The following is a 57,671-nucleotide window of genomic DNA, read 5'->3' as shown; positions in this document are numbered from 1 at the left end:
GCCGCCTGCAAGCTCAAAAAAGCGTAATAAAATTAACCGTCTGCGCTGCAAATCCATTGCGCCACCAATTGGCAGCAACGCACCGCGAACGTGTCCATCTGGCACTGGCGAAGGCATTGGGTGTCCTTCCATCAACTGGAGTAGGGTGAAAGCTGCATTATTACGGATAGCAGGCTATTGTGCAAGTTGGGGTTTAGGAGCATACAAGGGTCGGTTTTAGGCTCCCTCACCCCAACCCCTCTCCCACTGCGGCGGGCGAGGGGCGTTTGGTAGGGATCGGGCGAAGGCTCATCAAGCCTTACTGAGCAAAACCAAACTCTCAACATGGCTGGTTTGCGGAAAGAAATCGTGGGGCTGAGCATGCTGAATGGTATAACCGCCAGCCTGCAAAAGCTTAATATCGCGAGCCAAGGTGCCAGGATGACAGGACACATAGGCAATCATAGTTGGTTGGGCAGCAATCAGGGCATTGAGGGCAGCTGGCTCGACTCCACGCCGTGGCGGATCAACAATCGCTAAATCAAATTGTTGCTTGAGCTGCGGCAAAATCGCCTCAACCTTGCCGGTTTTCAGGGTCACATTACTAAGTTGATTGGCTTTAGCACTCGCCTGAGCATCGCGAATTGCCGCCGGATGTTCCTCAATGCCCCAGCCATGGCCAATGTTATGTGCCAAAGGCAACAAAAACGTACCAACGCCACAAAAGCCATCAAGTAAACGGGTGGTGTTATTCAACGGCAAGAAGCACTCGATTTGCTGCAACACTGCCCGCGCTCGCTCAACATTAGCTTGAAAAAAGCTGGTTGGGGCAATTCGCAAACGTACATCGCCCAATTGCTCATACAAGTATTCGGCTCCCGCCAAGGCCATCCAGCCCTCGCGGGTCGCCGAAGAAACTCCAGCAATCGTGGCATCTGCTGACATCCAACGCCGTGCCCAACTACGCCAAGCACTTTGGCCTTGCCCAATCAAATGACCGTGGATTGTGCCATCGGTGGTGCTCAGGCGCAGGCTAATTTCGCGCAAGCCTATCAAAGGCAACAGTGGTTTTAATCGTTCAATCGTCGCATTCAAGCGCGGATCAATGATCAAGCACTGATCAAATTCGACAATCTGGCGACCACCAGCGGCATAAAACCCCACTCGTTGACCATCGACATGCACCCGCGCAACCGAACGATAATGCCATGGTTCGCCTGCCGCCGTGGCCGCAACTTCGGCGTGATCGGTTTGGGCCACAAAGCGCAATTGCTCAGCCAAAATCGTTTGTTTGGCTTGGCGCTGGCTTTCAATCATCTGATATTGCCAATCGCAGCCACCACAGCGTTGATAAACCGGACACGCCGGAGTAACCCGTTCAGCTGCCGGATTGCTTGGTGGCTCCAGTAAAACCCCGCGTGCCCAGCCATTACGGCGCTCGGTGAGGCGCACCCTCACCTGTTCGCCAGGCAAAGCCGCCGCCACAAACACCGGTCGGCCAGCATAGCGGCCAACTCCATCGCCGCCTTGGGCCAAACCATCAATCGTGGTGTCAAGCTCTGGCGGCCATTCGAAATCGCTCATTGTACTACTTTCATGATGTCCCAAATTAATAAGTTTCCATCTTCATCAATCGAAGCCATGTGCTGGTTATGCGGTTTGATTGCGATGGCGATGATACCTGATTGCTGCTGATCAAATCTGAGCAAACGTCGCCCATCATCCACTTGCCAAAGCATCATGTTACCATCATGACTACCCCCTGCAATAAGGGTGCTATCTAGGCTAAATGTAACACTTTGAGCAAATGTTGCATAGGTTTTAGCATTCCACCAACGATCATCTTGATAGGTGATTAATAAACTATGGATTGATTGGCCAGAAGCAGCATCCCACACTTGGATCTCATCATTACTTTTGGCTACTGCAATTAGTTTTTGGTCGTTACTCCAACTCAGATTATAGACATATTCAATATTTTTCTGAAGATTTGTATATGCAATCCAATCTGGTGAGCGATAAATATCAAGGCTATCCTGTAGTTCATCACGATAAACTATATACTGTGAGTCAGGGCTTAAGTCGGCTTTAAGACTTGGATTATAAATAGGTCGTGAAATTATCTGCATTTCCCCAGTAATCGCATTAAACTCCCAAACTGAATTAGCTAATAGAGTTATGATCCGATCATCAGCACTCCAACGAGCAGAATTCAAAAATCCAATATATTTCCCTTCTTTGCTAAACTTAATATCCGCCTTGATTGGATCAATAATATAATTGATAGTACTACTATCTCGTCCTAGGCTAACAAAAATCTGGCTTCCCGTATGATTCCAAGTCATATTTGTTACAAAAACATTATCACCCAGCGTAATCACTCGTTGTTTTGAATAATCTGCTGTATCAAGTAGATATAATTTAGTTATAGTAAAGTCATAATTATTTTGTAATTCCTCAGGCAGTTCAACGATTTCTTTATCAATTAAAGCCAGCATTGAACCATCGGGGCTATAGGCAATAGGATTTTTAGGCAGAACATATGATCTAGAGAATTTTTGACGATAGATCGCGGTTGCGGTTGGTTCATTCGCTACTAAAGGATTGGTCGGATTGATCCAGGTACTACTTAATCCCAGCAATGGCACAATTAACAAGATGACGATTGTGACTTTGAGCCAAGCAGCGAAGCGCGGGGTATGCTGAATGCCAAAATCAATGCTATTGAGTCGTTTCGTATAGCGTTGCCATTGAAAAAACACTACAGCATAGGCGATAAATCCAATTCCCAATGCCACCATGGTCAGCAGACTCACGCCTAACGCAGGCCAGATCCACAGCAAGAGCAGAAAAATCAGGTGGCTCATCAGCGCCAAATAGCTTAGCACCAGCGGGCGATTGCTCCGCTCAGGCTCGGCCAAACGTTGATAGCGAACCAGCGCATAACATATTTCACCGATCATCCATAGATAGATACCATAAAAAAAGTAGCTCAGAACAAAGCCATACTGATACCATGGATCATCAGGTAATGTGGTAGGACTCTCGAACCAAGGAATTGATTGTCCAAGCGCGAAAAAACTGAGCCATGTAGCACGTTTGAAATAGACATACGCTTGTTGCAAGCGCAGCAACGCCCCAAATATCAGCAGTAGGCCGAGCCAATTGGGCAAAAGCTCGATACCATTAATTTTGAAATTTAATAAAACCAGCAGAATGCCAACAATGATCACCCAAAAAGTACGCCGCAGCATAGGGGTTCCTCTCTCAATCGATGCAGTTAATCAGCAAAAGCTGTATCTCTATAACGCTAGATACAGCTTTTGGTTACAGTTTGAAATGCGTAAAGCGGCAGATGCTTTAAACGTTGATTTTGAGGGCGCTTTGCACAAACGCTACCACATCACGATGGCGCACAATCCCCACCACCGCATCGCCATCGGTCACGGGTAGGCTATCGTACCGCTGACCAAGCATCGTGTAGTAGGCAGTTTGCATACTATCGCCAACATTGAGCCGTGGCAAATCAGCCTTGGGAGTCATGGCATCGCCAACCGAGACGCTACGCCATTCGCCCATCGCATAGCGATACAGATGTTGCACGCTGATCATGCCGATCAAACGTTCGGAGTGTACGACCGGAAAAGCAGGCTCGGCTTGGCCCAGCAAATATTGGCCAGCAAATAAATCGAGGGTTAAATGCGGCGAAACTGTCCGAAAACTACGGGTCATCACTTCGCCAACCAAAGCTCGGCTGAGGGTGTAGTTTAGGGTGGTTTGCACAAAATTGCTGACCGCAGCCCGATTGGTCATCCAGCCCATCAGCAAGAGCAAACTGCCAGTCAAGGCATTACTAAACAAGGCTACTAGCCCGATGATCATCAAGCCGTTGCCAAGATAGCGCCCAACCATGCTGGCTTGGAGCGTGCCCCGCAACAAATCATCATTCAAAAACCAGAAGATCGAGCGTAACACACGCCCGCCATCGAGTGGATGACAGGGCAGCAAATTAAACACTGCCAACAAACCATTGACAATCGCCAAGGTCGCCCAAAAACTAGCCCAAACCCCTTGGGAAAACCACGCCCCAACGAACGCCACAATTGCCAAGCCAACATTGACTAATGGGCCAACCAAGGCAATTTTAAATTCGCTTTGCGGCAAATCAACATCATCGGCCAGCTCGGTTAGGCCGCCAGTTAAAAACAGCGTGATTGCTGTTACTCGCAAGCCTAACCGCCGAGCCATTAGGGCATGGCCAACTTCATGCAGCACAATTGAGCACAACAACAGTAATGTGCCAAGCAAGGCTAGCGGTAAGCCCGATTGCCCATTGAGCGTAAACATCTGCTCAAAGCTATAGATGCTCAGACCAGCCAAAATCAGCCAGCTAAGATGCAATTTAATCGGGATACCACTGACATTACCGATGCGCATGCTCCACACTAGGCTGCCTCCGTTTCCTCATTGCCGCGTAAATGATCGACCAATTCGTTGATTTCGGCACTGTAATCGTGCTCACACTCTGGCTTATCGCGTTTCCAAATCATGCTGTTGGTCACTTTGAAGCCATAGCGGGCATACAAACGCATTGCGCCTTTGTTGGCCTCACGGACATCAAGTTGTACATTTTGGCAGCCTTTGCCCTCGGCCCGCTGACAGGCGTAATCGAGCAATTTGGTGCCAATCCCTTGGGCACGCGCTTCGGGCACAAGGTAAAAATCTTCTAAATAGGCATAGGGCGCGGCAGCCCAAGTCGAAAGCCGATAATTAATCTGAATACAACCCACAACTTCATCTTCGTTGGGGCCACGCTCAGCAATCACAAAATCGCTAAAGCCAGTAGTCAGCATCGCCCGAATAATCTCTTCCAAGGCTTCGGGTTCGGGCGGCGTTACGCCTTCTTCAGTAGCCAAAGCCGAAATCAACGGAGCGAGCAAAGGAGCATCTTCAGGGTGACACAATCGCACACTAAAGATCGATTCAAAATGCGCCATAAACGCTGGTCCTTACTTGAATAATAATCTGTATTATACCGCAGTCGCGTTGGCAGGTTCGAGCGATTCAGAATCAACTGATCGGCGGGCTTGCCACCAATCGAACCCTGCTAAAGCCCAAAAGAGCACTGCCACCACCGCCGAGATAATGCACCACTGACACCATTCGTGCAGCACCCAAGCCTCAATTGCCGTCAGATAGGCCGAAAATGCCAGTCCACCGCTTGCCAACACCAAGTTGATCGTTGGCAAACTAAATCGCCCAATCTGCGACCGCTGCAAACTCAGCACGCTCAGCACCACCAACAACAAAAAGCCCACAAAGCCAATATAGGCCACCGGAATGCCATTGGTTGGGGGAAAAACACTATATTTGCTGGCTTGCACAGCTTCACAATTGCCAACCACACCACACACCAGCGGGGCGCTTTGGGTTGGTCGCAAACGGTGAATGGTTAGATAACTTGAATTAATCAGGCCACCAAGCGCCAAAAAAGCCATGGCCATACGCGGCCAATACGGACGGTCGTCCATTACACGCCTCCTAGGGAGTAACACCTAATTTCGCATCAATTGCGAGCTTTAAGTCGGTATAAAAATCACCCACGAAATTAATCCGATCATCATTAATAAAAACGGTCGGCGTTTGATCGAGGCCTAAGCTTTTGGCCGAATCGTAGGAAGCATTGATGGCTGCTGTATGCGTTTCAGCATCCATACAATCTTCCAATTTATCGAGGTTAGCGCCAGCCTTGACCGCTGCATCAAGGATGAGTGGATTAGGGTTGTCTAAGTTTGTCCATTGCAATTGGCTATCATAAAGTGCCATATGCACCGGCCAATAGACACCTTGGTCGCCAGCACAGCGGCTTACTTCAGCTGTATATTGGGCCGATTTATGAATGCTACGCAAGGGAAATTCACGATAAATCCATTGAACTTTGCCAGTTTCAATATATTCAGCATCAAAATTGGCATTTGCTAGATCAACTTCAAGCTGGCGACAGCCTGGACATTCAAAATCAGCAAATTCAATCACCTTGATTGGAGCATTGGGATCGCCCTTATACCAATAGCCTTCCGAGGTTTGACCAATGGCTGCGTTGATCACAGGACGAATCGGGATGCTGGCACTGGGCGGAGCAACCGGAGTTTGTAAGGCCTGAATAAACACAAAGGTTAATCCAACAATGCCAACCAAGCCGAGCATCAAATAGAATGGCAACAACGAGCGCTTTTCGCGTACTCGCTGGCGGCCTTGGCGCGGTTTGGGGGTATTACTCATAACATTATTCCTTTCATCCAACAGCTGTATTTTGGCAAGCAAACTGCTACCACAGTCGCATCGTAGCGATCTTTGACCAACCTGACTATCAGAAAATAGTCCCAAGTTTGGGCTTCTCAGCAACTCCTAATCTTTGCAATGCCCAGCGTGCCCCAGCTTTGCCCGACAACAACACCAGCGGAATTCCACCACCAGGATGGGTCGCCCCACCAACAAGGGCCAAATTCTGCAAGCCTGCTGGCTGATTGGCTGGCCGCAAAAAGGCTGCCTGTAAGCCATGCGAGGCAGGGCCATACAACGAGCCACGCTGGGCATTGGTCATGCTCGCCAGATCAGCAGGCGTGAGCATAGTTTCGCTGATAATCGCTTGATTCAGCCCAACCAAGCCATGCTGCTCCAAACGGCGCACCACTAAATCACGATAGGCCGCCGCCTCGCGTTGCCAATTCACCCGACCTGTGACTGGGGCATTGACCAGCACAAATAAATTCAGCATTCCAGGCGGGGCATGCTCAGGGTTCGAGCGGCAGGTTGCAGCGATATAGATTGTCGGGTCAACTGCTGGCACACCATGCTCAAAAATTGCCCGAAATTCGGCGGCATAATCGCCGCTAAAGAAAATGTTGTGATGCTGCAATTGAGCGTAATCGCGATTAACCCCCAACAGCAACACAAAACCTGAGCACGCCAATTCGTGGGTTGGCGCTTTGGTGGTTGGAATCAGCTGATCAAGCGCATACATCGCATCAGCATTCACAATCACATAATCGGCATTAATCGTGCGGCCATCGCTCAAACGCACACCAGTAGCGGTTTTGTTGGTTACAATAACTTCGCTAACCAAACTATTTAACTGAATATCGACACCCATTTCGCCAGCAATTCGGCCTAGCGTCGCCGCCAATTGATACATACCACCGTCGATATACCAGCCGCCTTGGGCGATTTCAACATAAGGAATAATACAAAACGTCGCGGGCGAACGATAGGGCGAGGAGCCATTATAGGTAGCATAGCGATTGAACAACTGGCGCAGATAGGGGTGTTTGAAATAGTGGCGCACCGCTTGATCAACAGTTTTCAAGGGGGCAATTTTCCAAACATCGCGCAGTAAACGTGGTTGCAGCATTGTGCGCAAGCCCTGAAATGGCTCAAGCAAAAATGGCTCAGCCGCTGCTTGATAAATCTGGGCGCTAAATGCCATAAAGCCCAAAAAGCCTGCAACATCGGCTGGTTCGAGGCGTTCAATTTCTTTCAAAAGCTTGGGCAGATCGCTCCAAGCATCGAGGCGTGTGCCATCAGGCCATTGATAACGGCAGGTTGGATCAACCGGCTTAATTGTCAGTTCGCTGGCGAGATCACGCCCAACACTGGCGAGCAATTCTTCCACCACCCATGGCATCGTAAACAGCGATGGTCCTGTATCAAAGCGAAAGCCATGTTGCACAACTTGGGCCATTTTGCCACCAAGGGCCGTGTTTTTTTCAAATAAAGTTACGGCGACACCAGCCGCCCGTAGCCGCAAGGCTGCTGCCAAACCACCTAAACCGCCGCCAACAATCACCACATGCTGCATGCACTCATCCTTAAATCAATGCCTGATACTCCGCATTCTGTGCTATTGTACCGCGTGTTGAGTTGCCAAGCCGAAAATATCGCTTAACGGCGGGTGAGCGATTGATGACATTAACAAACAAACCCCTCATCTCAATCGCGAGATCAGGGGTTGTTGATTGATTCAAATTGGCCCAATTAACTATTGATATTGCTGAACCATCCGTTGAGCGTGCTCGGCAACTTCAGCGCGTAGATCAGCTGGAGCCAATACCTCAACATCAGCACCCCAGCCCAGCACCCATGAACGCATTTCACGCGTACCAGCGAGTTTCATCGAAAGCTCACAGCCACCATCGGGCAAATCGATCACTTCTTGCGACCGATGCCACGTGCTTTCTTTGACGCGACGGGCCACAACTGCGCTAAATCGTAAGCGCACCGTGACAGTATTGCCCTCGTCCATGATGCCCCAGCTATCGGCCAGCATGGAGTATGGGTCGAAATCCGCGGGAATCACATATTCGAGATCAAGAATTTCGGCGCGTTGGACTCGTTCGAGCTTAAATGTGCGCAAAGCATTGCGTAATGGGTCGTGGCCAATCACATATGAGGCTGGTTCAAACCGCGACACTTCGAGCACATACGGCGCAACCGTGCGCTCCTCAGGCTCCTCACGGTTCGAGGCCCAATACGAAAATTTAACCATACGCCGATCAGCCCAAGCGCGAGTGAAGGTTTCGAGCACCAAAATATATTCGCGGCGGGTTGGGCGCAGTTGAATTTGGGCGGCAACATTGCTCAAATGTTTAGCAATTGTTTCATCGGGCAGCGAGGCCGCAATTTTCTCAAGCGCCGCCACCACATGCGGGTTTTGCTCATCGCTATGGTGGGCCAGCAAACGGGCAGCAAAAAACAGCGAAATTGTTTGATTTAAATTTAAGCGCACTGTTGAGAGATAATCTTCGCGATTAATCCCAAATTTGCCCTCAAATTGCCACATTGGCACGCCCATGTCTTCAAGCGCACCCAAATCGCGGTAGATGGTGCGCCGATCCATGCCCGTAGCCTCGGCCAAATCCATCACCCGCAAGCCTTGGGGATTATTATAGAGTTTGCGTTCAATCCAGCGTAAACGTGCTGCTTTACTGGCTAAACGTTCATCGCTCATAGCAACCTCAAGCATAGGCGCTGCTCAAAAAAGAAGCACGGCGTAGGCCGTGCCAGCAGCAAGCCAATAATGTGTCGGCTAGAACACATTTAATACAGCTAGCACGACCATAAGTGCCAACAACCCACCACCCATCAAAATGATCCGAATCAGATCATGGCGAATGTAGATATATTCCACATCTGGGTTCATGCCGGCTGCTGATGATGTTTTGATATTGCGAATTGGTGGTCGCCGACGCGCCCGCGTCGAACGGCGATTGATTGTCATGACCGTGTATCCTCCTTATTGGTAAGGCTATTATAGCAGATAAGCCGACCTTTTCAGCTGTGGTAGGATACAGCGGTTATCGTTGCTCGCAGTTAACTCAAGGAGGAGTTATGCCCCACGCTGATCAATTAATTACCAATATAGGTCGCTTGGTTACTGGCCCGCAAGCACCTTTACGCGGCCAACAGCTGGCCCAATTAACCGCTATCGACCAAGCTGTTGTTGCTGTCCAAGCAGGCAACATCGTGGCACTTGGCAGTCAGGCCGAGCTTAGCGCTTGGACTGCCGATCAAACAATCGATGCAGGTGGTTATTTGGCAATCCCAGGCTTTGTCGATCCCCACACCCACGCTTGTTATGCAGGCGATCGCGCCCATGAGTTCGAATTACGAATCAAAGGCGCAAGCTATAGCGAATTAATGGCGGCTGGTGGAGGAATTATGTCAACAGTTCATGCCACACGAGCAGCCAGTAAAGCCGAATTAGTTGCCCAAACCCGCCCACGGCTTGATCAATTATTGGCCCATGGCACAACTACCGTCGAAATCAAAAGTGGCTATGGGCTTGATACCGCTACCGAATTAACCATGCTCGAAGCGATCGCTGAGCTAGCCCAAACTCATCCAATTGGCATCGTGCCGACCTTTATGGGGGCACACGCCATTCCCGCCGAATATCGCGACAATCCAGAAGCGTTTGTAGATTTGGTGGTTGATGAGATGTTGCCTGCAGTAGCAGCTTGGTGGCAACAGCAAACAATCTGGCAAGAACCCTTGGCTTGCGACATTTTCTGCGAAAATGGAGCCTTTTCAGTTGCCCAAAGCCAACGTATTTTGGTTAAGGCCAAAGCATTGGGCTTTCGCTTGAAATTGCATGTCGATGAGTTTGAGCCGTTGGGTGGCACGCCGCTAGCGGTCGAACTAGGGGCAATCTCGGTTGATCACTTGGTCGCCACGCCGCCCGAACATATCGCGATCTTGGCAAATTCAGAAACCGTGGGCGTTTCGTTGCCTGGCACGCCGTTTGGTCTGGGCAAGAGTCAATTCAGCCCAGCTCGCAGTTTAATCGAAGCGAACGGAATTTTGGCCCTAGCCACCGATTGTAATCCAGGCACCAGCCCTTGTGAATCGATGCCGATGGCAATTGCCATTGCTTGTCGCTATTTACGGCTGACTCCAGCCGAGGCCTTGAACGCGGCCACGGTTAATTCAGCGTTTGCAATTCGCCAGCATGAGCGCGTTGGTAGCTTAGCAGTTGGCATGCAAGCTGATCTGGCCTTGCTCAACCTGCCCGACGAACGCCATATCGGCTATAAGTTTGGCACAAATCCAGTCGCCATCGTGATCAAAACAGGTAGGGTGGTCCGTCGGAACCAACTTCACGCTGATCGCTAAATGGTTGCTCGACCCATGGCAACTTGACAATAAAAGTTGAGCCATGGCCTAACTCGCTGGTCACTTCAATATCGCCGCCCATTAATTTGCACAGATTACGACTAATCGCCAAGCCAAGCCCAGTGCCGCCATATTTACGCGTTGTTGAGGCATCGGCTTGGCTAAAATTTTGAAACAAATTGGCAACTTGCTCAGCCGTCATCCCAATGCCTGTATCGCAAACCCGTATTTGCAAACAAGCAGGCTCATCGGTTTCATCAAGAAAAAGCGAGAGCGAAATCGTGCCATGGTCAGTGAATTTGGCCGCATTGCCCAACAAATTAATCAACACCCGCCGCAACTTAGAAATATCGGTCCAAAACATCAGGTTATGGTAGGTCTGGTCGATCATCAGGCTATTATGGTTGCGGTCAATCTGTGGGCGCACCGTCGTAATCACATCATTTAATAGAATGCTGACGCGGGTTTGCTCCCAATAGACTGGCATTTTGCCTGCCTCAATTTTCGAGAGATCAAGCACATCGTTGATTAAGCCCAACAAATGCGCTCCGGCTGAGCGAATCCGATCCAAGTCGGCTAAATAAATTTGGTCGTTGGAATCGAGTAAATCTTCGCGCATCACATCGGCATAGCCAATAATCGCGGTAAGCGGGGTGCGTAATTCGTGGCTCATATTGGCCAAAAATTGGCTTTTGGTTTGGCTAGCAGCCTCGGCAGCATCCTTGGCGCGGCTTAGCTCGCGAGTCAGTTGTTGCTGGGTTTGGTACACATGGGCGTTGCCAATTGCAAACGAAATTTGAGCGGTAGCCGCTTCCATCAACTCGGAATGCTCCTGGCGAAAATGATCAACCTCTGAATGCAACAGCATCAAAATACCCAAAATTCCAGCCGTGCCAAAAATCGGCAAGGCCAACACCGAACGCGCATTGTAGGGTGCGTTTGGCAAATGCAACCAACGATCATCAGTGTGGGTGTCTTTGATCAAGGCAATTTGATTGTGGGCGACGATCCAGCCTGCCAAGCCTTGGCGCATCACCCGCCCAACCAAATTTTGCTGTTCGATGCGCGTGGCTTTTTCGCGGGCCAAAATGCTATGAGTCACCATTTGATGTTGGTCGAGCAGAAAAATACTGCCTTGCTCGGCTGTGGTTAGGTGGAGCGCCACATCCAAGGTGCTTTGCAAGGTCTGGTCGAGATCAATCTGAGCGCTGGTGGCGCGGGCCACTTCAACCAAGCCGGCAAACAAATTACGTTGCGAGCGCAGCAAATCTTCGTACTGATGGCGCTCAGTAATATCGCGTAGCAACAGCAAATGGCCAAGATAGCGATTGCGATCGCTCAGTGGCGATAATTGCACATCGAGCACTAATTTTTTCTCATCGCGATGGAGCGTATATTCCCAACGCAAATGCTCATCAGAATCATCCGATTGCGGTGCATCCAAACGTTCTAAAATGCTGACGATGGCCGATTGACCAATTTGCTGGTCGGGCCGAATATCCAACAACTTGCCAGCCGTGGCGTTCATATCCATCACGCGGCGCTTAGCATCGAGAAAAATCACGCCCTCACTGAGATTTTCCATCAAAATATGCCGCGCAATTGGAATCGTATCGAACAAACGATAGCGCAAAGCCCCCCACGCCAAGGCAACGGTGCTAATCACAAAGCCAAACGGGGTTAAATCAAGATAGGGAAATGGCCGATAGCCTAAAATATGAAACGCATTGGTGACCCATGGCGCGATTGCACTTAAAATTAAGGCAATAATTTGATTTTGATAAAGCGATGAAGAAAGTACTAATGCTTGCAGCAAAATTAACGTACCAGCCGCCATAAACACATATGAATAAGCCGTATGCACCCAAAACCATGGTCCATAATAAGTTTGGAGCATCGTATATTCGCCATACATCGCAATTTCAGTTTTTGTCCAAATCAAATGATGCCATTCATTCGTCCAGACTAAAACAATGGTAATTGCAGGAATAATCATGGCATATAAAAAACTACGCTTAGTGACAAAACGCTCTTGTCCGGTGTAATATAAAGCATACGCCACCCAAGCGACTGGTGGCGTAGCAATGCCTAAATATTGAGTTTTAGCAAAAATAACTTTAGTCGCTAAATCAACACTGACCAATTCCCATGCATAGCCCAATGTCCAAAAAGCAACAGTGAAAGCTAAAATAGCAAACGGCCACATCTGTGAAACAAAGCGGCGACGTGAGACAATAATTGCGATTGCAAACGAAACGCTGCTCGCAATCAAGGTGGGAAAGGTATACGATGGAATTTGCCAGTGCATAACAATTCCTAAGCTTAATGATGCCGATGGCGATTAAGAATATAGGTCGTGCGTGTGCCGAGATGTTTCATTTCGACCCCATGGCGTGGCTGCAAACTAAAATGCTCATGATCTTGCAACAAAGCATAGGTTTCGGCGCTAACCTGAATCGTGTTGGGATGAGCACTACTTTCCATACGGCTGGCAATATTAACGGTATCGCCCCACAGATCGTAGCTAAATTTGATTGTGCCAATCACGCCTGCAACAACTGGCCCGCTATGAATGCCAATTCGCATTTGTAACGGCTTGCCGTTGGGCATCGTAATTTGCTCAATCTCTGCCAACATTGAGGTGGCGAAGAGCGCCAAACGTTCGGCATGGTCGGGCTGGGCAATCGGCAAGCCTGCGGCAACCATATAGGCATCGCCGATGGTTTTGATCTTCTCCAAGCCAACATCAAGCGTCATCTGATCGAACCGTGAGAACAAACGATTGAGCCAGGCTACCAGTTCTTTGGCATTGATATGGCCCGATAACTCGGTAAAACCAACAATATCAGCGAAAAGTACGCTGACACTGCTAAAATATTCGGCGATATTGGCTTGTTGGTCTTTGAGTTGGTCGGCGATGGTTTGCGGCAGAATATTGCGCAAGAGGCGGTTGGATTGGGCTTGTTCTAAGGCGATCGCTTGTAGATAGGCCTGTTCTTGGTCGTGCAGACGCTTTTTTTCCAACGAAGCTTCGATCCGTGCTCGCAGCAAGGTCGTATTAAATGGCTTTGCCAAATAATCCTCAGCACCCATTTGAATGCCCTTGACCACGTTTTCCATATCATCAGCCGCCGAAACAATAATCACTGGAATATGACGTAATTGTTCGTTCTGTTTGAGATTTTGTAAGACCTCAAAGCCATTCATCACAGGCATCATAATATCCAGCAGTATGAGATCGATCGTATGGCTTTGAACATAATCAAGTGCTTGCTGACCATTCTCAGCAAGCACTACTCCATAATTGCGCCGCAATAGTTGGCGTTGCAGCAAATAGCGGTTATCTTCGCTATCGTCAACAACGAGAATACGAGGTTGGGTTGCGGTCATAGTGGCGTATCCTCGACTAAGGCCTGAATCTTACTAACCAGGCTAGTAAAGTCAACTGGCTTAATCTCATATTCGTTGCAGCCTGCTTCCAAACAGCGCTCTCGATCACCGGCCATAGCATGGGCAGTTAAACCAATAATCGGAATCTGATTGACTGCTGGGTTGGCTTTGATGATGCGAGTTGCCGTCCAGCCATCAACATTTGGCAAACTCATGTCCATCAAGATGATATCGGGCATTAAGCTTTCAACCAAATCGATCGCTTCTTGACCATCGACGGCCACCGAAACCTGAAAATCGCGACGTTCAAGGCGGCGCTTCAACATATCGCGATTCATTTCATGGTCTTCAACAAGTAGAATATGCATACAAACTCCAATGCTCGTTGCTCCATGCCGCATCGCGAGGGCTGCTCTGCTGTTGCTAGTGTCGCGATTTGGCATTACGAGTCAGTTTACGATCGGCTAATCGGGCTGGGCTAAGCCATGGGTTTCACGCGCTTCGGCAGCCACAAACAGCGATCCAGTTACGCAAATGAGGCCAGCGGCGGATGTGAGTTGTTGGGCCAGCGTTAAGGCCTCGGCCACGCTGTTGGTCTGATGAACCGGGCGATTAACATGCTGCTGAATCAATTCAGCCAGTTTTTCGGGTGCTAAAGCCCGTGGATGCCGCGAACAGGTTGTGATCAGGTGGGTTGCCGAATTGCTGAGTTGCTGAATAATTGCTTGAATATCTTTGTCGCTTGATGTGCCTAAAACTAAGGTCAGCGGTCGGTTTGAATAATTCTGTTTGAGCGCTTGCAGCAGCACCCGCGCCGAATCGCCGTTATGCGCTCCATCGACAAGCGTCAACGGTTCGTTGGCAATTTGCTCAAACCGAGCAGGCCATTGGGTTGTTGCCAAACCTTGGCGAATAGCATCATCGCTAATGGGGAAACCGAGTTCGCGCAAGAGCAATGCGGCGCTGGTGGCAAGTTGGGCATTTTGCATCTGAAACTCACCCTTCAAGCCCAGTTGTTCAGGCACAATCACCAGTGGATATTCAGCAACCACCCCTGAGGCTTGCTCCTGCAATCCCGCCATCCCTGCAATAAATAACGGAGCCGCTTGCTCAGCAGCAACCTGAGCGATCACCTCAGCCGCCTCGGCTTGCTGCACAGTGCTAATTACTGGCACATGCTGCTTGATGATTCCAGCCTTTTCATAGGCAATTTTGGCTAGTGTATCGCCTAAAATCGCCGTGTGATCATAGCTGATCGAAGCAATTACGCTGAGCACAGGGTTAACAGTGTTAATCGCATCATAGCGCCCACCCAAGCCAATTTCAAGTACTGCCAACTCGATTGCCTGCGTAGCAAAGTAGTACAAACCCAAAACCACCCCAATTTCATAGGTGGTTGGTGAACCAACTTCGGGGTCAAGTGGCTCCAGTAGCGGTCGCACCTGATTAATCAAATCGACAAGCTGGCTTTGGCTAATTAGCTCACGATTGATTTGCATGCGTTCGCGGTAGGAGTGTAGGTGCGGCGAGCTAAAAAAGCCAACTTTTAGGCCACTCTGGCGGATAATCGACTCTAAAAAGGCACACGTTGAACCTTTGCCCTTCGTGCCAGCCACAATCACCGCCGGATAGCGCAACTGTGGATTACCCAACAACTCCAGCATCGCCTTGACCCGGGGCAAATTAAATTCGGTCGGATTTTTGGGTAACTTCTTCTCGCTATCGAGGAAACTGTAGATCCAATCCATGGCATCTTGATATGTTTGCAGCATCGACGCTTGCTCCAGCTAAATCATCTGCTGCTTAGTGTACAACCAATAGCGGTTTATGTGCATTTTTATCGATAGTTCGTCAGCATGCCCTCATTCCCTAATCCCTTCCTTTTAAGGGTAGGTTGTTAACCATCCCATCATCCGTGATCACCACCCTTCCGTCCCGCCTCAAGGCGGGAAACGTCGGGGGCTTTAATCCCCCTGCACCCCCTCAAGGGCAATCAAGGGCAGTTAGCCATCTATCGATGAACCAGCGGCTTAGTGGTTCGCAGCGGAAACTTACCCTCGCCCGCCGCAGTGAGAGCGGGGTTGGGATGAAGGCAATTAACTATAAAACCCCGCGACGAGCACTCGTCGCGGGGTCAGTAGATTCATTATCTAAATACTACTGGCATCAAGCGGTACAATAACCCGAACGGTTGTACCAGCGCCAACTGCTGAGGTCATTTCGGCACTCCCGCCAACCATGCGTGCCCGTTCATCAATATTTAAGAGGCCAAACGAGCCACGTTTGCTGTAGTTAGCCCGAACTGCTTGCAAATCGAAGCCTTTGCCATCATCCTGCACTGTCGCCATCAACTCATCGCCTTGGCGGGTTAGCCGAATCCAGATGTGTTTGGCTTGGGCATGTTTCATGGCATTGTTGCTAGCTTCTTGAATAATATTGAACAAGGTGCCTTCACGTTTGGCATCAAGCCGCAACTCGCCGACGGTTTCTTCGAGGATTACCTGGGTCGTGCCATCTTTGAAGCGGGTTACATATTCGCGCAGGGTCGCAACGAGGCCTTGGCTATCCAGAGTCAAGGGGCGCAACTCGAACAAAAGCGTGCGAATATCATAGGTGGTGCGGCGGGCTAATTCGCCCATTTTGGTCAGCTCTTGCATCACGCGGCTTGGTTCGCGCTCCAATAAACGCTTGACAAATTCAATATTCATGGTGATGGCGGCCACTGATTGAGCGGGGCCATCGTGCAAATCGCGGGCAAGTTGTTGGCGCACTTCTTCTTCTTTGCTAATCAGTTTGGTGCGTTCATCGCGTAATTCGCCAACCAATTGGGCATTGAGCATGGCAATAATTGCGTAATTGGCCAAGGCCGAAACCATACCCAATTCATCTTCATTGATTTCGTTACGATCAACCCCGACGACCACGATGCCATAGTTGCGGCGGCCTGCGCTCAGCGGCACACAACAAACACACGCACAGTTTTGCATCGATGGTACGCTGCTCAAGGCATGTGATTGGCGCAAATCGTTCAAAATGCGCGGCGTGCCTGAGGCCAGAATCGAGGCCATAATTCCAGTTGGCTCAATCGCAATCCGCAAATTGAGATCACCAGAGCCAACTCCAACGCCAGCAGCAACATACAATTCATCTGGCTCGCCAGTTGGTAACAGCACCACGCTACTGCGGCCATTGATCAAACGAATCGATTCGGTCACGGTGGCATCAAGCACCGTTTGAAAATTCATGGTAGTACTAAGTTTATAGGCAACTTCGTAGAGTGCTCGCATGCGGTCGCGATACGCTTCGGCATCACGCTGAGCACTATCGACATCACGCCGTGCGGCAATCACATGTTCGCGATTGATCTCGCTGGACTGACCAGAAAGCGTGCTGACCAACCACGAAACTAAAATCAAAGCTGTACAGTTGACTGCAATGCTAACAAACATCTCTTCGCTGCCAACATTGCCAGCATCGCCAAAGCGCCGATATAGCGTAATGCCAGCATAGACAATCGCTGCGCCCACACCCGTACCAACTGCTTGGGCAGGCGAACGATTGGTTGAAGCCCACACAGTTGGCAACATAATCAACGCTACCAACAAGGCGGGGGGCAGACCGCTAAACAAGGCAAAGAGCGCAATAAAGCCAAAATCAACAATAAAGATCCACGAGGGCAAGTTGCGAAAGCGGGGCACAAAAGCCGAGCCAGCCATCACTAAACCATAGATCGCATAGGCCCACCAAATTAGGCCAAATGGGGTGGTTGGCGGAATAACCGTGTGTTGATCGATGCGAGCGCCGACGACCAAAATCAAGCCAAGGCTAATCAACCGCACCAAGCTAAATAATGGATCACCGGACATTAATAGTCGTGGTGTAATGCGTGGGACGGAGATAGACATGGTTGAATCTTCCTCGGCACTAACTATCTTAGAAGGAAATTCCGTCAATCAGTGGTTCGCCCTCGATTGCAGCTTGGTAGAGCTGCTCTTTGAGAATTTTACGGGCATAAAACAGCCGCGATTTAATCGTTCCCTCAGGGCATTCTAGAATTTCGGCAATCTCCGTCAGGGAATAATCATGAAAATAATGTAAGACTAAAACTGCGCGATGCTGGGGTGAAAGGCGCTCTAAGGTTTGGCGCACCACATCTTGCATCTCGCGGCGTTCAGCGACCACATCGGGCGCAGAACGAGAGCTAGCCCGCAAGCGCTCAGCCAATTGATGAAATGGCTCGTACCATGGGCGTTGGCGCTTGATGCGGCTATAGCACAAATTCACCGTTACGCGATAGAGCCAAGGGGCCAGTGGCATACTGCCATCAAGCTTTTTAGCATGGCGATACAACCGATAAAAACAATCTTGCAAGACCTCTTCGGCCAATTGTTGATCGCGGGTAATCCCCAATGCAGTCTGGAACAATTGCTGGCGATAGCGATCAAACAATTGTTGGAGCGCCAGCATATCGTTGTTGGTGGTAATTGCCTCCAACAAAACAGCATCACTTCGCTCTGATTGTGCGTGATCGTCAGCGATGGCCATTTGGCTATTCTTTCTATGGTTGTGTGGTTTACGGTGGGCTATTTGTGGCCCATTATACCACAGCCGTTTTGGCTTTTTAGCTACGATTTTCGCCAATTGGCCGCGAATGTTGGGCTAGCCAACTACTGGCAGTTTCATAATCTTGGCGATGCATGGCCAAGGCGGTAGTAAATTGATCAGCTTCGGCGGCATCAACCGTCAGTTGATAGCCATTCAAGGCTAGAAATCGCGCCGTAATCGCCATTGCGATGCGCTTGTTGCCATCCCAAAATGGATGATTGCGAATTAGCCCAGCCAGCAGCATGCCCGCTTTGGCACATAGCGTTGGAAAAAGCTCCTCGCCAAACATCGATTGAAAAGGCGTAGCTAAGGCCGAGAGTAATTGTTGAAAGCGCAAAACATCGAAGCTTTCGCCATGCGCTTCGGCAATCGCATCGCGAATATGCAGCGCTTCTTCAAGGGTAATATAGTGCAATGGAACTTCTTCACTCATAATTGCTCACAACGTTGTGCGATCCAAGCGGCCTGTTGTTCACGATCCATGCCTCGTTCTGCTGCCACCAGCAAAATCCAATCGTAAAGGCTATCGTCGTCGGGCGTATTGAAGGCATAGCCATTCCGAGCCAGAAATTCAATCATCGCCAATAAGGCCGTGCGTTTATTGCCATCGCTAAAACAATGACCATGAATCAACGCATCGAATAAAGCAGCGGCCTTGCTAAACGTATCGGGATACAGATCCTCGCCAAACATGGTTTGTTGGGGCGCAGCCAAGGCGGTGGCTAATTTTTCAAAGCCCTGTTCAGTAATGCCATGAATTCCACCGATGTGCTGAATCACCATGGCTTGGAGCATAAAGGCATCGGTCAGGCCCAAATAATGGGTCACAGCAGCCTCCGCAAGGTTTCGGCATATTGTGCCATGGCTTTGCGCACCCGTGGCACAAGCTGCGGATCTACCTCCGGCAAGGCTTGCAACGACAGATAGCCATCGGCATCAAGCTCAACCGCCAATAAAATGGTGGTTTGTTGGCTAGCTCGCAGCCATTCGGCCAAATTGGCGGGCACTTCTTCAGGTTTTAATGTTAATTGTTGCATATCACTCGAAATCTATTAATCTCAACTCAATGTTTTGATCCGCGAAGGACACGAAGGACACGAAGCACGGAACCGCGAAGGACGCAAAAAACGCAAAGCTGTTTTTAGCCACAGATTCACGGAATCCATTCCTGACCTCTGACCCCTGATCCCTAACCCCTAACCCCTAACCTCGGCCAACTCTGGTTTAGCAATGCTCAAGAAGTTAGCAAGTAACACTTTGCCATGCTCAGTCATAATCGATTCGGGGTGGAATTGCACGCCTTCGATTGGCAAGGTGCGGTGGCGCAAACCCATAATCAAGCCATCATCACTCCAAGCGGTAGCCTCAAGATCACTAGGCAAGCTGGATTCCTCGACAATCAATGAGTGATAGCGGGTGGCGGTGAAGGGTGAAGGCACACCAGCGAAAATCCCAACATTCAAGTGAGTGATCGGTGAGGTTTTGCCGTGGCGCAATTGGGGAGCGCGAATCACTCGCCCGCCAAAGGCGGCCCCAATCGATTGATGTCCCAGACAAACGCCTAAAATTGGGTATTCCATACACAATTCGCGAATCAGCGGCACGCTAATGCCGGCTTCGGCAGGCGTACATGGTCCAGGCGAAATTACAATCCGGTCAATGGCTTCCATGTGGCGAATATCATCGACTTCAATTTCATCGTTGCGCTTGACCACCACCTCTGCGCCAAGTTCGCAGAAATATTGATACAAATTATAGGTAAAGGAATCGTAGTTATCGAGTAGCAAGACGGCCATAGCAAACTCCTTGATTGCGGTTTAGAAATCGCTGGTATTTTGGACAAGTAAAACAGGAATTGGACTATTAAACAAGATCTCAGCGCTAACATCTTCGAGCAAGACCCGATCAAGTGGCGTTCGCGCCCGATGCGCACCTATCACCAAGAGATCGTAACCGCCCGTTTTGAGTTCCTCTTGAATTTCTTCAAGCACCATGCCAGCGCGAATCCGCACGGTGGTGGTAATGCCGCGATCGGTCAAAATGGTTTTGGCGGCAGCAATATTACGCGCCACCTCGCCCTGCTTTTCCATCACCAAATCGGCGAGCCGCTCAGGGTCGCGCTCCTCGGGCTTGTAGGTCAGCGATAGTTGCGACACAATATGCAAAATTGTTACTTGGCCGCCAAGGGGTTCGATAATTGAGGCCGTCATTTGGGCATCGTGTAGCGTAGCCGGGCCACCAGCAGCGCAAACCAAGGCGCGGCGCAGCTCATTCGGGCGACCTTGCATCAATAACATCGAGCAGGTTAAACGCCGAGCCAACGAACCAATCGCCGATTGACCCAGCCATCGTCGCCAACCTTCCTTGCGCAACGGCCCAAACGCCACCAAATCTGGTTGGCTAGCACGAGTTTCGAGCACAATCGCCCGTTCTGGCGTGGCTCCGCGAATCGTGCGGGTCGGCGCTTGATCGCTTTGCAATAATTGCTCAGCGTTGAAAAAATACATTTCGGCTTCATCTTGATGGGCTTCATCGACCAAAAAGGTCGTTTTGACATGCGATTTACGGGCTAATGGCGCAAGATAGGCCACCATGCGTCGCGCTGCCGAGGAACCATCAAGGTAAATCATCAAATTAAAAGGCTTCATAGGTTGATCCTAGATAAATAACAGCAGAATCGGGGTCACGACCATCACCACCATAAAGGTAACCAACATCGGCGTATCGTTGACTACCCGATCAAGCAAGCGCAAAATTAGCCGCTCATATGGGCGATAGAGAAAAACGAGAATAATTAATGAAATTACTGTAATGCTGATAATTTCAGCCAGCACTACTGTAAAAGCAAATGGATCTTTGATCAACAATGAGGCAATCAGGGTATCAATAAAGGTGGTGATGTTGGCTCCCATAATGTAGGGCAAGGTATTTTCGCGCCGAATAAAGCCGCGAGCCGAAAGTGGCACCAAGATCGAGAGCGAAACCGAAACCGATAAGGTCAACGAGGTAACGAACGCTCCCAGCAAAAACATCGCCCACGGTCGATAGATCAAGCCACCAACCCGCCCAAATGCATTATGTTCAGCATCAACCTGCGGCAATGCTTTATCCAAAAGGTTAAAGGCAAACAGCAATGTGCCGACCCCAACCACAAAAATTACCACACTCGTTGCCGGTAAAACCCCAGTTGTCGCGGGAGTTGTCCCAAATATATTCACAATCCCACTATCAATCGTGCGAATCAGCCAAGCCACAATCGGATCAAACACCTGCTCGACGAAATCGAAAATTGCCGATGGCAAGGCGATCCGCACCTGATCCAGCCCGCTATCAGTCAAGAGCCAATAGCCAATCGCCAATGCTGGCAGATAGGTGGTAGCTGTAACGCTAAGCGCCAACACGCCAATTGAAAGCGAGGCGGCTTTTTCACGGCCCCGCAAAAAGTAGATAAAGCCAATCACCAAGACAATAAACGATGCACCCAGCCGTGAGCCAGTAATCATCGTAAAAGCCTGAAGTGGATCGATTACTTTGCTATCTAAAAAAGAAAGCGCAATTCCGGCCACGGGCGAGCCACTCAATACCCCATAGGCAAAGAGCCACCCAAAGCCCAAGGTATTCAGGGCATTTTCAATCCCCAAGGTTTTGGTTAAAAATGGCCCCAAGCCACCTGCACCTTTACTTAATAAGCGCAAAGCTAAAATAAAGAAAAACAGGCCAACCACCACAAAGCCAAATTTCATCAATCGCCGCAACCAACGATTCCGTTGAAGCAGTGATGGCGTAGCTGGACTATCCACGCCCACATCCTGCTCAGACTGGTGTTCGCTCATGCGTGCCTCCCAAAGCACCAGAGAATTAGATCAAAGTATACAAGAAAAGTGCAAACAACCACCGATAAAATCAAAAGGCAAAAGGCAGAAGGCAAAAAGAACTAATAGAATCAAAAATCAAAAGGCAAAATAGTAGGGAGCAGGGGTCAGGGGCTAGGGTTCAGGCATTGCGCAGAGCAGGATAATTAAATAAATCTGTGTAATCTGTGGCTAAAAAATGTTCGTGCAATTCGTGGAATTCGTGGCTAAAAACTCAACCTTCGCGTGCTTCGCGTCCTTCGCGGTTCCGTGCTTCGTGTCCTTCGCGTCCTTCGTGGATCAAAACAATTTCATCCTTCATCCTTTATTCATCCGATCCCCAATCAACTATTTTATGCTACACTAGGGGACATTAAACCTACCTACAGATCTGACTCAACTTCCAGCAATACACGGGGCGTTGGCCTATGACATCACAACCACGAAATGTTCGGTTTGGGGTTCAAGCGCGGGTTTTGTTGCTGGCATTAGGGGTTTCGCTGCCAGCCTTGATTATTGTGGGCTGGTTGAGCTTGAATGGGATTTCCCAAGCCCGCTTGGCCGCCGTCAAACAAAGCGAAAACACCCTCTTAATTCAAGCTGAAAACATGCTGATGAGTCGCGCAATCGACAAAGCTGAGCTATATGATCAGGCTTTGTTGAGTGTGCAGCGCCAAGTCCAAACCATGGTTAATATCACCCAACAGGCCTTCAGCCGCCCACTTGATCGGCTGGCCGACACTCGCCCCGACCCCTTTTGGCTGGCAGGCAGTGGCCCAACCCTGATTCCCCCTGATCAACTGCGGCTGACCGTGGCTCGTGCTCGCCAAATTACTGGCGCACTCCAAAGCAACGTCGATCTGAATCCGCTGATTTCTTTGGGCTATTTGGCCACCAAAGAAGGTGTGATGGTGCTCGATGATGTGCGGGTCGTTAGCGTATTGCCCGATGGTTTTGATGCCCGTAAACGTCCTTGGTATCAAGCCGCCGAAAAAGCTACTGGCCCAACTTGGGTCGGAACCTATGTCGATGCCGTCACCAACCAGCTCAATATCACGGTCTCGGCTCCGGTCAAAGTCAACAATCAGTTGATTGGCGTGATTGGCATGGATTTGCTGCTGACCACGATTCAATCGGATGTGTTGCGGATCGATGCAGGCAGTTCGGGCTATGCTTTTGTGATGGATCACGATGGCAATATTTTGATTCGGCCTGAGCTTGAGGCTGGCAATACCCGTTGGGACGAAACCTTTAAGAAACAGAATTTATTTGAGAGCAACGACCCAAATTTTGTCTCATTACGCGAAAATATTCGCAATGATATGGCTGGCGTGACCCGCCTGCAACTCGATGGTGGCGACCGCTATCTGGCCTATTCGCCGATGCGCACGGTTGGCTGGGTCGTGGCCTTGGTGCTGCCAATCGACGATGTGATTAGCCCAGCCCGCGATGCGAGTTTGGCAATCGAACGCGAGCAAGAGCAGCTACGTCGCAATTTCTTGGCAGTTTTGTTGATCACCTCAGGCTTAATTATTATTTTGGCCACAGGCTTGGCGCGAACGATCATTCGACCATTGCGCGACCTTGAAGTTGGCGCACAACGAATCGCCTCAGGCCAGCTTGATCAAGAGTTGGTCGTCCATGGCAATGATGAAATTGGCCGCTTGAGCCTTTCGTTCAATCAGATGACTACAGCGTTACGCGAAAAAGTCGATGCCTTAGAAGTTAATGCCCAACAGATGGCCGCGATCAATGAAACCAGCAATGAACTCAAACGCTTGCGTTCATTAAATACCGTGCTTGATCATATTCCGCAATTATTATGTCAACGCTTAGGGTTTGATCGGGCGGTGCTGTATCTGCTGCGTGATGAGGTGATCGAGGTAGTTTCGGCCTCATTTGGACCCAACAACTACGAGCTTGAATACGATTTTATGCGGGCAGCGCTGTCCGAGCCAATTACAATCGATAGCGATACGATTGAAGCCAGCGTAATCAAATCGCGCCAAGCGGTGATCGTCGATAATCCTTGGGAACATCCGCAGGTAATTCAAGCCAAGCAGTTTATTTCGGGCGGCGATTCGTATGTACAAGCGCCAATTTTGGGCCGCGAAAAAGTATTGGGCTTGATTTCTGCCGATTACTATGAGCAAGGGCGTTTGGTTACGGTGCAAGATGCAGCGTTACTGCTCAACTTTGCTGATATGGTCGGCTTGACAATTGAAAACGCCTTCTCATTCCAAAACTTGGAAGATTTGGTGGCCCAACGCACTGGCGAGTTGCGCGAAGCTCTCGACCGTGCTCAAGCCGCTGATCGCCTGAAATCGCAGTTTTTGGCCAGCATTTCACACGAATTACGCACGCCACTGAACGCAATCATTGGCTTCTCAACCGTGTTGCTCGATGAACTTTCGCCCTTGTTGGTTGAAGAACAGCGCGAAGACCTTGAAACCATCAACAAAAATGGCCGCTACTTGCTCGATCTGATCAACGATATTTTGGATATGGCGCGGATCGAAGCTGGCAAATTTGCCCTGCATCGTGAGGCAACGGCAGTGCTGCCAGTCGTGCAATCGGCAGTCGATATTATGCATGGTCTGAATTCCAAGCCAGTTACCATGCGCATCGATATTGCGCCCGATTTGCCACGAATGGATGTTGATCCAACCCGTTTGCGCCAAATTGTGATTAACCTGATTTCAAATGCGGTAAAATTTACCGACCGTGGCCAAATTGTGGTGCGGGCAATTCGGCGGGTAGTCCAAGAAGCTACGCCAATTGGCTCACACTATTTATTGCCCGGCGATTGGATTGTAATCAGCGTCCAAGATACGGGGATCGGCATGGATGCCGAAGCCTTGGGCAAGCTGTTCCAAGAGTTTCAGCAAGTGCATGCTGGGGCACGCGGCATTTTGGGGTCGGGCTTGGGGCTTTCGATTACCCGCAGGTTGGTCGATTTGCACGATGGTGATTTATGGGTCGATAGCAAAGTTGGGGTTGGTAGCACCTTCTCATTTGCGATCGCCACCGCCAGCATCCCAGCGCCGATTGAACAACAATCACCTAGTTAGAAGGAAATAACCGTCATGGCAGGTTCGACTCGGGTTCTGTACATTGAGGATAATCACGATAATCAACGTTTAGTACGACGCGTTCTCGCAACTCGTGGCTATCAGATTATCATCGCCAATGACGGCAACGAAGGTTGGAAATCGGCCCAAACTGATCGCCCTGATCTGATTTTGATGGATATTAATTTGCCTGGCTTGAATGGCTATGAATTAACCACCAAATTCAAAGCCACGCCGCAACTGGCTTCGGTGCCAATTGTAGCTTTAACTGCCAATACCACTCCAGGCGATCGCGAACGAGCTTTGGCGGCTGGCTGTGATGGCTATATTTCTAAGCCAATCGATCCACGGGCCTTGCCCGATTTGGTCGCCAGCTATATCGGTGGCACACGCGAAGTTTTAGAAACTGCCGAAGCGCCGAGCGTGATGCGCGAATATAGCCAACAACTGGTCGGGCGCTTGGAATCGCATGTACGCGAGTTGGAAACCGCCAATAATCGCTTGACACGGCTTGATCAAGCAAAAAACGATTTCTTGGCGACAATTTCGCACGAGCTACGCACCCCGCTGACCGTGATTCATGGCTATATTGATTTGCTCAACATGCAGGCGCTTGGCCCAGTCAGTGATGGTCAACGTGAAGCCCTCGAGTTGATGAAGCGCAATAGCACCCGCCTATTACGCCATATCAACGATTTGATTTACCTGCAACAAGTGCGCTCGAACCAAATGGATTTTGCCCAAGCCGATTTACGCGGCTTAGTTCAATCGATTTGTAACGATATGCAGCCAACCTTCTTGGAAAAAAACCAAACCTTGGTGCGCAACATTTATGTCAGCGGCATTCAAACACCGTTGATGATTCATATGGATGTGCATGGTGTGGATAATGCTGTGCGGCACTTGCTCGAAAATGCAACCCAATACACCGCCCAAGGTGGGGTAATTCAAGTTTCGGTCTATCAAGATGATCAATTGGTGCGGGTTTCAATTCGCGACAATGGCGTGGGCATTCCTGAAGACGACTTCGAACGAATTTTCGAGCCATTTGTGCGGCTCGATGATACACTCGCAAGTATTGGCGGGGCCGGCTTGGGCTTGGTGATCGCCAAACACGTTGCTGAAGCCCACAATGGCACAGTTTCGCTAGAAAGCACCGTGGGGGTTGGCAGCATCTTCACTTTACAACTGCCAGTCAATCATCAATAACCAATAGCAAGCTCTCGGTGCAACATCAACCCGAGAGCTTGCTTTTTTAACCGAATGTTGCTAGGTTTGCATACCCTCACCCCCTGGCTCCCGCACACGAGGCGAGTGGGAACTCATATCATCATGACGATTGGAATGCCCCTCGCCTGCCGCAGTGGGAGAGGGGTTGGGGTGAGGGCACGATTAGCTTTGGCAAGAGAATAAATCATTACAAAAACCAAACAATTAACGGGCTGCAATAGTATGAGGCTGGGGTTGAGCCAAAATTAAAAAAACTTGCTTGGCACCAAAAATGGCTGATATCCCTGTTGACAGCAGCTAGGCGCTGACCTATCATACCCATACGAGAACGGGTGCATAGCAAACTGAATGAATCAGCAATCAACGTATCGCATTTATCTTTGTCATGGATTGCACTGTGGCAGCCAATTGGGCCATGTGCAACAAGCCTTTGAGCAAGCACTAGCTGCTGCCAATTTAACCGCAACCGTTGAACTACGTCTGAGCAACTGCCTTGGTCGCTGTGAACGTGGGCCAAATGCAATCATTCAGCCCGGGCGGGTGGTCTATTGCCAGCTTAATAGCACAGCGATTAACCGAATTGTGCATGAACATCTCTTAATTAATACCCCTATCGTAGAATTACGTGACGAGTAAGCATTGCAACATCGAGGGCACTCATGACGCAGGAATTTGTAACCCAATTTTGGGGAGTGCGCGGCAGTCATCCCAGCACTGGCGCTGATTTTATTAAAACAGGTGGCAATACTTCGTGTGTTGAAATGCGGGTGGCCGGCCAGCAATTGATTTTTGATGCTGGCACAGGGATTGTCGAGCTTGGGCAGCAATTAGTTCAGCAGCCCAATCCACGCCCAATTTTAATTTTGCTCTCGCACTATCATCATGATCATATTCAGGGTTTGCCACATTTTGCGCCGCTGTATCGCGAAGATCAGATGATCTATATCGTGGCCCCGTGGAATCTCTATCAAGATCGGGTTTGGGAATTGTTGGCCAGCGCTTCATCGCACTCGATGCTGGCCGAACGACCCGGCCTTTTGGCCCGCCGCCGCACCTTATTAATTGAAGGTGGCGAGCGTTTGTGGTGGAATGCCGATGCTGCTACGCCGTTGCGCGTGGCCGCCGACGCTGATGAGCTTTGCCCAACTGGCTCAGTTGAAATTCGTAGTTATCATTCATTAGGCCATCCACGCGGCGGTTCGATGTGCTATCGAGTTGAGCACAATGCGGTCAGCGCAATCTATGCTACCGATATCGAATCGTATATTGGCACCGATCAACGCTTGGCCAATTTTGCCCGCAACAGCGAATTAATTATCCACGATGCCCACTATACGCCTGCTGAATATGCCAACCCCAAGGCCAGCCGCCAAGGTTGGGGCCATAGCACTTGGGCCATGGCGATTGAATTAGCCCAAGCCGCCAATATTAAGCACGTTGCCCTGTTTCACCACGAGCCAGCCCACACCGATAGCCAAATCGACCAGATCGAGGCCGATGCTCAAGCGGTCTATCCATTGGCCTTTGTAGCCCGCGAAGGCATGCAAGTCGATTTATTGGAGCAAACCAGCGAACGCTCACAGGGCGAGTCAATCTCACCAGTTGAGCCAGCCATCCAGCCACTCGCCTAGGGCTTGGCCGCTGCTTTGCTCCATAACGCTTTGGAAATCGCTACGGGTGATAATCTGATAGCGCTTTTGGTCGTTGAGTTGGGCTAAACCTTGGAAGAAGCTTTGATCGCCAAGCTTGATGCGTAACTGATGCAACATCGCCGCGCCTTTGCCATAGACTGCGCGATAGTAGCTATTAAATGATGGATATTGATTGATCGCCAAGCCTGCTGGCCAATTGCCATTGGCTTGATTACTGAGCGCCAAACGCTCGATTTCGCCGCTGTAATAGCTATCGGCGGCAGCTTGACCAAGCACGTCCTGAGTTGCCACATAGGTCAAGTAGCTAGCCATGGCCTCATCCAGCCAAGCCTCACGATAGACATCGTTGCCCAACAACCCATACCACCACTGATGGGCTACTTCATGGAACACCACATAATCAGCATCACGATTGATCCCATCGTTCACCAAAATAATCGTGTAAGCTGGATACTCGATGCCGCCGCCGCTATCCCATGGCATCACATGCAGATCGAGTTTGCGGTAGGGATACGCGCCGATTTTGGCTTGATAACTAGTCAAAGCGCCAATTGCCATCTCGCGCACCCGCGCCAAATCAAGATAATCGGGGCCATAGGCATTAACGTCAATTCCATCAATGCTGCTTGTACTGACCGAAAATTGACCAAGCGCGGCGGCCCACTCCCGCACTGGCCCACTAACATAGGTGCGGCTGGTGCGATCAGCATTTTGCTCCAGCAGCGTTCCCGCTCCAATGACTTGATATTCGGCAGGTAGCTTGAGTTGCACCCGATAGAGTGCAGTTTCAGCAAACACCCGATCAGGAAAGCGCGTTACATCCATGCGCCAATCGTTGGCTGCTGCATCCCAAACCGCTAGCATCGGATAGGCCGAAAGCAAGGGATACGAGCCATCGGGCCAAGCCTTGATTGTGCCAGCAAATTGGGTGCTGATTACAACCTGCTGATTGGGTGCTAGGCTTGTGGCGAGATTAAGCCGAAAAGCGGTATTTTCGGCTTCACGAGCAAGATTCAATTCGTTGCCATTGCTCCAAGCCTTAGTAACTTCAAGCGTGGTATCGCCGCCATCGCCTTGGGCATCGGGCGGAAAATTATTATACGAACGCAGCACCAAACTATTGATACTAGCGCCAGTCGTATTGGTGTAGGTAATAATTTGGCTGCCGCTATAACGACCTACATTTGGCTCAAGCGTAATCTGCATTGCATATCGTGGCATGGTTGAATGAGTAGCATCGCCCGCAAATTCGGGGCGCAGCGCCAAAGCCTGCTCATTTGGCCAAGCATCGGGAATTGGCGTGGGAATTGGAATATTAGTTGGCGTGGGAATTTGTGGGGTATAGGCTGGCACTGGCTGCCATGTGATCAGGGCAGTTAAATCAATCGTTGGCGCGGCGGCAGGCTTAGTGCTTGGAGCAACCTCGCTGCTGGTCGCTTTCAAGGCTTGGCCACAGCCAATCAAAAGCACAGCCAAACCAATATAAAGCCAACGACGCATGAGTTTACTCCTCTTTACAGGGGTAGGTTTTAAAAGTCCGCCAGCATGCCCTCACCCCCAACCCCTCTCCCACTGCGGCGGGCGAGGGGAGATCCAACCGTCATAATACAGTGGTTCCCCCTCGCCTCGCTCGGCGGGTTAGGGGGTGAGGGCACAAAAAGACCAAGCAAATGCTAAAACGATATCAAAAACCTACCCCTGTAAGGCTTACTCCTCGGTTGCTGCCAAGTGGGTGGCAATTTGTTGAAAGCCAATTTTGGCATAGGTTGCTTGGGCAATCGCATCGGCGGCAAATAAAAAGGCTAATTTGCCAGCATTGGCAAAATGGTCAGCCACCAAAAAACTGGTCAGGCTTGCGGCTGCTCCCCGTCGCCGCCAAGCGGGCAAGGTTGCAATCGCCACTAATTCAACGACACCAAGGCTAGTTGGTTTATAGCCGCCAACCGCCGCTAATTCGCCCTCGATCGTGGCCATGGCATAGCGCCAACCATCAGTCAAAGCATCGTGCAAACTATCAACATCGGCTTGGCTAATCGCTGAATAATCGCCAAAACCCAGCCGCGTCACTTGGCGATAATGAGCTAAATCATCGGCAGTTGTTAGCATCCGCAGGCTAACAGCGGGGTTATGATAAGGCTTGAATTGCTCAGGCAGGCAAATCATCTGGGGATTAATATGATCGACCTTGATTCCAGCATCCCGCAAAATCGCTTCCAACTCTGGCCATAACTCACGCGTCCATTCAAAGCGCAGTTGGCGTTGTTGGGCGTGAAAAACCTGGCGCAAAGCTGGCAAATTGGCAGCAGCCGTCTCCAAGCCAGCAATCGGCATCGCATAATTAAACCATGGCGCAGGATCATCGGGGTGAAGCATGGCGACAAATGGCGGAACCTGAATCAAGCTACAGGCTTCGGCAGCGACCTGCTGCACACTAGCCTCAATCGTATGCAAAAGCTCAATCATGCAAACCCTAAAAAAGCGAGCAGTGATCTACTGCTCGCTCCCAACAATTAGCCAATCACTAATAACAAAATTGCTGCAACGATTAACATTGCCCCAAACCCAATCAGCAAATACACCCCATACTTTTGAAAAAAGTTCTCATTGGTATTGAGCGGTGCTGGTGGCGCTGAAAAGCCAGTTTGCGCTGGTGGATTATAGGTTTGCTGGACATTTTGGTAGTTCTGGCCATAGCCTGGTTGCGGTGGCGGTGCATATTGCTGCTGTGCTGGTGGCGCGTATTGCTGCGGTGGCGGCGCATATTGCTGTTGTTGCGCTGGTGGTGCATATTGTTGCTGCTGCGCTGGCGGTGCATATTGCTGCTGTGCTGGTGGCGCATACGATTGATCAACTGGGGCATTGCCATACTGCGCCCGCGCTTGGCCAGGACTCATAATCACCGTTTGATCAGGGAACGACTGGGGTGCTGCTGGTGCTGGTGGCGTGTTAGCAACCGCCCCGCCGCGCATTGAGCTAATATTATCTGGTGCTGGTGCGACTGGTGCAGCTTGGGCTGCCTGAGCAGCTTGAGCTTCAGCCTTGACCCGTTGAGCTTCGGCACGTAGTGCAGCCATCTCCTCAGGGTTCAATTGCACCGTGGCATAAGGATTTTCCAACTTCTTGTTGGTAGCAGGAGCGATATCAGCCTCGCTCAAACGGGCAGTTGCAAATTGATTCGCTTTATCTTTTTCTTGTTGCAATTCGGCCCGCATGGCGGCCAAATCGTCAGCGGTTAACTGCACAGTAGCTTTTGGGTCGTGCAATTTCTTATCTTCATTTGGGCGATCACTCATCGCAAAGCCTCCATAGGGCGGTTGGTTGTTCGTCGCTTGCTACGCTATCATATTCAGCGCCAAAAATCAAAAGAATTTTGGATGAGAAAACGAGCAATTTCGCCAATTGGGGCTTTTTTGGGCAGCAAAAGCCCCTTGGGTCGGCTCGACCACAAGGGGAATAGGAGCAGAATGCCGAAATTACAACGAAAAACGAGACCATCGCGACGAGCATGGTCGCATTGGTCGGCGCAAAAAGAACACTAATCACTCACCATAGTGTTGATTAAGTCGATGAATGTATCGACCTCGAACGGCTTTTGTAAAATAACAGCGCCCTCTTCTTCAAGGTCGCTGAACCATGGCTTACGATTAAGCGCCGTTACGATCACCATAGGAATGCCTTCATCCTGTATCCGCTCGCGAATTTGATTGAATGCCTCAACCCCATCCATCTCGGGCATCATAATGTCTGAAATAATCAGATCAGGTTTTAGGGTTTCTAGTTGGGCAATGCCCTCGACCCCATTATTCGCCAGCACGACTTCATAGCCGACCTCGCGCAGGGCGATCTCCATCACCATCTGGAGTGCGAGATCATCATCCATGATGAAGATTGTTTTTGCCATATCTTCGATCCTTCTTTCAGCGCCATGGTTTGGCTATTATACCATGGCGCAGGCTGGCACTCGTCATGCCGCCTCGGCTTCGCGCTCAAGTTGTTGGCGTGCCCAAATTGGCCAATGCGGTGTAGCCGAAATTGCCGCTTCAAGCCCCACCAAATCAGCACAGCCTTCGCGCAACATTTCCTCGGCAATCCACGGGTCGCCCAACATTCCATGGGCAATCAATGGTACATCCACAATGCTGCGAATGCCTGCCACCAAGGGAATTTGCCAGCCAGGAAATTGGGCAATTGGTGCGACCGAGCGCCCAACCACCAAATCGAGTAAATCGACTCCGGCGGCCACTAATTCATGGGCCAAAACGCGGCTTTCTTGCAAACTCACGCCATCGGGCACTAAATCATCGACCACCAACCGCACTCCAACCACAAACTGCCGCCCAAGCCAGCCGCGAATTGCCTCGATGATTTCAAGCAACAATTGGCTGCGCGAGGTTGGCGGCACTTGTTTGCTCACCCGCAGCTGATGAAAAAGCGAGCCTGCATTGGCATCGATCACAATCCCTGGGCTGCCAGCAGCATAGGCTCGCCAAGCCGCCAACACCATCTGTTCACGTAAAGTAGGCCAGTTGCTCGGTTGCAGTTGCGATTCAGGTTGGCTGACCAAGCTCAACAATGGCAAGCAATGGCTTTGATATTCGTGCAAGCATTGGTTCAAATTACGAAATGCTTGAATATGAGCATCGGCGCTCAAGGCTGGGCGGGGCAGATTGGAGTTAGCTTGCACTAAGACTGGCTCGCTGATGATCAAGCCAATGCCATAACTGCTCCAACGCCCGTATTCGACAATCAGGCTGCGATTGAGAAAACCACCGCCATGGCTAAACCGACTTGGGCTAGGCGTGGCGACCAAGCGATTGGTTAATTCGAGTGTACCAAGTTGGATCGCTGAAAAAAGACGTAGCATTGTCAAAACCTCCGCTGCTATTGTGCGCCGAGGCTACAGGCTTTGACAAGATGGTAAGGCCTAAAAAATGGCCTTAAATGGCCGAGTGTCACCGAACTGTAATTTATATTAATTGAGCCAGCCGCTCCAAACGAGTACCCTAGAACTATCCAAGCAAGGAGTGGCATGTTATGGCGATTGCACCATTTGATCGATTGTTGTTACCTCGGCTGCGGCGTGCGCAACGCCAGCGTAGTTATGCGCGGTATGTGCAGGCGCGTTGGGCCGAGCGTTTTCCGGCCCGGGTGTTGCCAACCATCGGTAGTTTGGTGCTGCAACTGAGTCCCATCCCTGCTAACGGACACCAAGCCAATCTCTGGCAAGCCCTCCAACTTAATCAGCGGATTCGCTTGGTCGGTGGCTTGGGTAGCGGGCGCTCATTTGTCTTAATCAACATGCTCTTGCAATGGTGCGCCACCCAAGAACGCTTACCAGGCTTGTTTCCGATTTTGCTGCATGTGCCCAGTGCTACCGAATCGCCCGATGCGACGCTGGCTCGCACCTTGGCCGAAGCTGGCTTTGCCAACGACCGAATGGGCATCGAGCGCGGCTTGGCGGCGGGCAAATGGATGTTACTGCTTGATGATCTTGAGGAAGCCCAGCCGCATATCGCTGAGCATTGGCGCAATTGGTTGTTTGATTTGACTGAGCGTTATCCAGCGCTGGCCGCCGTTGCCACCGACCATGCTACCAACCCAAACTGGGCTGGTTGGGCCACTTGGCAAGTTCAAGCGCCCGATGCGACGATTTTGGAGCAATGGCTACGCCAATTATTGCCCAACGAAGAACCAGCCCTGCTACTACCACCACTTTTAAATGATGGTCGCGGGCGGTTGGTGGCTGAGCGCTTTGCCGATGTCGCAATTTTGGCCGCAACCTACCCAACCCATGGTTTTTCGGCCAATCGCGTGCGCATGTACGCCGCCGCCGTTGATCGAGCGCTGCGCCCAATTGCCGGAGCCGATTTGCCCAAAGTTCGCACGGCATTGGCGGGCTTGGGCTATGCTTGGCTCCAAGGCGAACAGATCAAAGCGGTGTATTGGCTGCAACCAAGCTTGGTAGCCCTGAATGGTTTGGTGCAGGTTGATCAGCGCGGATTAGTACGTTTCCGTTCACCATTATTTGCCCTGTTTTGCGCAGCCCTGCATTTGGCGGCACATCATGCTTGGCACGATTTCGATTTGGATAACCCACTGTGGCATGAATTATTGCCTTTGACAGCGGGTTTGTTGGCTGATCCCGCGCCACTCTACAACGCCATTCGAGGCAATCGCCCGCTAACCAGCCAACGAGTGCGGCTGCTTGGACGCTGTTTGCGCGAGCATCATGTGCCAATTGCTGGCTGGAGCGCCGCGATTATTCGGGCTTTGGTGCATGTGGCCCGCCATGAGCCAGCCTATACCGAGCAGATTTGGCATTTGCTGGAGAGTATGGAAAGCGTGGTTAGCGCCACAATCGCTGAGCAACTGAGCAATGGCTCCGAGGGTGAGGCCTGGGCTTTGCAAGTTGTGCGTAGTTTGCCCAGCCATTTAGCGCTCGATTACTTATTAGATATGTTGAGCGATAGCCGCCTGAGCTATAACACCCGCCAAAGTGCCGCCCAACAACTTTTTGCCATGCACGATGTGCAACTAACGCCGCGATTAATCAGTTTGGCCCAACGCCAGCACGACGATTGGGGCCAGTTATTGGTCAATTATTTGCTGGCTCAAAATAGTCATGCTGGGCGTTGCTACTTGCAAGAGCAACTGCACGCGGGTCGCATGATTTTCTATCTGCATTGCGAGCCAAATGGAGCACGGTTCGTTGTGGCAACCGCCAGCGCTTTGCTCGATGATCATCAGCTTGATCAGGTTGTACATTTGCATGCTTCGCTGGCGCTGCAAGGTTGTGCCACCGAGCGTACTGCCCCAGCCTTGTTGAACGCCTGTACTGCGGCGAGTGCGCCTTTACGAGCGGCAGCCCGTCAAGCCTTGTTGCAGGCAACTCCTAGTTTGGCCGTTCGGGCGTTGGGGCGCTTGGTTTTGGGCGATGATGTGCACTGGACGGCTCGCCATGAAGCGTTGCACGAATTACTGCGCTTTGAAAGCAACGGCGCGAATCCCTTATTGTTGCGGGTTGTTACCTCACAATTGCCCTTGGCAGCTCGCTTAGAGGCGGCGCAAGCAATTATGCAACGCCAAAACGAAACCAGCGAACGGCTAATTCGGCTGCTTGAGCAACCCCAACTTGGCAATGCCCTGCGCAGTGGGATTATTTATCGCAGCGATCCGCAAACCCAGCCATTATTTATGCAACGTTTGCTTGGCCTAGCCTGCGACCAATCGGCGTTTATGGTGCGAACTGCGGCGATCAGCACCCTTGCCAAGCTCAAAAATGATGAATCGCAGGCGGTTTTAGCAGGCATTGTTGAAAACGAACGCCATGATTTGCAAGCTTTACAGGCAGCAATTGTCGGCCTTGGCACACGCCGCGATGAGAGTGGCATTTGGGCTTTGCGCACAATTGTAATCGGTGAATTACCTCAGCAATTAGAGCTAGCATGGCAACACGAGCTGCCAATGGGCTATTTGCACGAGCCGCCAATTCAATGGCCGATCGCCAGCTTTTCGCCAGCCTTGCAATGGCGTTGGGCCGAAGCCTTGGCGGTTGGCAACACCAGCGCCGATGAACCAACCAGTTTGGCCGAGTTGGTCGCCCGCGAGGTACATAATTTACGGGCTGCGGCTGCTCAAGCCCTGAGCACAATCGGCGGTTCGGCAGCGCGTTCGGTGCTGTATGAAGCCCTGACTGGCAATCCTGATCGCTATAGTTTGACGGTTGCGCCAGTGGTTGCAGCTCAATTAGCCAATTGCGATGCCGAATATGAATTGGCTCAAACGATTGGCGCTGGCCAACCGTTGTTACGCTGGGTTGCCGCCAATACCTTGAGCCAACAAGCTCAAGCCAAGCCGAGTTTGCACCAAATGTTAATCAACAACCAGCTTGATCCGCAAACCCGTAGCGCGATGCTAACCGCCTTAAGTGGCGATAACCATCTTGCTCCGTTGCTCGAAACGATGATCGTTGATGATCATACGCCGTTGAGTTTGCGGGTTGATGCGGTACATAGTTTTCATAAACTGCATATGGCGCATAGCGAAGGCCTGATGTTAGCATTATTAACCTCGAACCATGCCGAACCAGCCTTGCATGTGGCCGCGATGGATTGTTTGGTTGCGCCAGTTTCTGAGGCTAGTTTGAACACGGTGCGTCAGATTCTGCGCGACCCTCGGCCAACCTTGGAGGTCGCAGCGGCGGCGTTACGTTGCTTGGGTCGGGTGGCCGATCGCGAATCGATTGCGCTGTTTTTGCGATACGCTCAGCACGACAGCCCTAGTTTGGCAATTCCCGCGATGGATGGCTTACGTTTGTTGCAAGAACCCACCGCGATTGCTTTGCTCAATCGTTTGGCTCAAGCTGGCGGCAAAAGCACACGGATTCGGCTGCATGCCTTGCGCGTGTTGTTAGAACTTGAAGGCGCGATTCATCTTGGTTTGGTGCGCGAATTGGCGACCACAGGCTCGATTGGCACGCGATTGTTGGCGCTGGAAATTTTGTTGGCAGCCGCCAAAAACCCGCTCGATAGCTTGGAGTTTTTGCGGCCTCACAACCCCTTGCCTTTACGCTTGCGGGTAGCTCAAGCACTAGCCGAAACTGCCGATGAAGCTACATTACAACAATTGGCCGAATTATTGCACAATGATCGTGAAGCGCTGGCCATTCGCAGCCTGGCTCTCAGTAGTTTATGTCAAGCTCGTTATACGCCAGTATTGGCTGAGGTTGAAACTTTAGCTGCCGATCAAACCGCCCCCTTGAGCTTGCGACGGCGGGCAATCGACGGCTTGCGAGCTTGGCGCAACGAGCCAACGACCATGCTTACGCTAAGTCAATTGGCCGAAAGCGCCGACCCTGCTAGTAGCGCTTGGGCCTTGGCCGTCTTACTCGATCTGCCGCTATTGCAGGAGGCGGCGTGAATGGCACAACCCACATTTTAGTTGTCGAAGATGATCCAGCGATTGGGCGTTTGTTGCTGATGCATTTGCGCGAGGCTGGCTGGCAAGCTATACTCGCCAACACGGGCATGACTGGGCTGCGTTTATGGGCCAGCGATTGCTTCCAAATTGTATTGTTGGATGTGATGTTGCCTGATTTAAGCGGCTGGGAGTTGTGCCAACAATTGCGGGCCGAAAGCAATGTGCCGATTTTGATGCTGACTGCCAAAGCTAGCGATGATGATGTAGTACGTGGCCTCAATTTAGGTGCTGATGATTATTTGACCAAACCATTTAGCCAAGCTCAACTGATAGCCCGGGTGCAACGCTTAATTCAACGCCAAGCCTTGCTTGAGCCAGCTCCACGGTTGCCAAGTTTGACGGTTGAGCCTGCTGAACCACAGCCAACTCGACCACCAAGCGGAGCGGCGTTGTTGCGTGAGGCTCGTCAAAAAGCAGGCATTAGTTTGTATGCTGCCGAACGGCGTACAGGCATCCGCTGGGATTATTTGCAGGCAATCGAACAAGGCGCATTTATGCAAATTCCGCTTAAGCACATTAAGCCTTTGCTACTGCAATATTGTGAATTATTGCAAGTTGATGCGCGACCAGTTTTTGCTCATGCCCAACAAGTGTATTTAGCCTCGCCCGAATACCATCAACGCCGCAATTGGCCTTGGCTGGTGGCGGTCAGTTGCATCATCGTAATTGTGATTGTGATGCTGTGGTAGGGCAACATCCTCAAAACTCAAGCCACCATTAACTCCCTCAATACTGCAATTGCTTGTATACTAATCTCGCTGCAAAGCGTGGTTCAGCACACAGGCTGAATTCGCATTCCCCGCTTGAATCCAACTAGCTTTTAGGTATTTTATGAAAGATATTTCAGATAAATACATTCGAAAACGAATCGATGATTATTCGATTAATAATAGCTACTCAATTGTTAGCAGAATTGTGATGCGTCAGTATTTACAAAAGAATTTCTTGATAGGAATAGTTCTTTTTTTATTTATACTTATAGTTAGTATTTCAATGAATGGATTGTTCTTGGTTAAAATGATAGCTGCAAGTATCATTTCCATTGGATTATTATCCTTCTTTACGTTCTTTGAAACCATACTTTATACAGACAAGAAAGCCTACATTCTCTTTTTAATCATCAAGCATTTTCAGCAAACAAACATTCAACCATATCAACTGACAACCCTTAAGGATATTACCGCACTGGAAGCTTCAATTGTAGGAACTAAAACTGCCTCAACATTAATTATTATTACAATTCTAATCACGCTTGGGCCAGTTATCGTTCAAAAAGTTCATCCACTGGCAACCGCAATCGCAACCATAGTTTTGCTACTAATTTTATTTACACAGATTTTACAGGGCTATGCTGATGCGTTAATTCGCCAAGCGATTGCAATGTATGAAGAACAGCAGGCATTACTCAAAAAATTACTTGAATAATAGTTGCTATAGCTCAACCTGCAATGTTTGCATGACTTTAGCCCGACCACCAGCCAACAAGCTCTGAATTGCCCCATCAACCAAGCTGAGTTGCACCTCGATGACGCTGGGCGAGGATGGTTGCATTAGCCAACCTTGCTCGATTAAAAAGCTGGTTTGTTGTAAGCCAAGTTGATCGTACAAATAACAAGCCAATGGGCCAGCTGCCATGCCCGTGCCAGCTTCCTCACGAATGCCATAGCGTGGCGCGAACATGCGCGTGCCAGCCGAGCGGCCAGCTTGTTTGGTGGCAGGCGTAAAGAGATAGTAGCCAATCAAATCGAGTTGCTCACTGATTTGCTGAATCTGCCCAAAATCGGGTTGCAATTCTGCCAGCGTTTGCTCACTCGCCAGCCCAATAATCAAAAAGCTATTGCCAGTATTGACCAAGGTTGGTACAGTGCCCCTCAGTAAATCGCCGCTGGGGATGTTGAGCGACCGCAAAGCCTGTTGGGCGATTGGATCAGTGAGCGCAAATGCTTGATAGCGCGGAGCCAGCTGCTGCATAAAGGCCTGATCATCGGCCACAATAATTTCGCGCAAACCATCGATGGTTTCTTTGGCAAGCTGACCAGTTGGCACGCGGTTGAGTTGCCGCAACAGACTAAATGTAGCAATCGTGGCATGGCCGCAATGGGCAATTTGGCGAGTTGGGGTAAAAAATTCTAGCTTAATCGTCGCCACATCCGATTTGCTCACAAAGGCGGTTTCAGATAAACCAACCTGCTGAGCCACGGCCAATTTCTGCGCGGCACTCAAACCATCAGCCTGCAACACCACCCCAGCCGGATTACCGCCTGCATCGCCATCAATAAAAGCATTGACAATTTGCACTTCAATCTGCATAGTAATTCCTTAAATAGAGATTTTAGAGCTTTGGGAGTATGTATGCTTGCACAATATCAGCGAGCCTTCGAAAAACTTAAGCTATCGCCATCACAAGCTTGGCCTGAAAGCACCCATTTTCGTGCGCCCTATAAACCATTGATGCTACTTGCGGTTAGCGATCTGATTTCGGTTGGTACACTCACGCATAATTTTATCGAGTATTCGGAGTTTTTGCTTGAAACCTTTGACCGATATTGGCGCATTATTTTTGATTCAACAAAGTTTGCCAATCCGATTCAGCCATTTTTCTACCTTAAAAGTGAGGGATTTTGGCATTTGCAAGCCCAACCAGGTATGCAGCAACGATTGGCAGCAACAAAAGATATCAAAACAATCAATCAATTAAATCAACTTGTGCTTGGGGCAACGCTTGATCAAGCATTATTTGAGTTGTTACAACAGCCATTTGCCCGCACACAACTTCGCCAAAGCTTGATTCAACAGTATTTTACGCCGGAATTATGGACTGCCCTCGGCATGATTGCCCAAATCAATACTGAAATTTTCGACTATAGCAAACTGTTAATTGAGCAAAGCCAGCGCATGTTTCGCGAAATTCCAGCAACCGACGCGCCATACCAAGTTGAAGTACGTTCCAGCGCATTTCGCCAAATTGTCGTGCCTAGTTATGATTATTGCTGTGCCATTTGTGGCATAAGAGTTATTACCCCCGAAGGGCGGAGTGCAGCCGAGGCGGCTCATATCATTCCGTGGAGTCGGAGTTATAACGATGATCCGCGCAATGGGGTTGCATTGTGTGGATTGCATCATTGGGTATTCGATCAAGGTTTATTAACGATTACACCAAGCTATAAAATACAAATTTCACCGCTTGTCGATGATCAACCACCTGCTAACCAAACGCTGCTCGCCTTCACCCGCCAATCAATCCAATTGCCCAACCAAGCGCACTTGTATCCTAATCCGATTGCGCTTAACTGGCATAATCAATTTGTCTATCGTAACGATTAAATCCACATTTGTGCCCTAGGGTGTTGCTAAAGTAACTCCAACAATCAGTTGAAGTATTGAAGGAGTTCATCGATGCAACGTTTTCTTGGTTTTATGCTGATCGGTTTGCTATTGCTGGCTTGTGGTCAAACGACTGGGCAACAAATCGAATCGGCGGCAAGTGTGGCCCAAGTAGCCCAAGCCGAGCCAACCGATGAGCCAACGGCCAAACCGACGCGCACGCCACGGCCAACTAACACACCTCGTCCAACCGCTAAGCCCAAGCCAACTCGCACGCCACGGCCAACCGCGACGGCCACGCCAATTCCTGAGCCAGTTGTGCTGAGCGGCGTTGGCCAAACTGTGACTGATGCATTTATGCCACCCAGCGCAGTTAGCATTATTAAATTGACCCATACTGGGCGACGCAACTTTATCGTCAAAGCCTATAACGCTGAGGGCGATGAAAGCTATTTGGTCAACGAAATTGGGCGTTATGCTGGTTCGCGAGTGTTGTATGGCGATAGCAGCAGCTTTTTGGAGATTGATGCCGATGGCGAGTGGACAGCCGAAATTGTGCCAATTGGCTTGGAAGCTACCGCCGCCGATGGCCTGAGCGGCACTGGTGATCTGGTCAGCGGCCTATTTATGCCCAACCAAGAAGGGCCAATTCCATTCAATTTCACCCACAATGGCGATAGCAATTTTATCGTGCAAGTCACTTGCCAAGGCGGTATGGATTACGCCCAAAACGAGATTGGCACAGTTGATGGCTCTGCGATTGTCAAATTCTCTGAAGGCCCATGCTTGTGGGATGTGCAGGCCGATGGCGATTGGACAATTAGCCCCAAGTAAACCAACAGCCCGCAGATCATGGTTTGATTTGCGGGCTAAGCTTTAATTTTGTTTAATCAAGCACGAAGGAATATATTCAGCTCGATCATTGATAAATTCATAACATTGAATCGGCTTCTTTTTGTTGTATTAAGAAATTTTCTAGCTGTATATCTATATTTACTCCAAGCCTGCTTTTTTGAGGTTCAAGCTTACGAAGAGTATTTCTGTGAACGCGCCGCCTATCTTTAATTTCCTGTAAGCGATCTTCTAGATCATCCATCGTACAAGCACCTCGAACTAAACCAAAAACCACTCTTGCCTAACATGGAGTTGCATTGTTATAATAGCGCAGAGTTCCCCGTTTACCTAGAGGAGTGTTGCAATGAATCGATCGCTGTTGTTGATCGCCCTAGGGCCAGTTCAGGAATTTATCGAGCAGGCTCGGCGCACCCGCGATGTCTGGTTTGGTTCGTGGGTGCTCAGTCATCTTGCCAAAAAGGTCGCCCAAACCCTGCCACGCGAAGGCTTGATCTTTCCAACTGGCGATAGTTTGCCCTCGCCCGAAGCCGAAAATAGCGATCCAAGTACTGAACGAATCAGCTATAGTAACCAAATTTTGGTGATCGTGCCCGATGCCCAAGCAGCCATTACCCACGCAAAGGCAGCCTTTGATCAAGAAATTGACCAATTCGTAAACATTCTGCTGAAAACTAAACAGATCAATTGGCTCGAAGGCCTGTCGGAAGAGCAGCGTGAACAGCAGCTTATTAAACAATTAAAAGATTTATTTGAGTTTCAGTATGTATATGTTGATTTACCGGATGACCAGCACTATGCGCAACAACGCAAAAAGCTTTACCAGCTCTATGCAGCACGTAAAAATACCCGCAACTTTGGCTTAATTGATTGGCAACAAGACCCCCAAAATATGAAGCGCTCGGATAAATCGTCGCTCGATGGCTGGCACACGCTAATAGCCAATGGAGCAAAATCGGGCGAAAATCTCTCAGCCGTCGATTTACTCAAGCGTATGCTCAAACCACAAGATTTAGACCAAGCCTATCCAAAAGGTTTAGACGGATTCCCAAGTACTTCGCATATGGCTGCGCTGGCATTTGCTGAACATGTTAATCAAAGCACTTTAGCTCGCCAAGGTTGGGAACGCTATATCAATAATCTACGTAGCACAGGCTATCGCATCACTGAATATTTACCACGAGTTCAGCGCTTTGATCGAATTGCCCTCTTTCCAAGCGAAAATACTAACCGCGATTTTTTTGATGGTTCATTGGTTTTTGAGTCGCGCTTAGGGGAAGATTTCGCCAATACTGATTTGAATACTGTAATTATTAAGCAAGCACGCGGCTATTTGGAAGATTTTATAACTGCTTATGCCAAACAACGCCCAAATCCCTATTATGCGATTATTGCTGCCGATGGCGATAAAATGGGCAATTTAATTGATTCGATTAGCGATGTACAAATTCATCGCGATTTATCCAAGGTTGTTACAACATTTGCTAAAGATGCAGCTCAAATTCTAGAAAATGATTACCAAGCAGCAGTCATTTATGCTGGTGGCGATGATGTACTAGCGCTTCTTCCATTACATACACTTTTAGCAGCTACCAAAAAAATCAGCGATCTCTTTATCGAATATATGCAACCACTAGCCGAGCAACAGGCTGTTAGCACACCAACACTCTCGGTTGGGGTGGCAATTGTGCATCATCTTGAAGCCTTGCAGGATTCAATTCAATTGGCGCGGAAGGCCGAGAAGCTAGCCAAAAAGCCGCGTAATGCCTTAGCAATTATTTTGAGCAAACGTAATGGCTCCGATAAAACCATTGTTGGTCAGTGGGATACAGAATTTTATCAACACTTAACCAAATTAGTTGAGCTGCATTGCCAACAAACAATTCCTGATGGCTTTATTTTTGAGCTTGATGAGCTACTCAAGCGCTTTGACTTTGGGCTTATCAATGATCGAACAGAACTTCAACAAACGCTCAAGATTATTGAACATGAAACGCTGCGAATTTTGAAGCGCAAACAAATTCAGTCTGCAGGCGAAGCTACATTTTTGGCTGCTGATGTGATTAATCTGCTCCAAAACATTATTGGCTATTGTTCGAGTCATTCATCAAACTCAGATCAAGCAGACCAATATCTGCGCGATTTTATCGCCATGAATTTAGTGGCACGGGAGTTAGCCAATGTTCAGGCCTTATTTGAAAAGACTCAGCCCCAAGGAGTACCTCAATTATGACACTTGATCTCTGGCTAATTCAGCCATTCAACTCCTTGGTAATTGCCGATGGTCGCCCATTTGAAAACCAGCCAGGTGCCCGCGCCAAAAGCCTCAGTTTCCCACCACCGTCGGTCACGGTTGGCGGCTTTCGGGCACGGGCTGGAGTGAAAGCCAACTACAATTTTTCCGCCAAATTAAGCGATCCTGAATATACCAATCTCTTAGCGATGCAGGTACGTGGCCCGATTCTGCTCAAAGAAACCGTTGATTTGTTGATTCCATTTGTTGCAATCCCTGCCGATGCCTTGATTCGTCAGGATGGGGCAAATGTTACCTGTTATCGCTTACAACCACTCGACCCACGCTATTTCCCGACTGAGCAAACTGATCTTGTGCTTGGGCAGCAGCCTGATCAACCAAGGTTTAGCTTAGTTGGGAGTCAACAGCACACCAAAGGCAAAGCCCCCGCAAACCTACCACGCTTTTGGAATTGGGAAAGGCTGTTTTTACCATGGTTAATCAATCCACCGATCCAGCCATTCGATCTTGAGCAGCAGCGAGCTGCTGGCCAAATGCTCGACTTAGAGGGCGATACCCGAACGCATGTAGGGATTAAGCCAAGCACCCAAATCGCTGAGGATGGCCAATTATTCCAAACCCAAGGCCTGAGTTTTCAATCGCTTGAGGCTGGCTATGGCCTAGGTTTATGGAGCAGCACGCCAATCGATCCGGCAGTTGCCAGTTTAGGTGCTGAACGTAGGTTAGTTGAATGGTATCGAGTTCCAAGTGGTACTGCCGCTGGCATTGAAACAATTGAGCCAAGCATTCTAGCCGCGATTGTCCAAACCAAACATTGTCGGATTATCCTGCTCACACCAGCCATTTGGGATGCAGGCTTTTATCCCAAACATTTACCAACTTTTGGCTTGCCGATGACAGCCACTATTAAAGCCGTGGTAAACCCTCGGCCCGAATATGTTTCAGGTTGGGATTTACGCCTCCAACGCCCAAAAGCAACCCGCCGCCTTGCTGCCGCCGGCACTGTGCTGTTTGTTGAGCTTACTGGCAGCGATGCTGAGATTGAGCAATGGGCACGCCAACTCTGGTTTAGCAACATCAGTAGCAGCGAGCAAGCTGCCAAAGATGGCTTTGGATTGGCAGTGTTGGGCATATGGAATGATGGCTATTTACAGGAGCTAGCATGATGTTTAATCGTAAACCCTCAGCTGAATCTTCAGTTAACTGTCCAGATGTAAAAAAAATTGAAAATCACAAGCCTCCAATTGAACCCATCATCCGCAATTATCGTTTAATTACGCCTTTGATGGGTGGCGGGGTTAAGGCGGGTGAAAATGATTCCAATTTTCTGATTCGCCCAAGTAGTATTCGCGGCCAACTACGTTTTTGGTGGCGAGCCTGTTTTGGCGGTAGTCATCAGCCTCAATCGCATGATGCATTATTAGCAGATATGTTTGCCCGTGAGTCGGCACTCTTTGGCAAGGCTGCCGATAGTCAATCAAGCGGCGCATCAGCAGTCCAGGTTGAGATAGAGGTAATCAATAGTGGCAGCCAATTCCGAGTAATCGCCAAAAATGGGCAAGAAGTCAAAATTTCGGCCATGAACTCGCCCTACGGCTATTCCGCCTTTCCCTTGCAAGATAAGCAAAATGCCAGTGTGCGCGAAGGCATTGAATTTAAATTAACGATTCACTTAAAATCTGCCGAACAACGTGAAGAATTGGAAAAAGTGTTGTGGGCTTGGCAAACCTTTGGCGGCATTGGGGCACGTACCCGACGTGGTTTTGGGGTGTTGCAAGCGCTTGACAAAGCCAATCATCGCTTTGCATTTGCCAATAAAGCCGAATTACAACAACACATCAGGGCGATTATTGGCAACCGTAGCTATTGGCCAAATGGGGTACCGCATCTTGCACCAACTATGCAATTACGCCTGATCAAGCCCAAGCCCAATCAAACGGCATTGAATATTTGGGCCGATTTGCTCAGATGTTATAAGGAATTTCGTCAACAGCGCAATGATGGCAATCAGCCAAACCGCCCAGGTCGTAGCCGTTGGCCCGAGCCAGATGCGCTGCGACGATTAACTCGTCAACGTTCAAGACTTCATGAACAACCACTCAGTACGATCGATGCCTTCCCGCGTGGAGAATTTGGCTTACCGATTATTTTCCATTTCAAAGATAGTGATGATCCAGGCGACTCAGAATTGCGGCTCCAGGCAAACCATGAATTCAGCCAACAAAAAGGTGACCGTTTTGCCAGCCCAATGTTGCTCAAACCAGTTGCCTCAACTGGTCAGCTTTTTGGATTAATCGCAGTGTTTGAAGGCAGCACCCTCGATGGTCGGCAGGCAATTATCAAAAACCGCCGAATCACTGCTGCCGCAGTAATCATTGATGTATCAGAGAGTCAGGCTAGAACAATCGTTGATAAACAGCGCCGCCCTATGCTTACCAATCCCAGTATTATTACCAGCTTTCTTGAAACAATAGAGGAATAAGAATGCAAACTCATGTGATTTTTGTGCATGCACTTTCGCCAATTCATGCGGGCACTGGTCAAAGCGTCGATGTGATTGACTTGCCAATTGCCCGTGAAAAAGCCACCAATCTGCCTTATATCCCAGGTTCATCAATCAAAGGCGTGATTCGCGATGTTTCACCAGCCTCAGAAAGCCTTAAAAAGCAGCTGTTTGGGGATGTTGAGCAAGCTGGCGATGCAATTTTTGCTGATCAGCGCTTGCTACTTTTGCCAATTCGCAGTTTGTATGGCACGTTTGCTTGGGTAACCTCGCCGTATGTACTCAGCCGATTTGCCCGTGAGGCCCAAACCAGCAATCTTTGGCTGCCAGAAATTAAACGCAGTGAGCTAGCCTTAATTAGCCAAAATAGCGTATTAAGCTACCAACAAAAAGTCTATCTTGAAGATCTTGACCTTGAAGCAACACCAGGAGCTGATGCTTGGGCTGGCTGGCTGGCTAAGCAATTGTTTCCTGATAAACCCGATTGGCAAACGATTCTTCAAGAACGACTATGTATTGTACCCGATGAGATTTTTAATTTCTTGGTGACCACCGCAACCGAAATTACCGCTCGCATTCGGCTTGATGACAATACCAAGGTTGTAACCAAAGGCGGGCTTTGGTATGAAGAAGCCCTACCTGCTGAAACAATTTTGGCCGGAATTGTCGCGATCAACGACCAAAAACGCAGTGCCAATCGCGATCAAGTCATAACTGCAATTATCGAAGTAGCCAATCAGGGAATCATCCAATTAGGTGGGAATGCAACAGTTGGCTGTGGTTTATGTCAACTTACTATAGCGCAAGGAGATCGCTAATGTCAATGAGCCAACGTCAAACCCTTGAGCAACGTTATGCAACCAAGGTTTATGCCAAGGCCAACGCCTATAGCGGTGAATCAAAAGATATACGCACACGCTATGGAAATTTAGCATTTACCTTACCAATCATGATTCGGAGTGCTGGGCTTGTCCAAGCATTGCATTTTGCCAGCACCCGCAAAAAAGCCGAACAAAAACAGTTTCTTGAAGATTTGGCCGATGTTTTAGGCTACCAAAATACCCAAGAATTACTTGACCAGAGCCGCACTGCCCAAATCACCGAATATATGCGCTTGACGCGGCAAACACTAGCAGTGTTGGTTTGGTTCAAACGCTTTGCCCAATCGATCCTTGATTTGGAGGCGAGTGAGGCCACAGAGTCAGATAGCGGGGAAAATAATGCGTAGAACAGCACTAGCCCAGATCAAACCTGCCCCAAATACCCACGCGGGCTTATGGCTCAATCGATTTTTAACCGAAGGCAGCGCTGATGATGAGAGCAAAGCCAAAGCTAGCTTGGTTGAACAAGTGGCAGGCCTACAAATACCAGCCCTGTATACACATTTTTATAATCGTTGGGCAGCGAACCTTGAGCAGGCTGGAGCAACTTTTCGCAAGGCCGAAGTTCAAGGGCGCATGATTGTCGGTTTAGGTAATACCAGCCCAATCGAAACCTCGATTTGCTTGCATCATACCTATGGTGTGCCCTATATTCCAGGCAGCGCGATCAAAGGCTTGGTAGCTGCCTATGCACGGCAACAGCTTGGCGACGATTGGACTAAAGGTTCAGAAACCCAAGCTGAAAAGCCGTTGAATGCCTACCAAACGATGTTTGGGCATCCTGAAAGCGCTGGCTATCTGACCTTCTTTGATGCCTTGTATATTCCCAATAGCAGCCAACCGCTCGCGATTGATGTGATGACTCCGCATCATATGACCTATCAGCAAGGCAATTTACAAGCGCCCACCGACTTCGATTCGCCCAATCCGGTGGCCTTCCTGAGTGCAACAGGCAGCTATTTATTTGCCATCGGTGGCGATCAAGCGTGGGTCACAGCAGCGTTTGCAATTCTGGAAAAAGCCTTGCTGGAATATGGTGTTGGAGCTAAAACCTCTAGTGGTTATGGTCGATTGAAGTTGGCCTCACCACCACGCGACCCCAAACAAGATGCCTTAGAGCAATTTTTGGCTGATTTTAACCGTTTGCGTCCCAATCAATTTGTCAGCCAAATTAGCCGCTATATTCAACAATGGGAAGAATTACAAGGTATTCCCCAGAAACTTGAGGCTGCCGAAACCATCATTAAAATGGCACGGGTTGTCATGCGCGAAAAGGATCTACTGACCAAACAATGGTTTACCAAAGTAAGCGAATTTATTGAGCAACATTCCTAGCAATAAAGGGAGCCACATCACTTGGTATGTGGCTCCCTCCGTTGGTACTGGATTAACCAGCCTCACTCGCCAAGTGCGTTGGCAAGCCATCAATACTTGCGAGATTTTTCTCGGAGCGATACGTTGCTAGGCCTTGTTCGCCCTTGGCCTCAGCCCAACGTAAGGCTGTATCGCGCTGCCCAACCAACTCCATCAAGGGCACGCCAAAACCACACGATGTTTGCACCCGCTCGACCGCAACCAACACAATTTGGCGAATGCATGGATAGTGCGGAAACTGCGCTAGCTCGGGTTCCCATTCAGCCATCGTTGGCAGAATCACCCGCCCACGGCCATACAAACGCAAAATCCGTGGTGCTCCCACAAAAGCACAAAACATCAAGGTAATCCGACCATTTTCCAACATATGCGCTGAGGTTTCATTGCCACTGCCAGTTAAATCCAAGTAAGCAACCTGTTGTGGCGAGTGAATGCGCAAGCAATCCAAGCCTTTGGGCGAAAGATTGACATGGCCATCGGCAGCCAAGGGAGCACTCGCCACAAAAAATAGTGGTTGTTGCGCGATAAATGCCTGTAATTCAGGGGTTAGCTCAGGGTGCAATTTAGCCATTGGGTTCTCCATCAAGCAATCGATCCTGCTAGCACTTCAATTGTAACGCGATCGGCAAATCATTCCCTCCTCGCCAGCACCAATTTCAGCTTTTGCAAACAAATGTTTCAAAAAGCTCTTGACATGTGACCATTTAGTCACATATAATAAACCTATGGAACAAGAACTTATCTTTCGTGCTTTGGCGGACCCATCACGGCGGCAGTTGCTTGATCTGCTGTTTGAACGCGATGGCCGCACGCTCAAGGAGTTAGAAGCGGCACTACCGATGACCCGTTTTGGGGTAATGAAACATTTGCGGGTGCTTGAAGAAGCTAGCCTGATTGTCACCCGTAAAGTTGGCCGCGAACGCTTGCACTATCTCAATCCCGTCCCAATTCAGCTTATTTCCGACCGTTGGATCAACAAATATGCCGCAGCGCGAGCGATGGCCTTAGTTGATCTCAAAATGGTGCTTGAAGGAGGAAGTAGCATGACCACAGCAGCAAAGCCGAAGTTGGTCTATCAAACCATTATCCGAGCCTCACAACAACAAGTCTGGGAGGCAATCATCAAGCCAGAGTTCACCACGCGCTACTATTATGGCTGCACAGTTGACACCAATTTAGCGGTTGGTTCAGCCTTCAACTACCAGCGCAGCAATGGAGCAGCGATTGTTGAAGGCCAAGTGGTTGAGGTCGATGCCCCCAATCGCTTAGTCCATACCTACCACTCGCTCTGGCCACCGATGAACGAAGATGCGCCAACCAAAGTAACGTGGGAGCTAGAAGCAATGCCTGGTGGCATTACCAAAGTAACAGTTGTGCACGAAGATTTCCAAGGCGAAACCGCTACCTACCAAGGGCTCAACAGCGGTGGCTGGACATGGATTCTGAGCAACTTGAAAACCTTGCTCGAAACTGGCGAAGCCTTGCCCGAAGAATACTAGCGTTTATTGCAAGCTATCACCACGCTTGATAATTCATGTTTCACGCCTCAGCGGCTCACTTTTAGCGAGTCGTTGCTGGCGTTTTAGCAATCGGGAGCTTTGTTGAATGATTATTAACCAAGCGATGCTCTGGCGACAGTTCGACACGACGATTACCAACCTTGAACAGGCGCTTAACACGTGCCCTGAGCACCTGTGGGAACGACAATTATGGCCAGACGAGCCAAATCAATGGGTTGCGGCGGGCTTTTCGCGCTTCTGGTATCTGGCCTATCACACACTCTTTTGGCTTGATCTCTATCTGACTGGAGCTGAAGAAGGTTTTATGCCACCAGCGCCATTTGATTTGGTAGAAATGCAGGCCAACGAAAGCCTTCCGCGCACCTATACTCGCGCTGAGTTGCTCGAATATTTGGCTCATTGCCGCCAAGCCTGCCAAACCACGATCACGAATCTCTCAGCTGAGCAAGCCTTGCGTAACTGTAGCTTTCCATGGGGCCAAGTGCCATTTGGCGAGTTGTTGCTCTACAATCTGCGCCATGTCCAAGAGCACGCCGCCCACCTCCACATGTTTCTTGGTATGCAGGCCAGCAAAGCTTAAATTTGGGCACAAAAAAAGAGTTGTCGCTTTTCAGCAACAACTCTGGTTGGTGAGCCGGGTGGGCAGCCAACCACCAACCCGTAACTTCACCATGCCCCAAATATGGACTGCGTATCGAACCCCACTGGTCAGAAACGTAGCATATTAGGGGCATTCTATGTTAGAGCAACATAACCGCCAATCCATTAAATCGTTGATCATCTTTGGTAGCGGGCTGGCCTATGTTCTATCCATTGTCATGATGGAAGTGCTAGTAGGCTTCGCCTTGGGCGATATTAGCGAATCGCCCTTGATGCAAGCCCTCGTCGGCATTGGGATTTTGGGAACCTTCATTAGTGCCTGCTTGATTCCACTCGCATTGCACTATTGGTTAGCGCCTGGCACTCAATTCATTGTGGGTATCCTGTTTTGGCTGGTTGATGTTGCGGTGCTGGCAATCAATGCTACCACCAGCTATCAGCTTATTAAGAAGCTTGAGCTATCTAGCTTTTTCACCATGTGGCAATTAGCGATCCCCTTCATTGGCCCAGCTATCACGATTATCGGCTGGGGCTTGGTCTATCTGGCCGATGATGGACAAAAGGATCGGCAGTCGGATCGGTTGCTTGAAACCTCAAAACGGGCTTTGATGCGTGAGGCGGAGTATGCGCGAGTGAGTGCCGAGCATGAATTTGCGATGAAGCAAATTGCCCAAGTCAAGCAATCGCTGATGATGGCATTACAGGCGAGCGATATTGCCAAGGTTGCCGAGCAGGGGGCATACAATTCAGCACTTCAAATTACCCGCCAAATCGTCGGCCTGCCATTGAATGGTTCAAACCATGATCAAACCGAGTCACTTCATAGCCAAACCCATGATCACATTGAACCACAGCAGGAACTACCTTTTGATACCACGCCCATTATTTATACCAACAACGAAGGGTATGCTGATCAACCAAAAAACGATTAGCGCCAACGATTGATACCGATGTGGTGCAGCCTGACACCAGCTGCATCACACCCCAATCGTTGGCCGATCTCCCACTGACACTAGCCAATGAATCGGCTGACACTAATGATTTTGCAACTGACACCAATGATTTTGAACAATTACCGCTGCTCTTCGATGAATTCAACATTTTGGAGTGGCGCAGAGAAATCAAAGAACGGGGCAAGTATTGGCAGTGGCGCAAAGGCAGCGGGGATTATCGACCATCGCGGTATGGTGGCACCTTTGACCAGCTTGATGATGAACGGAAGGCCCAATATGCCGTCAACAAACACATCTACGGACGAAACCGAGCAGCCCAAACCCAAGCCCAAGAAAAAGAAAGTGACACCAACCAACCAAACCAATCAGCGGTACAAACCAGTGACACCAACCGAAGCGCTGGAGATGTTGCGCAGCGCGATCGTCTATTGCCAGATCAGCGGCGTACCATTGAAGTTCAACCAGAATCAAGCCGGATTACGCCTTCAGCTTGATAATGTGTTTTTAGATGGCGTTCGGTTTGTTCATCGACCAATGACACTAGCCAATCCTACAGTGACACCAGTTTCACCACTACAAAAAGGGAACTGACACCAAATTCCGAAATTTTCGGAATTTGAAAAATGTGGGATATGTGGGATATGTGGGATAAAGTCATGAAATTTCAAATCTTTTATTGTTCCCACTGTGGTACGCCGTTGGGTTTCATTCCGCATGATGGTTTTGCATTAATCTGTGGGATTGCCTGCATCACAACCACAACCCCAATCACCTGTGGCGCATGCAAGAACCAAACGATTTGGTATGCGCCAAAACGGCAGCGACGCAAAAAACAACGACTAGGGATCGTTAGGCAAACTACTTGACGATTGAAAACAAGTGTGCTAAATTCTTGATACATTTGCATATCCGTTCGTGATGGCTGGCTTGATGATTGTCGCTGGTATCACGCTCACGAAGAAGCGGCTCGTGTTAGTTCCTTGAGAACTAGCGCGAGCTTTGTTTTTTAGCTTGAATGGTGCTTTATGGATAGTTTGTTAATCGGGGCTGTTGTTTGGCTGATTGGACTCACCATTGTGGTGATGGTTGGTGCATGGATGTTTGCGCGGGGTTATCTTTCGGTCGTGCGCGAAAATGTAAGCCTCAAGGCCGAACTTCATGCAGTACGTGATGCAGCCAAGCGAGAACTAGCCGCGCTCAGTGCGCAATTCGATCTAGCCATGAGTGCTCTACGCCGTGAAGTGATCAATGCTCGTGAGCGCTGGACAATTGATGCCTATGCGCTGATGGATGCGCAGCTCTATATTCAAGCCCTCGAAGACACCTGCCATCACCATCAAATCCCCTTGCCGAAAAAGCCGCGTCGGGCTGGCCTTGATCGCCCAACCACTAGCCCTCGAACGGATGAACAACACAACGGGCTTGACCCCATCGACGAATACCTATCACCACTTAACACAGGAGCATCGCTATGACCCTCACCCAAACGTTGCTGGCCTTGATGATCGTTGCCGTTCTCTCATTTGTTATTGGATTTTTGAAATCAATTGCCCCAAAAGCCGCCGAAGCTTTGCACACGTGGGCTGATGCAAACCTTGGGGCCGAGCAGCGCGACGCACTGTATGGGGCTGTCAAAGCTGGCCTTCGTGCTGCTGAAGCCCACGGCCTTAAAGCTGAAGATCTGTTGGCAAAGGCGGTACAAGTTGCCAGTGGCTATCTTACCCAATACGGCTTGCCGTTTAGTGAAACATTGCTTCGTGATCTTGTGATGGCCGAAAAGTATAAAAAGACGCAGGAATCCGAATAACCCATGCTGTGGTGTGCGTTGAGCTATATCGGCTTTGTGTATGGCTTTTTGATCTACATCAATGTCGATTTGTGGCGATTTTTCAGCATCATTGACCAAGAACCCAGTGATGAAAGCCAACAATATTACTACCCGCCGCGCTAGCGGCGACAAGACCCAATTAATCCTTAATTAATCGAGTAATGGGTCATTGTCTCAAAGTCTTAATCCCAACCCGAGGCAGGCCAATATGACCAATCCCGAAGCAGAAAAACCATTGACCACGCGACAACGGCGCTTTGTCGATGAATATCTCGTGGATTTCAATGCCACGAAAGCGGCAATTCGGGCTGGGTATGCGGAACGCTCAGCGCGGAGCATCGGATCAGAAAACCTGACAAAACCTAACATTAAGGCCGAGATTGCACGCCGCGCCGACGACATTATTAGTAAGACCGAGATTGTGGGACGGCTCGCACAGCAGGCTCGCACCTCGATGGATGATTTCTTTTTTATTGGCGAAGAAGAGCGAACAGTCATCAAACGGCGCATTTTAGTCAGTGTTGATAAGAAAGGTAGCTCAAAAGAGATTGTTTTAGAGGAGGTTGAAGAAAAGGCCATGCGTCCGGCGACCTATCTCAGCTTAGTCAAAGCCGAGCACCGTGGCGTGATGCACCTTATCAAAAAATACTCGGTCGGCCCTAAGGGGGAATCGATTGAATTGTACGACGCACAAGGTGCGTTGATCACACTAGGCAAGTATCACGCAATGTGGGTTGATCGCGCTGAGCATACGGGTAGGGGCGGTGCGCCAATTCCGATTGATAGTCCGGCGATGGCGCAAGCAGCTGATGAATTAAAACAGTGGCGTGAGGAACAATGTCGAAAGCTGTCGAATTGGCAAAGTGCCATGCCGACCCTGCCTACTTCACCCACAACTACGGACGAATAGACGACGCGCAGGGTCTTGGTGATGGCAGCGGCGATATGCCGTTTACGCTCTGGCCTGCGCAGATTGAAGTCCTGTGGACGCTTCTGCTTCAGCGTCTAATTCTGATCTTGAAGGCGCGGCAGTTGGGTATTAGCTGGTTGTGTTGTGCCTATGCCCTGTGGCTCTGCCTGTTCCAACCGGGCAAGGTGGTGCTGATCTTCAGTAAAGGTCAAGGCGAAGCGGACGAGATGCTTCATCGGGTCAAACGGTTGTATGAACGCTTACCCGATTGGATGCGCGAAGCCTCGCCAGCGCTGGTGACGGACAACACGACCGAACTGGAATGGGCGAATGGCAGTCGGGTTAAATCACTGCCCGCGACCAAAGGGGCAGGGCGTTCGTTCACTGCATCGCTCGTGATTTTGGACGAAGCCGGATTCTTGATTTGGGCTAAGCAGTTGTATACCGCGCTCAAGCCCACGATTGACGGCGGCGGCCAACTGATTGTTCTCTCCACAGCCAACGGGATTGGCAATCTGTTTCATCAATTATGGGTCAAGGCACTCAGTGCCAAGAATCGGTTCAAAACTATTTTTCTGCCATGGTGGGCGCGACCAACCCGTGATGCCCAGTGGTATCAAGAGCAGCTTGAGGAGTATACCGACCTTGATATGGTTCGGCAGGAATATCCCTCAACCGCGCAAGAAGCCTTTTTGGTGTCAGGGCGCACACGGTTCAAAATGCCGTGGTTGCTTCAGCAGACACCGAGTGACGGTTTAGCAGCGGAATCGTTACCCGATGCGCTGGACAAGCTTGACGGCGTAACGATGTATCAATTGCCGCAACAAGGACGGCGCTACATTCTGGCAGCGGACGTAGCCGAAGGGCTGGAGCACGGCGACTTCTGCGCTGCCACCCTAATCGACGCAGTGTCATGGGAGGAAATGGTCAGCGTCCACGGCAAGTGGGAACCGGATGAATACGCTCGCATCTTGATGGCGTTGTCGGATGGGTACGGGGCCACGGTTGCGGTCGAACGGAACAATCACGGCCACGCGGTACTGACGACGATGAAGCTGGCCGGATTCACGCGCATCGTGTATGGCCTTGATGGGCGAGCAGGCTGGCTGACCAACGCCCAGACCAAGCCACAAATGATTGACCTGTTAGCAACGGCACTGCGCGATGTGTTGGTAAAAATTCGCAATCAAACGGCGCTGAATGAACTAGCGATTTATCGGATTTTGAAGAACGGCGGGACAGGCGCACCCGCAGGCTATCACGATGATTTCGTGATGGCATGGGCCATCGCTCTCATGGTTGCCAGTCAACCAACGGAAGTCGAAGACGAAGCCATTGCTGGCTCGTGGGATAGCTACTAAACAAGGGGTATCGATGCCAACAGCCTTTGACAATTTGTCGGTTGAAGCCGCCAAAAAACGCTTGCCAACCACGCCGGAAGCGGTCAAAAGCGCGGTGCTGTTTCGCGATGGCGATCACTGGCAAGGTGGCGCGGCGTGGACTGGCCCCGCTCCAGCATCAACCGATAAGGGCGCGACCGAGGTGATGACGCGTATTCAACGCGAGTTTGTTTCCAGCAATGTCATTGCCGAGGTGATTGAGCGGCATGCGAATGGTGCAGTCGGGCGGGAACCTCAATGGAGCTATGCCCTGCGTCGTCCATTACTGGAGGAGGAACAGCCGAATACCCAAGAGCAAGCATTGCTCGATGAAGCGGAAGCCGCCATGACGAGCTGGTGGGATCAACGGAATGTGCTGGGTATCCTACAAGAAAGCATTGCCACCGCCGTGGTGCATGGCCGCGCCGTCCTGCGGTTATTTGTGCCCCCTGCCGTTGTCGAAGGCGGCGTGATTCAGCGCCAGCCCAGTTTGGCCGATGCCTTGAATCTCATTTGGTTGGATGGACTTTCACCCGAGCAGGCTGGCGTGAGCCGCGACACGGCCACGATGCAGGCCTGTGGTGTGTATGTCTACACCAACGACGCGAAACAGGAAGTGGCTGAAGTGACCTTTCTTGATGGCCTCGATACCGTGATGCGCACACTCGAAGGCGAAGCCGTTACCGGAGAAACGCGGCTGCCGCTCATGGGTCACTTACTGATGATCGAAATCACCTGCAAACCCTTGATCGGGTTACCGATGCAGCAAATGCAGAAGGCGCTCAATATGACGTTGACGATGCTCCAACACAACATCGTGATTAGCGGATTTGTTGAGCGCGTGATGACCAATGCCCAAATGCCCTTTGATGAGGTCGATGATCCAACCAACCCGGGCAAAAAAACGCGTGTGTATCGCCCGTATGACATCGGGCCGGGCAAAACCACCAATTTGGTCGGGCTGCCGATGCGCGAAAAAGATGGACAGATTGAGCGCATCACGGGCTACACCACCCCATCGGTGCAATGGCGTGATCCCGTTCCCGTGGGCACGTTCATTGACACCGACGCAGCAATCTATAGCCGGATGCTCAAGGAGTGCAAGCAACTGCATGCGCTGTTGAGTGGTGACGCAGTAGCGAGTGGCGAAAGTCGCAAACAAGCATTGTTGGATTTTGCGATGTCCCTAGGGCCAACAGCTACAGCGTTGAAGCAACTGGTGCGCTGGGTGCTCGAAGCGGCCTTAGCCTTAGCGGCCCACTTTGCGGGGCGTGCCCAAGCCTTTGATTCCTTGCGGGCGGATGTCACGCCACGGTTGTGGCTGGGCAGCTTGAGCAGCGAGGAACGCAACTTCTTATTAGCCGCCTACGAAAAAGGGGCGATCAGTCACGACCTGTTCTTGAGCTTAATAGAGGTTGAAGATGTGGATGCCGAGAAAGCCCGCATTGCTGCCGAGCAGGAAGAAAAGCAGGCTCGCAGCGCCCGAAGCTTAGGTGCAGCCTTGGCGATGCAGCAAGCACGGCTCGATAGTGGCGCTGCCAGCACCGGATTGGAGCAGCCGCAATGATCGACGCGGTTGCCATTGCCAATCAATTCCGTGCTGAGCTTCAGGCCCAGAACGCGAGCGCGATGGACGATCTGACCAAACGCTGGCGCACGGTCGAAGCGGCCTTGAAGGCGGAAATGGAAGCCTTGGCGTTTCAAATGAGCCAGGCTAAGGCCGATGGGCAAACGGTCAGCGAGTCGCAGTTGTATGCGAACGAGCGCTACCAAGCGTTGTTGGTGCAGCTCCAGCGCGAACTGGCGAAATACAACGCGGATGCCGCCGCGATCATTCAGGCACAGCAGTTGAGTTTTGCCAGTAT

The 57,671-nt window shown here is 50.0% G+C and carries 57 protein-coding genes (1 of these 57 running past the window's edge); 27 read left to right on the top strand and 30 right to left on the bottom strand.

The genetic code is table 11. From position 1 onward, the window contains the following. The 10 genes from DEF47_RS22065 to DEF47_RS22020 form a co-directional block, all read right to left on the bottom strand. A protein-coding gene (locus tag DEF47_RS22065; RefSeq protein WP_012188172.1) for a cyanophycinase crosses the window boundary here: on the bottom strand, positions 1 to 117 show its beginning. 765 nt of this gene lie to the left of the window's left edge; the window shows 117 of its 882 coding nt (coding positions 1-117); the start codon lies at positions 115 to 117; its stop codon lies off the left edge, out of view. 174 nt (positions 118 to 291) lie between these two features. Continuing rightward, complete coding sequence (gene rlmD / locus DEF47_RS22060; RefSeq protein WP_012188171.1) at positions 292 to 1,563, bottom strand: 23S rRNA (uracil(1939)-C(5))-methyltransferase RlmD; 1,272 nt, start codon at positions 1,561 to 1,563, stop codon at positions 292 to 294. Then, on the bottom strand, positions 1,560 to 3,233 hold the full coding sequence (locus tag DEF47_RS22055) for a WD40 repeat domain-containing protein (RefSeq protein WP_012188170.1): 1,674 nt from the start codon (positions 3,231 to 3,233) through the stop codon (positions 1,560 to 1,562). Before DEF47_RS22055 ends, rlmD begins: the two co-directional genes overlap by 4 nt. Positions 3,234 to 3,339: 106 nt before the next feature. Continuing rightward, entirely contained in the window at positions 3,340 to 4,416 is a 1,077-nt protein-coding gene (locus DEF47_RS22050) for a site-2 protease family protein (RefSeq protein WP_287045351.1), read from the bottom strand. An 8-nt stretch (positions 4,417 to 4,424) separates the two neighbouring features. After that, a complete protein-coding gene (locus DEF47_RS22045) occupies positions 4,425 to 4,976 on the bottom strand; it encodes a GNAT family N-acetyltransferase (protein ID WP_012188168.1) in 552 nt (183 codons plus the stop codon). 33 nt (positions 4,977 to 5,009) lie between these two features. Further along, the gene (locus tag DEF47_RS22040; protein WP_012188167.1) at positions 5,010 to 5,510 is read right to left on the bottom strand and encodes a vitamin K epoxide reductase family protein; all 501 of its coding nucleotides are present in this window, start codon (positions 5,508 to 5,510) and stop codon (positions 5,010 to 5,012) included. 10 nt (positions 5,511 to 5,520) lie between these two features. Next, positions 5,521 to 6,261, bottom strand: coding sequence for a DsbA family protein (locus DEF47_RS22035; protein WP_012188166.1), 741 nt, complete (start codon positions 6,259 to 6,261; stop codon positions 5,521 to 5,523). Between the two features lie 88 nt (positions 6,262 to 6,349). Further along, on the bottom strand, positions 6,350 to 7,837 hold the full coding sequence (locus tag DEF47_RS22030; RefSeq protein WP_012188165.1) for a phytoene desaturase family protein: 1,488 nt from the start codon (positions 7,835 to 7,837) through the stop codon (positions 6,350 to 6,352). Between the two features lie 180 nt (positions 7,838 to 8,017). Continuing rightward, positions 8,018 to 8,986, bottom strand: coding sequence for a helix-turn-helix transcriptional regulator (locus DEF47_RS22025; RefSeq protein ID WP_012188164.1), 969 nt, complete (start codon positions 8,984 to 8,986; stop codon positions 8,018 to 8,020). A 78-nt stretch (positions 8,987 to 9,064) separates the two neighbouring features. Further along, positions 9,065 to 9,256, bottom strand: a complete 192-nt coding sequence (locus DEF47_RS22020) for a hypothetical protein (RefSeq protein ID WP_041303958.1) — start codon at positions 9,254 to 9,256, stop codon at positions 9,065 to 9,067. A gap of 110 nt (positions 9,257 to 9,366) precedes the next feature. Between DEF47_RS22020 and hutI the strand changes: the two genes are divergently transcribed. Next, positions 9,367 to 10,650: an imidazolonepropionase gene (hutI, locus tag DEF47_RS22015; RefSeq protein WP_012188163.1), complete on the top strand. Its 1,284-nt coding sequence runs from the start codon at positions 9,367 to 9,369 to the stop codon at positions 10,648 to 10,650. Here the strand turns inward: hutI and DEF47_RS22010 are convergent. The 12 genes from DEF47_RS22010 to DEF47_RS21955 form a co-directional block, all read right to left on the bottom strand. Further along, positions 10,601 to 12,958: a histidine kinase N-terminal 7TM domain-containing protein gene (locus tag DEF47_RS22010; RefSeq protein ID WP_012188162.1), complete on the bottom strand. Its 2,358-nt coding sequence runs from the start codon at positions 12,956 to 12,958 to the stop codon at positions 10,601 to 10,603. The two genes, hutI and DEF47_RS22010, sit on opposite strands and share 50 nt — an antisense overlap. Before the next feature lie 14 nt (positions 12,959 to 12,972). After that, entirely contained in the window at positions 12,973 to 14,040 is a 1,068-nt protein-coding gene (locus tag DEF47_RS22005) for an adenylate/guanylate cyclase domain-containing protein (protein WP_012188161.1), read from the bottom strand. Then, positions 14,037 to 14,408: a response regulator gene (locus tag DEF47_RS22000; RefSeq protein WP_012188160.1), complete on the bottom strand. Its 372-nt coding sequence runs from the start codon at positions 14,406 to 14,408 to the stop codon at positions 14,037 to 14,039. The genes DEF47_RS22005 and DEF47_RS22000 overlap by 4 nt, the downstream gene beginning before the upstream one ends. A 96-nt stretch (positions 14,409 to 14,504) precedes the next feature. Further along, complete coding sequence (locus DEF47_RS21995) at positions 14,505 to 15,812, bottom strand: bifunctional folylpolyglutamate synthase/dihydrofolate synthase (protein WP_012188159.1); 1,308 nt, start codon at positions 15,810 to 15,812, stop codon at positions 14,505 to 14,507. Between the two features lie 378 nt (positions 15,813 to 16,190). Further along, positions 16,191 to 17,945 carry a GAF domain-containing sensor histidine kinase gene (locus tag DEF47_RS21990; protein ID WP_012188158.1) on the bottom strand — a complete coding sequence of 585 codons (1,755 nt, stop codon included), beginning with the start codon at positions 17,943 to 17,945 and terminating at the stop codon, positions 16,191 to 16,193. Between the two features lie 28 nt (positions 17,946 to 17,973). Further along, complete coding sequence (locus tag DEF47_RS21985; RefSeq protein WP_012188157.1) at positions 17,974 to 18,585, bottom strand: RNA polymerase sigma factor; 612 nt, start codon at positions 18,583 to 18,585, stop codon at positions 17,974 to 17,976. Between the two features lie 76 nt (positions 18,586 to 18,661). Next, positions 18,662 to 19,078 carry a type II toxin-antitoxin system death-on-curing family toxin gene (locus DEF47_RS21980; RefSeq protein ID WP_012188156.1) on the bottom strand — a complete coding sequence of 139 codons (417 nt, stop codon included), beginning with the start codon at positions 19,076 to 19,078 and terminating at the stop codon, positions 18,662 to 18,664. Continuing rightward, positions 19,075 to 19,473, bottom strand: a complete 399-nt coding sequence (locus DEF47_RS21975; RefSeq protein WP_012188155.1) for a type II toxin-antitoxin system death-on-curing family toxin — start codon at positions 19,471 to 19,473, stop codon at positions 19,075 to 19,077. The genes DEF47_RS21980 and DEF47_RS21975 overlap by 4 nt, the downstream gene beginning before the upstream one ends. Then, positions 19,470 to 19,682: a hypothetical protein gene (locus DEF47_RS21970; protein ID WP_012188154.1), complete on the bottom strand. Its 213-nt coding sequence runs from the start codon at positions 19,680 to 19,682 to the stop codon at positions 19,470 to 19,472. The genes DEF47_RS21975 and DEF47_RS21970 overlap by 4 nt, the downstream gene beginning before the upstream one ends. Before the next feature lie 159 nt (positions 19,683 to 19,841). After that, entirely contained in the window at positions 19,842 to 20,441 is a 600-nt protein-coding gene (locus DEF47_RS21965) for an anthranilate synthase component II (protein WP_012188153.1), read from the bottom strand. Positions 20,442 to 20,462: 21 nt separating this feature from the next. After that, positions 20,463 to 21,293: a universal stress protein gene (locus DEF47_RS21960; RefSeq protein ID WP_012188152.1), complete on the bottom strand. Its 831-nt coding sequence runs from the start codon at positions 21,291 to 21,293 to the stop codon at positions 20,463 to 20,465. A gap of 9 nt (positions 21,294 to 21,302) precedes the next feature. Further along, on the bottom strand, positions 21,303 to 22,478 hold the full coding sequence (locus tag DEF47_RS21955) for a Na/Pi cotransporter family protein (protein ID WP_012188151.1): 1,176 nt from the start codon (positions 22,476 to 22,478) through the stop codon (positions 21,303 to 21,305). A gap of 446 nt (positions 22,479 to 22,924) precedes the next feature. On the opposite strand from DEF47_RS21955, the gene DEF47_RS21950 reads away from it, so the two are divergent. From DEF47_RS21950 to DEF47_RS21935, 4 genes are all read left to right on the top strand, one after another. Beyond that, positions 22,925 to 25,567, top strand: coding sequence for a sensor histidine kinase (locus DEF47_RS21950; RefSeq protein ID WP_012188150.1), 2,643 nt, complete (start codon positions 22,925 to 22,927; stop codon positions 25,565 to 25,567). Between the two features lie 15 nt (positions 25,568 to 25,582). Continuing rightward, on the top strand, positions 25,583 to 26,776 hold the full coding sequence (locus DEF47_RS21945) for a hybrid sensor histidine kinase/response regulator (RefSeq protein WP_012188149.1): 1,194 nt from the start codon (positions 25,583 to 25,585) through the stop codon (positions 26,774 to 26,776). A gap of 369 nt (positions 26,777 to 27,145) precedes the next feature. After that, positions 27,146 to 27,433 (top strand): (2Fe-2S) ferredoxin domain-containing protein, encoded by a 288-nt coding sequence (locus DEF47_RS21940; protein WP_012188148.1) that lies wholly within the window; start codon positions 27,146 to 27,148, stop codon positions 27,431 to 27,433. Positions 27,434 to 27,456: 23 nt separating this feature from the next. After that, positions 27,457 to 28,428, top strand: coding sequence for an MBL fold metallo-hydrolase (locus DEF47_RS21935; RefSeq protein ID WP_012188147.1), 972 nt, complete (start codon positions 27,457 to 27,459; stop codon positions 28,426 to 28,428). On the opposite strand, the gene DEF47_RS21930 is transcribed toward DEF47_RS21935, so the two are convergent. The 5 genes from DEF47_RS21930 to DEF47_RS21910 form a co-directional block, all read right to left on the bottom strand. Next, entirely contained in the window at positions 28,393 to 29,949 is a 1,557-nt protein-coding gene (locus DEF47_RS21930; RefSeq protein ID WP_012188146.1) for a M1 family metallopeptidase, read from the bottom strand. The two genes, DEF47_RS21935 and DEF47_RS21930, sit on opposite strands and share 36 nt — an antisense overlap. 207 nt (positions 29,950 to 30,156) lie before the next feature. Then, positions 30,157 to 30,912, bottom strand: a complete 756-nt coding sequence (locus tag DEF47_RS21925; RefSeq protein ID WP_012188145.1) for a GNAT family N-acetyltransferase — start codon at positions 30,910 to 30,912, stop codon at positions 30,157 to 30,159. A 47-nt stretch (positions 30,913 to 30,959) separates the two neighbouring features. Next, entirely contained in the window at positions 30,960 to 31,742 is a 783-nt protein-coding gene (locus tag DEF47_RS21920) for a hypothetical protein (protein ID WP_012188144.1), read from the bottom strand. A gap of 242 nt (positions 31,743 to 31,984) precedes the next feature. Next, a complete protein-coding gene (locus DEF47_RS21915) occupies positions 31,985 to 32,350 on the bottom strand; it encodes a response regulator (protein ID WP_012188143.1) in 366 nt (121 codons plus the stop codon). A 63-nt stretch (positions 32,351 to 32,413) separates the two neighbouring features. Further along, positions 32,414 to 33,313 (bottom strand): oxidoreductase, encoded by a 900-nt coding sequence (locus DEF47_RS21910; RefSeq protein WP_012188142.1) that lies wholly within the window; start codon positions 33,311 to 33,313, stop codon positions 32,414 to 32,416. 170 nt (positions 33,314 to 33,483) lie between these two features. Between DEF47_RS21910 and DEF47_RS21905 the strand changes: the two genes are divergently transcribed. The 3 genes from DEF47_RS21905 to DEF47_RS21895 all read left to right on the top strand — a co-directional run bounded on the left by DEF47_RS21905 (position 33,484) and on the right by DEF47_RS21895 (position 38,853). Further along, positions 33,484 to 37,368, top strand: a complete 3,885-nt coding sequence (locus DEF47_RS21905; RefSeq protein WP_012188141.1) for a HEAT repeat domain-containing protein — start codon at positions 33,484 to 33,486, stop codon at positions 37,366 to 37,368. Next, the gene (locus DEF47_RS21900) at positions 37,365 to 38,117 is read left to right on the top strand and encodes a response regulator (RefSeq protein WP_012188140.1); all 753 of its coding nucleotides are present in this window, start codon (positions 37,365 to 37,367) and stop codon (positions 38,115 to 38,117) included. The genes DEF47_RS21905 and DEF47_RS21900 overlap by 4 nt, the downstream gene beginning before the upstream one ends. Before the next feature lie 142 nt (positions 38,118 to 38,259). After that, a complete protein-coding gene (locus DEF47_RS21895) occupies positions 38,260 to 38,853 on the top strand; it encodes a hypothetical protein (RefSeq protein ID WP_012188139.1) in 594 nt (197 codons plus the stop codon). A 6-nt stretch (positions 38,854 to 38,859) separates the two neighbouring features. Here the strand turns inward: DEF47_RS21895 and DEF47_RS21890 are convergent, their stop codons facing one another. Then, the gene (locus DEF47_RS21890) at positions 38,860 to 39,738 is read right to left on the bottom strand and encodes a PhzF family phenazine biosynthesis protein (protein ID WP_012188138.1); all 879 of its coding nucleotides are present in this window, start codon (positions 39,736 to 39,738) and stop codon (positions 38,860 to 38,862) included. Between the two features lie 42 nt (positions 39,739 to 39,780). On the opposite strand from DEF47_RS21890, the gene DEF47_RS21885 reads away from it, so the two are divergent. Then, positions 39,781 to 40,752, top strand: a complete 972-nt coding sequence (locus tag DEF47_RS21885) for an HNH endonuclease (protein WP_012188137.1) — start codon at positions 39,781 to 39,783, stop codon at positions 40,750 to 40,752. A 72-nt stretch (positions 40,753 to 40,824) separates the two neighbouring features. Then, positions 40,825 to 41,586: a hypothetical protein gene (locus DEF47_RS21880; RefSeq protein WP_012188136.1), complete on the top strand. Its 762-nt coding sequence runs from the start codon at positions 40,825 to 40,827 to the stop codon at positions 41,584 to 41,586. Positions 41,587 to 41,683: 97 nt separating this feature from the next. Here the strand turns inward: DEF47_RS21880 and DEF47_RS21875 are convergent, their stop codons facing one another. Then, positions 41,684 to 41,848, bottom strand: coding sequence for a hypothetical protein (locus DEF47_RS21875; RefSeq protein ID WP_287045350.1), 165 nt, complete (start codon positions 41,846 to 41,848; stop codon positions 41,684 to 41,686). Positions 41,849 to 41,950: 102 nt separating this feature from the next. On the opposite strand from DEF47_RS21875, the gene cas10 reads away from it, so the two are divergent. From cas10 to cmr6, 6 genes are read left to right on the top strand one after another with little or no spacing between them, the layout of a single operon-like run. Further along, the gene (gene cas10 / locus DEF47_RS21870) at positions 41,951 to 43,837 is read left to right on the top strand and encodes a type III-B CRISPR-associated protein Cas10/Cmr2 (RefSeq protein WP_012188135.1); all 1,887 of its coding nucleotides are present in this window, start codon (positions 41,951 to 41,953) and stop codon (positions 43,835 to 43,837) included. After that, positions 43,834 to 45,024: a type III-B CRISPR module-associated protein Cmr3 gene (locus DEF47_RS21865; RefSeq protein WP_012188134.1), complete on the top strand. Its 1,191-nt coding sequence runs from the start codon at positions 43,834 to 43,836 to the stop codon at positions 45,022 to 45,024. Before cas10 ends, DEF47_RS21865 begins: the two co-directional genes overlap by 4 nt. Beyond that, positions 45,021 to 46,340 (top strand): type III-B CRISPR module RAMP protein Cmr1, encoded by a 1,320-nt coding sequence (gene cmr1 / locus DEF47_RS21860; protein ID WP_012188133.1) that lies wholly within the window; start codon positions 45,021 to 45,023, stop codon positions 46,338 to 46,340. The genes DEF47_RS21865 and cmr1 overlap by 4 nt, the downstream gene beginning before the upstream one ends. A 2-nt stretch (positions 46,341 to 46,342) precedes the next feature. Next, positions 46,343 to 47,179, top strand: a complete 837-nt coding sequence (gene cmr4 / locus DEF47_RS21855; RefSeq protein ID WP_012188132.1) for a type III-B CRISPR module RAMP protein Cmr4 — start codon at positions 46,343 to 46,345, stop codon at positions 47,177 to 47,179. After that, the gene (locus DEF47_RS21850) at positions 47,179 to 47,589 is read left to right on the top strand and encodes a type III-B CRISPR module-associated protein Cmr5 (RefSeq protein ID WP_012188131.1); all 411 of its coding nucleotides are present in this window, start codon (positions 47,179 to 47,181) and stop codon (positions 47,587 to 47,589) included. The genes cmr4 and DEF47_RS21850 overlap by 1 nt, the downstream gene beginning before the upstream one ends. Beyond that, a complete protein-coding gene (gene cmr6, locus DEF47_RS21845; protein WP_012188130.1) occupies positions 47,582 to 48,577 on the top strand; it encodes a type III-B CRISPR module RAMP protein Cmr6 in 996 nt (331 codons plus the stop codon). Before DEF47_RS21850 ends, cmr6 begins: the two co-directional genes overlap by 8 nt. 52 nt (positions 48,578 to 48,629) lie before the next feature. Here cmr6 and DEF47_RS21840 read toward each other — a convergent pair whose 3' ends face one another. After that, a complete protein-coding gene (locus tag DEF47_RS21840; RefSeq protein WP_012188129.1) occupies positions 48,630 to 49,187 on the bottom strand; it encodes a pyridoxamine 5'-phosphate oxidase family protein in 558 nt (185 codons plus the stop codon). Between the two features lie 154 nt (positions 49,188 to 49,341). Here DEF47_RS21840 and DEF47_RS21835 point away from each other — a divergent pair, with 154 nt between their 5' ends. From DEF47_RS21835 to DEF47_RS21785, 11 genes are all read left to right on the top strand, one after another. Further along, entirely contained in the window at positions 49,342 to 50,115 is a 774-nt protein-coding gene (locus DEF47_RS21835) for an ArsR/SmtB family transcription factor (RefSeq protein ID WP_012188128.1), read from the top strand. 106 nt (positions 50,116 to 50,221) lie between these two features. Then, positions 50,222 to 50,716, top strand: a complete 495-nt coding sequence (locus tag DEF47_RS21830) for a DinB family protein (protein WP_012188127.1) — start codon at positions 50,222 to 50,224, stop codon at positions 50,714 to 50,716. Between the two features lie 157 nt (positions 50,717 to 50,873). Then, positions 50,874 to 51,668 (top strand): hypothetical protein, encoded by a 795-nt coding sequence (locus DEF47_RS21825; RefSeq protein ID WP_012188126.1) that lies wholly within the window; start codon positions 50,874 to 50,876, stop codon positions 51,666 to 51,668. Between the two features lie 87 nt (positions 51,669 to 51,755). Next, complete coding sequence (locus DEF47_RS21820) at positions 51,756 to 52,280, top strand: hypothetical protein (protein WP_287045349.1); 525 nt, start codon at positions 51,756 to 51,758, stop codon at positions 52,278 to 52,280. A gap of 434 nt (positions 52,281 to 52,714) precedes the next feature. After that, entirely contained in the window at positions 52,715 to 53,164 is a 450-nt protein-coding gene (locus DEF47_RS21815; protein ID WP_012188123.1) for a hypothetical protein, read from the top strand. Beyond that, positions 53,161 to 53,496, top strand: a complete 336-nt coding sequence (locus DEF47_RS21810; protein ID WP_012188122.1) for a hypothetical protein — start codon at positions 53,161 to 53,163, stop codon at positions 53,494 to 53,496. The genes DEF47_RS21815 and DEF47_RS21810 overlap by 4 nt, the downstream gene beginning before the upstream one ends. Positions 53,497 to 53,499: 3 nt before the next feature. After that, positions 53,500 to 53,640, top strand: a complete 141-nt coding sequence (locus tag DEF47_RS21805) for a hypothetical protein (RefSeq protein WP_287045348.1) — start codon at positions 53,500 to 53,502, stop codon at positions 53,638 to 53,640. Between the two features lie 85 nt (positions 53,641 to 53,725). Further along, positions 53,726 to 54,427, top strand: coding sequence for a terminase small subunit (locus tag DEF47_RS21800; RefSeq protein WP_012188121.1), 702 nt, complete (start codon positions 53,726 to 53,728; stop codon positions 54,425 to 54,427). Further along, positions 54,355 to 55,788, top strand: coding sequence for a terminase large subunit domain-containing protein (locus DEF47_RS21795; RefSeq protein ID WP_012188120.1), 1,434 nt, complete (start codon positions 54,355 to 54,357; stop codon positions 55,786 to 55,788). Before DEF47_RS21800 ends, DEF47_RS21795 begins: the two co-directional genes overlap by 73 nt. A 13-nt stretch (positions 55,789 to 55,801) precedes the next feature. Beyond that, positions 55,802 to 57,373, top strand: a complete 1,572-nt coding sequence (locus DEF47_RS21790) for a hypothetical protein (protein ID WP_012188119.1) — start codon at positions 55,802 to 55,804, stop codon at positions 57,371 to 57,373. Continuing rightward, a partial coding sequence (locus DEF47_RS21785) for a hypothetical protein (RefSeq protein WP_287045347.1) occupies positions 57,370 to 57,671 on the top strand: 302 nt, incomplete at its 3' end. The genes DEF47_RS21790 and DEF47_RS21785, both read left to right, overlap by 4 nt.

The organism is Herpetosiphon sp. (genome assembly GCF_003512625.1).
In the GTDB taxonomy this organism is placed as follows: domain Bacteria; phylum Chloroflexota; class Chloroflexia; order Chloroflexales; family Herpetosiphonaceae; genus Herpetosiphon; species Herpetosiphon aurantiacus.
This window is presented reverse-complemented; position numbering and strand designations above follow the sequence as displayed.

Coding starts and splice junctions, on each gene's coding strand:
- DEF47_RS21805 (WP_287045348.1), top strand. CDS start 53,500: ATGCTGTGGTGTGCGTTGAGCTATATCGGCTTTGTGTATGGCTTTTTG.
- DEF47_RS21905 (WP_012188141.1), top strand. CDS start 33,484: ATGGCGATTGCACCATTTGATCGATTGTTGTTACCTCGGCTGCGGCGT.
- DEF47_RS21825 (WP_012188126.1), top strand. CDS start 50,874: ATGTTAGAGCAACATAACCGCCAATCCATTAAATCGTTGATCATCTTT.
- DEF47_RS21950 (WP_012188150.1), top strand. CDS start 22,925: ATGACATCACAACCACGAAATGTTCGGTTTGGGGTTCAAGCGCGGGTT.
- cas10 (WP_012188135.1), top strand. CDS start 41,951: ATGAATCGATCGCTGTTGTTGATCGCCCTAGGGCCAGTTCAGGAATTT.
- DEF47_RS21925 (WP_012188145.1), bottom strand. CDS start 30,912: ATGATTGAGCTTTTGCATACGATTGAGGCTAGTGTGCAGCAGGTCGCT.
- DEF47_RS21995 (WP_012188159.1), bottom strand. CDS start 15,812: ATGCTGCAAACATATCAAGATGCCATGGATTGGATCTACAGTTTCCTC.
- DEF47_RS21850 (WP_012188131.1), top strand. CDS start 47,179: ATGTCAATGAGCCAACGTCAAACCCTTGAGCAACGTTATGCAACCAAG.
- DEF47_RS22025 (WP_012188164.1), bottom strand. CDS start 8,986: ATGAGCGATGAACGTTTAGCCAGTAAAGCAGCACGTTTACGCTGGATT.
- DEF47_RS21820 (WP_287045349.1), top strand. CDS start 51,756: ATGAATCGGCTGACACTAATGATTTTGCAACTGACACCAATGATTTTG.
- cmr4 (WP_012188132.1), top strand. CDS start 46,343: ATGCAAACTCATGTGATTTTTGTGCATGCACTTTCGCCAATTCATGCG.
- DEF47_RS21830 (WP_012188127.1), top strand. CDS start 50,222: ATGATTATTAACCAAGCGATGCTCTGGCGACAGTTCGACACGACGATT.
- DEF47_RS22040 (WP_012188167.1), bottom strand. CDS start 5,510: ATGGACGACCGTCCGTATTGGCCGCGTATGGCCATGGCTTTTTTGGCG.
- DEF47_RS22000 (WP_012188160.1), bottom strand. CDS start 14,408: ATGCATATTCTACTTGTTGAAGACCATGAAATGAATCGCGATATGTTG.
- DEF47_RS21965 (WP_012188153.1), bottom strand. CDS start 20,441: ATGGCCGTCTTGCTACTCGATAACTACGATTCCTTTACCTATAATTTG.
- DEF47_RS22020 (WP_041303958.1), bottom strand. CDS start 9,256: ATGACAATCAATCGCCGTTCGACGCGGGCGCGTCGGCGACCACCAATT.
- DEF47_RS21940 (WP_012188148.1), top strand. CDS start 27,146: ATGAATCAGCAATCAACGTATCGCATTTATCTTTGTCATGGATTGCAC.
- DEF47_RS21795 (WP_012188120.1), top strand. CDS start 54,355: ATGTCGAAAGCTGTCGAATTGGCAAAGTGCCATGCCGACCCTGCCTAC.
- DEF47_RS21990 (WP_012188158.1), bottom strand. CDS start 17,945: ATGTCTATCTCCGTCCCACGCATTACACCACGACTATTAATGTCCGGT.
- DEF47_RS21875 (WP_287045350.1), bottom strand. CDS start 41,848: ATGGATGATCTAGAAGATCGCTTACAGGAAATTAAAGATAGGCGGCGC.
- DEF47_RS22055 (WP_012188170.1), bottom strand. CDS start 3,233: ATGCTGCGGCGTACTTTTTGGGTGATCATTGTTGGCATTCTGCTGGTT.
- DEF47_RS21810 (WP_012188122.1), top strand. CDS start 53,161: ATGACCCTCACCCAAACGTTGCTGGCCTTGATGATCGTTGCCGTTCTC.
- DEF47_RS21890 (WP_012188138.1), bottom strand. CDS start 39,738: ATGCAGATTGAAGTGCAAATTGTCAATGCTTTTATTGATGGCGATGCA.
- DEF47_RS21980 (WP_012188156.1), bottom strand. CDS start 19,078: ATGAGTGAAGAAGTTCCATTGCACTATATTACCCTTGAAGAAGCGCTG.
- DEF47_RS22035 (WP_012188166.1), bottom strand. CDS start 6,261: ATGAGTAATACCCCCAAACCGCGCCAAGGCCGCCAGCGAGTACGCGAA.
- DEF47_RS21790 (WP_012188119.1), top strand. CDS start 55,802: ATGCCAACAGCCTTTGACAATTTGTCGGTTGAAGCCGCCAAAAAACGC.
- DEF47_RS21970 (WP_012188154.1), bottom strand. CDS start 19,682: ATGCAACAATTAACATTAAAACCTGAAGAAGTGCCCGCCAATTTGGCC.
- DEF47_RS22030 (WP_012188165.1), bottom strand. CDS start 7,837: ATGCAGCATGTGGTGATTGTTGGCGGCGGTTTAGGTGGTTTGGCAGCA.
- DEF47_RS21960 (WP_012188152.1), bottom strand. CDS start 21,293: ATGAAGCCTTTTAATTTGATGATTTACCTTGATGGTTCCTCGGCAGCG.
- DEF47_RS21885 (WP_012188137.1), top strand. CDS start 39,781: ATGCTTGCACAATATCAGCGAGCCTTCGAAAAACTTAAGCTATCGCCA.
- DEF47_RS21935 (WP_012188147.1), top strand. CDS start 27,457: ATGACGCAGGAATTTGTAACCCAATTTTGGGGAGTGCGCGGCAGTCAT.
- DEF47_RS21915 (WP_012188143.1), bottom strand. CDS start 32,350: ATGGCAAAAACAATCTTCATCATGGATGATGATCTCGCACTCCAGATG.
- DEF47_RS21840 (WP_012188129.1), bottom strand. CDS start 49,187: ATGGCTAAATTGCACCCTGAGCTAACCCCTGAATTACAGGCATTTATC.
- cmr1 (WP_012188133.1), top strand. CDS start 45,021: ATGATGTTTAATCGTAAACCCTCAGCTGAATCTTCAGTTAACTGTCCA.
- hutI (WP_012188163.1), top strand. CDS start 9,367: ATGCCCCACGCTGATCAATTAATTACCAATATAGGTCGCTTGGTTACT.
- DEF47_RS21955 (WP_012188151.1), bottom strand. CDS start 22,478: ATGAGCGAACACCAGTCTGAGCAGGATGTGGGCGTGGATAGTCCAGCT.
- DEF47_RS21985 (WP_012188157.1), bottom strand. CDS start 18,585: ATGGCCATCGCTGACGATCACGCACAATCAGAGCGAAGTGATGCTGTT.
- rlmD (WP_012188171.1), bottom strand. CDS start 1,563: ATGAGCGATTTCGAATGGCCGCCAGAGCTTGACACCACGATTGATGGT.
- DEF47_RS21800 (WP_012188121.1), top strand. CDS start 53,726: ATGACCAATCCCGAAGCAGAAAAACCATTGACCACGCGACAACGGCGC.
- DEF47_RS21910 (WP_012188142.1), bottom strand. CDS start 33,313: ATGCTACGTCTTTTTTCAGCGATCCAACTTGGTACACTCGAATTAACC.
- DEF47_RS21895 (WP_012188139.1), top strand. CDS start 38,260: ATGAAAGATATTTCAGATAAATACATTCGAAAACGAATCGATGATTAT.
- DEF47_RS22010 (WP_012188162.1), bottom strand. CDS start 12,958: ATGCACTGGCAAATTCCATCGTATACCTTTCCCACCTTGATTGCGAGC.
- DEF47_RS21815 (WP_012188123.1), top strand. CDS start 52,715: ATGGATAGTTTGTTAATCGGGGCTGTTGTTTGGCTGATTGGACTCACC.
- DEF47_RS21920 (WP_012188144.1), bottom strand. CDS start 31,742: ATGAGTGATCGCCCAAATGAAGATAAGAAATTGCACGACCCAAAAGCT.
- DEF47_RS21930 (WP_012188146.1), bottom strand. CDS start 29,949: ATGCGTCGTTGGCTTTATATTGGTTTGGCTGTGCTTTTGATTGGCTGT.
- DEF47_RS21945 (WP_012188149.1), top strand. CDS start 25,583: ATGGCAGGTTCGACTCGGGTTCTGTACATTGAGGATAATCACGATAAT.
- DEF47_RS22045 (WP_012188168.1), bottom strand. CDS start 4,976: ATGGCGCATTTTGAATCGATCTTTAGTGTGCGATTGTGTCACCCTGAA.
- DEF47_RS22050 (WP_287045351.1), bottom strand. CDS start 4,416: ATGCGCATCGGTAATGTCAGTGGTATCCCGATTAAATTGCATCTTAGC.
- DEF47_RS21880 (WP_012188136.1), top strand. CDS start 40,825: ATGCAACGTTTTCTTGGTTTTATGCTGATCGGTTTGCTATTGCTGGCT.
- DEF47_RS21865 (WP_012188134.1), top strand. CDS start 43,834: ATGACACTTGATCTCTGGCTAATTCAGCCATTCAACTCCTTGGTAATT.
- cmr6 (WP_012188130.1), top strand. CDS start 47,582: ATGCGTAGAACAGCACTAGCCCAGATCAAACCTGCCCCAAATACCCAC.
- DEF47_RS22005 (WP_012188161.1), bottom strand. CDS start 14,040: ATGACCGCAACCCAACCTCGTATTCTCGTTGTTGACGATAGCGAAGAT.
- DEF47_RS21835 (WP_012188128.1), top strand. CDS start 49,342: ATGGAACAAGAACTTATCTTTCGTGCTTTGGCGGACCCATCACGGCGG.